At 70.8% G+C, this 55,689-nt stretch carries 58 protein-coding genes and 1 pseudogene (2 of these 59 only partly in view); 27 read left to right on the top strand and 32 right to left on the bottom strand.

Translation table 11 applies throughout. The features are described 5' to 3' along the window. Positions 1-274, top strand: partial view of a UTP--glucose-1-phosphate uridylyltransferase gene (locus ABD907_RS12125; RefSeq protein ID WP_345216513.1) — the final stretch only. Its footprint begins 1,127 nt before the window's first position; the window shows 274 of its 1,401 coding nt (coding positions 1,128-1,401); the start codon falls outside the window, past its left edge; it ends in the stop codon at positions 272-274. 362 nt (positions 275-636) lie between these two features. Then, positions 637-1,146, top strand: coding sequence for an FBP domain-containing protein (locus tag ABD907_RS12130; RefSeq protein WP_345216514.1), 510 nt, complete (start codon positions 637-639; stop codon positions 1,144-1,146). Here ABD907_RS12130 and ABD907_RS12135 read toward each other — a convergent pair. Then, positions 1,108-2,028 (bottom strand): alpha/beta fold hydrolase, encoded by a 921-nt coding sequence (locus tag ABD907_RS12135; RefSeq protein ID WP_345216515.1) that lies wholly within the window; start codon positions 2,026-2,028, stop codon positions 1,108-1,110. The two genes, ABD907_RS12130 and ABD907_RS12135, sit on opposite strands and share 39 nt — an antisense overlap. 85 nt (positions 2,029-2,113) lie before the next feature. On the opposite strand from ABD907_RS12135, the gene ABD907_RS12140 reads away from it, so the two are divergent. Further along, positions 2,114-4,093 carry an AfsR/SARP family transcriptional regulator gene (locus ABD907_RS12140; protein WP_345216516.1) on the top strand — a complete coding sequence of 660 codons (1,980 nt, stop codon included), beginning with the start codon at positions 2,114-2,116 and terminating at the stop codon, positions 4,091-4,093. A gap of 22 nt (positions 4,094-4,115) precedes the next feature. On the opposite strand, the gene ABD907_RS12145 is transcribed toward ABD907_RS12140, so the two are convergent. Next, positions 4,116-4,898 carry a hypothetical protein gene (locus ABD907_RS12145; RefSeq protein WP_345216517.1) on the bottom strand — a complete coding sequence of 261 codons (783 nt, stop codon included), beginning with the start codon at positions 4,896-4,898 and terminating at the stop codon, positions 4,116-4,118. 208 nt (positions 4,899-5,106) lie between these two features. Between ABD907_RS12145 and ABD907_RS12150 the strand changes: the two genes are divergently transcribed. Then, positions 5,107-5,598, top strand: a complete 492-nt coding sequence (locus ABD907_RS12150; RefSeq protein ID WP_345216518.1) for a nitroreductase/quinone reductase family protein — start codon at positions 5,107-5,109, stop codon at positions 5,596-5,598. 69 nt (positions 5,599-5,667) lie between these two features. Here the strand turns inward: ABD907_RS12150 and ABD907_RS12155 are convergent, their stop codons facing one another. From ABD907_RS12155 to ABD907_RS12185, 7 genes are all read right to left on the bottom strand, one after another. Beyond that, complete coding sequence (locus ABD907_RS12155; protein ID WP_345216519.1) at positions 5,668-5,865, bottom strand: hypothetical protein; 198 nt, start codon at positions 5,863-5,865, stop codon at positions 5,668-5,670. Then, complete coding sequence (ku, locus tag ABD907_RS12160; RefSeq protein WP_345216520.1) at positions 5,862-6,854, bottom strand: non-homologous end joining protein Ku; 993 nt, start codon at positions 6,852-6,854, stop codon at positions 5,862-5,864. Before ku ends, ABD907_RS12155 begins: the two co-directional genes overlap by 4 nt. Before the next feature lie 91 nt (positions 6,855-6,945). Beyond that, positions 6,946-7,389, bottom strand: coding sequence for a DUF4383 domain-containing protein (locus ABD907_RS12165; protein WP_345216521.1), 444 nt, complete (start codon positions 7,387-7,389; stop codon positions 6,946-6,948). Between the two features lie 109 nt (positions 7,390-7,498). Further along, positions 7,499-8,413, bottom strand: a complete 915-nt coding sequence (locus ABD907_RS12170) for a cation diffusion facilitator family transporter (RefSeq protein WP_345216522.1) — start codon at positions 8,411-8,413, stop codon at positions 7,499-7,501. A gap of 27 nt (positions 8,414-8,440) precedes the next feature. Next, entirely contained in the window at positions 8,441-9,142 is a 702-nt protein-coding gene (locus tag ABD907_RS12175; protein WP_345216523.1) for a cation efflux transmembrane domain-containing protein, read from the bottom strand. After that, complete coding sequence (locus tag ABD907_RS12180; protein ID WP_345216524.1) at positions 9,139-9,468, bottom strand: ArsR/SmtB family transcription factor; 330 nt, start codon at positions 9,466-9,468, stop codon at positions 9,139-9,141. The genes ABD907_RS12175 and ABD907_RS12180 overlap by 4 nt, the downstream gene beginning before the upstream one ends. A 101-nt stretch (positions 9,469-9,569) precedes the next feature. Next, entirely contained in the window at positions 9,570-9,983 is a 414-nt protein-coding gene (locus tag ABD907_RS12185) for a DUF2000 family protein (RefSeq protein ID WP_345216525.1), read from the bottom strand. A gap of 49 nt (positions 9,984-10,032) precedes the next feature. Between ABD907_RS12185 and ABD907_RS12190 the strand changes: the two genes are divergently transcribed. Then, positions 10,033-10,863 carry a helix-turn-helix transcriptional regulator gene (locus ABD907_RS12190; RefSeq protein ID WP_345216526.1) on the top strand — a complete coding sequence of 277 codons (831 nt, stop codon included), beginning with the start codon at positions 10,033-10,035 and terminating at the stop codon, positions 10,861-10,863. Between the two features lie 119 nt (positions 10,864-10,982). Here ABD907_RS12190 and ABD907_RS12195 read toward each other — a convergent pair whose 3' ends face one another. The 7 genes from ABD907_RS12195 to ABD907_RS12225 form a co-directional block, all read right to left on the bottom strand. Continuing rightward, positions 10,983-11,915, bottom strand: coding sequence for an aldo/keto reductase (locus tag ABD907_RS12195; RefSeq protein WP_345216527.1), 933 nt, complete (start codon positions 11,913-11,915; stop codon positions 10,983-10,985). A 50-nt stretch (positions 11,916-11,965) separates the two neighbouring features. Beyond that, the gene (locus ABD907_RS12200) at positions 11,966-12,823 is read right to left on the bottom strand and encodes an aldo/keto reductase (protein WP_345216528.1); all 858 of its coding nucleotides are present in this window, start codon (positions 12,821-12,823) and stop codon (positions 11,966-11,968) included. Between the two features lie 120 nt (positions 12,824-12,943). Next, positions 12,944-14,170, bottom strand: coding sequence for an MFS transporter (locus ABD907_RS12205; protein WP_345216529.1), 1,227 nt, complete (start codon positions 14,168-14,170; stop codon positions 12,944-12,946). A gap of 122 nt (positions 14,171-14,292) precedes the next feature. Further along, positions 14,293-15,783, bottom strand: coding sequence for a SpoIIE family protein phosphatase (locus tag ABD907_RS12210; protein WP_345216530.1), 1,491 nt, complete (start codon positions 15,781-15,783; stop codon positions 14,293-14,295). Then, positions 15,780-16,577 carry an alpha/beta fold hydrolase gene (locus ABD907_RS12215; RefSeq protein WP_486334086.1) on the bottom strand — a complete coding sequence of 266 codons (798 nt, stop codon included), beginning with the start codon at positions 16,575-16,577 and terminating at the stop codon, positions 15,780-15,782. The genes ABD907_RS12210 and ABD907_RS12215 overlap by 4 nt, the downstream gene beginning before the upstream one ends. Positions 16,578-16,612: 35 nt before the next feature. Further along, positions 16,613-17,512: a M56 family metallopeptidase gene (locus tag ABD907_RS12220; protein ID WP_345216531.1), complete on the bottom strand. Its 900-nt coding sequence runs from the start codon at positions 17,510-17,512 to the stop codon at positions 16,613-16,615. Positions 17,513-17,533: 21 nt separating this feature from the next. Further along, positions 17,534-17,902, bottom strand: coding sequence for a BlaI/MecI/CopY family transcriptional regulator (locus tag ABD907_RS12225; protein WP_345216532.1), 369 nt, complete (start codon positions 17,900-17,902; stop codon positions 17,534-17,536). 106 nt (positions 17,903-18,008) lie between these two features. Between ABD907_RS12225 and ABD907_RS12230 the strand changes: the two genes are divergently transcribed. Genes ABD907_RS12230 through cydC form a run of 3 tightly spaced genes read left to right on the top strand, consistent with a single transcriptional unit; the run spans position 18,009 to position 23,983 of the window. Then, on the top strand, positions 18,009-19,490 hold the full coding sequence (locus ABD907_RS12230; protein ID WP_345216533.1) for a cytochrome ubiquinol oxidase subunit I: 1,482 nt from the start codon (positions 18,009-18,011) through the stop codon (positions 19,488-19,490). Positions 19,491-19,502: 12 nt separating this feature from the next. Beyond that, on the top strand, positions 19,503-20,495 hold the full coding sequence (gene cydB / locus ABD907_RS12235) for a cytochrome d ubiquinol oxidase subunit II (protein ID WP_345216534.1): 993 nt from the start codon (positions 19,503-19,505) through the stop codon (positions 20,493-20,495). Beyond that, positions 20,492-23,983 carry a thiol reductant ABC exporter subunit CydC gene (gene cydC, locus ABD907_RS12240; protein WP_345216535.1) on the top strand — a complete coding sequence of 1,164 codons (3,492 nt, stop codon included), beginning with the start codon at positions 20,492-20,494 and terminating at the stop codon, positions 23,981-23,983. The genes cydB and cydC overlap by 4 nt, the downstream gene beginning before the upstream one ends. 5 nt (positions 23,984-23,988) lie before the next feature. Here cydC and ABD907_RS12245 read toward each other — a convergent pair whose 3' ends face one another. Beyond that, positions 23,989-25,233 (bottom strand): cation:proton antiporter domain-containing protein, encoded by a 1,245-nt coding sequence (locus ABD907_RS12245; RefSeq protein ID WP_345216536.1) that lies wholly within the window; start codon positions 25,231-25,233, stop codon positions 23,989-23,991. A 254-nt stretch (positions 25,234-25,487) separates the two neighbouring features. Between ABD907_RS12245 and ABD907_RS12250 the strand changes: the two genes are divergently transcribed. Both ABD907_RS12250 and ABD907_RS12255 read left to right on the top strand, forming a co-directional pair. Next, positions 25,488-26,456, top strand: a complete 969-nt coding sequence (locus ABD907_RS12250; protein WP_345216537.1) for a sigma-70 family RNA polymerase sigma factor — start codon at positions 25,488-25,490, stop codon at positions 26,454-26,456. 74 nt (positions 26,457-26,530) lie between these two features. Further along, the gene (locus ABD907_RS12255) at positions 26,531-27,157 is read left to right on the top strand and encodes a maleylpyruvate isomerase family mycothiol-dependent enzyme (RefSeq protein ID WP_345216538.1); all 627 of its coding nucleotides are present in this window, start codon (positions 26,531-26,533) and stop codon (positions 27,155-27,157) included. A gap of 36 nt (positions 27,158-27,193) precedes the next feature. Here ABD907_RS12255 and ABD907_RS12260 read toward each other — a convergent pair whose 3' ends face one another. Both ABD907_RS12260 and ABD907_RS12265 read right to left on the bottom strand, forming a co-directional pair. Next, a complete protein-coding gene (locus tag ABD907_RS12260) occupies positions 27,194-29,194 on the bottom strand; it encodes an ABC1 kinase family protein (protein ID WP_345216539.1) in 2,001 nt (666 codons plus the stop codon). Positions 29,195-29,252: 58 nt separating this feature from the next. Continuing rightward, complete coding sequence (locus ABD907_RS12265; RefSeq protein ID WP_345216540.1) at positions 29,253-30,029, bottom strand: TetR/AcrR family transcriptional regulator; 777 nt, start codon at positions 30,027-30,029, stop codon at positions 29,253-29,255. Between the two features lie 261 nt (positions 30,030-30,290). On the opposite strand from ABD907_RS12265, the gene ABD907_RS12270 reads away from it, so the two are divergent. From ABD907_RS12270 to ABD907_RS12310, 9 genes are all read left to right on the top strand, one after another. Then, the gene (locus tag ABD907_RS12270; RefSeq protein ID WP_345216541.1) at positions 30,291-30,515 is read left to right on the top strand and encodes a Flp family type IVb pilin; all 225 of its coding nucleotides are present in this window, start codon (positions 30,291-30,293) and stop codon (positions 30,513-30,515) included. A gap of 74 nt (positions 30,516-30,589) precedes the next feature. Next, positions 30,590-30,988, top strand: a complete 399-nt coding sequence (locus ABD907_RS12275) for a TadE family protein (protein ID WP_345216542.1) — start codon at positions 30,590-30,592, stop codon at positions 30,986-30,988. Then, positions 30,976-31,932 (top strand): pilus assembly protein TadG-related protein, encoded by a 957-nt coding sequence (locus tag ABD907_RS12280; RefSeq protein ID WP_345216543.1) that lies wholly within the window; start codon positions 30,976-30,978, stop codon positions 31,930-31,932. The genes ABD907_RS12275 and ABD907_RS12280 overlap by 13 nt, the downstream gene beginning before the upstream one ends. A 13-nt stretch (positions 31,933-31,945) precedes the next feature. Continuing rightward, positions 31,946-32,665, top strand: coding sequence for a Flp pilus assembly protein CpaB (gene cpaB, locus ABD907_RS12285; RefSeq protein ID WP_345216544.1), 720 nt, complete (start codon positions 31,946-31,948; stop codon positions 32,663-32,665). Next, the gene (locus ABD907_RS12290) at positions 32,662-33,597 is read left to right on the top strand and encodes a CpaE/TadZ family protein (RefSeq protein ID WP_345216545.1); all 936 of its coding nucleotides are present in this window, start codon (positions 32,662-32,664) and stop codon (positions 33,595-33,597) included. The genes cpaB and ABD907_RS12290 overlap by 4 nt, the downstream gene beginning before the upstream one ends. Further along, positions 33,594-35,213, top strand: a complete 1,620-nt coding sequence (locus ABD907_RS12295; RefSeq protein WP_345216546.1) for a TadA family conjugal transfer-associated ATPase — start codon at positions 33,594-33,596, stop codon at positions 35,211-35,213. Before ABD907_RS12290 ends, ABD907_RS12295 begins: the two co-directional genes overlap by 4 nt. Continuing rightward, positions 35,210-36,160: a type II secretion system F family protein gene (locus ABD907_RS12300; protein WP_345216547.1), complete on the top strand. Its 951-nt coding sequence runs from the start codon at positions 35,210-35,212 to the stop codon at positions 36,158-36,160. The genes ABD907_RS12295 and ABD907_RS12300 overlap by 4 nt, the downstream gene beginning before the upstream one ends. Positions 36,161-36,187: 27 nt before the next feature. Further along, positions 36,188-37,078, top strand: coding sequence for a type II secretion system F family protein (locus tag ABD907_RS12305; protein ID WP_345216548.1), 891 nt, complete (start codon positions 36,188-36,190; stop codon positions 37,076-37,078). 22 nt (positions 37,079-37,100) lie between these two features. Beyond that, a complete protein-coding gene (locus tag ABD907_RS12310; RefSeq protein ID WP_345216549.1) occupies positions 37,101-37,736 on the top strand; it encodes a prepilin peptidase in 636 nt (211 codons plus the stop codon). 313 nt (positions 37,737-38,049) lie between these two features. On the opposite strand, the gene ABD907_RS12315 is transcribed toward ABD907_RS12310, so the two are convergent. The 3 genes from ABD907_RS12315 to ABD907_RS12325 all read right to left on the bottom strand — a co-directional run bounded on the left by ABD907_RS12315 (position 38,050) and on the right by ABD907_RS12325 (position 41,383). Beyond that, positions 38,050-39,396: an HNH endonuclease gene (locus ABD907_RS12315; RefSeq protein WP_486334095.1), complete on the bottom strand. Its 1,347-nt coding sequence runs from the start codon at positions 39,394-39,396 to the stop codon at positions 38,050-38,052. A gap of 263 nt (positions 39,397-39,659) precedes the next feature. Then, positions 39,660-40,271: an MBL fold metallo-hydrolase gene (locus tag ABD907_RS12320; RefSeq protein WP_345216551.1), complete on the bottom strand. Its 612-nt coding sequence runs from the start codon at positions 40,269-40,271 to the stop codon at positions 39,660-39,662. Beyond that, positions 40,271-41,383 (bottom strand): S-(hydroxymethyl)mycothiol dehydrogenase, encoded by a 1,113-nt coding sequence (locus ABD907_RS12325; RefSeq protein ID WP_345216552.1) that lies wholly within the window; start codon positions 41,381-41,383, stop codon positions 40,271-40,273. The genes ABD907_RS12320 and ABD907_RS12325 overlap by 1 nt, the downstream gene beginning before the upstream one ends. A gap of 714 nt (positions 41,384-42,097) precedes the next feature. Here ABD907_RS12325 and ABD907_RS12330 point away from each other — a divergent pair. The 3 genes and pseudogenes from ABD907_RS12330 to ABD907_RS12335 all read left to right on the top strand — a co-directional run bounded on the left by ABD907_RS12330 (position 42,098) and on the right by ABD907_RS12335 (position 44,368). Beyond that, entirely contained in the window at positions 42,098-42,556 is a 459-nt protein-coding gene (locus ABD907_RS12330; protein WP_345216553.1) for a hypothetical protein, read from the top strand. Positions 42,557-42,659: 103 nt separating this feature from the next. Beyond that, the gene (locus ABD907_RS21115; protein ID WP_425555761.1) at positions 42,660-43,175 is read left to right on the top strand and encodes an NUDIX domain-containing protein; all 516 of its coding nucleotides are present in this window, start codon (positions 42,660-42,662) and stop codon (positions 43,173-43,175) included. Positions 43,176-43,797: 622 nt separating this feature from the next. Further along, positions 43,798-44,368, top strand: a pseudogene (locus ABD907_RS12335) (recombinase family protein). A gap of 51 nt (positions 44,369-44,419) precedes the next feature. On the opposite strand, the gene ABD907_RS12340 reads toward ABD907_RS12335, so the two are convergent. From ABD907_RS12340 to ABD907_RS12350, 3 genes are all read right to left on the bottom strand, one after another. After that, on the bottom strand, positions 44,420-45,649 hold the full coding sequence (locus tag ABD907_RS12340; protein WP_345216554.1) for an LCP family protein: 1,230 nt from the start codon (positions 45,647-45,649) through the stop codon (positions 44,420-44,422). 380 nt (positions 45,650-46,029) lie between these two features. Then, entirely contained in the window at positions 46,030-46,533 is a 504-nt protein-coding gene (locus ABD907_RS12345; RefSeq protein WP_345216555.1) for a hypothetical protein, read from the bottom strand. Between the two features lie 57 nt (positions 46,534-46,590). Further along, on the bottom strand, positions 46,591-46,983 hold the full coding sequence (locus ABD907_RS12350; RefSeq protein ID WP_345216556.1) for an STAS domain-containing protein: 393 nt from the start codon (positions 46,981-46,983) through the stop codon (positions 46,591-46,593). A gap of 338 nt (positions 46,984-47,321) precedes the next feature. Between ABD907_RS12350 and ABD907_RS12355 the strand changes: the two genes are divergently transcribed. Continuing rightward, positions 47,322-47,981 carry a TetR/AcrR family transcriptional regulator C-terminal domain-containing protein gene (locus ABD907_RS12355; RefSeq protein WP_345216557.1) on the top strand — a complete coding sequence of 220 codons (660 nt, stop codon included), beginning with the start codon at positions 47,322-47,324 and terminating at the stop codon, positions 47,979-47,981. Between the two features lie 948 nt (positions 47,982-48,929). Next, a complete protein-coding gene (locus ABD907_RS12360; protein WP_345216558.1) occupies positions 48,930-49,367 on the top strand; it encodes a hypothetical protein in 438 nt (145 codons plus the stop codon). A gap of 122 nt (positions 49,368-49,489) precedes the next feature. Here ABD907_RS12360 and ABD907_RS12365 read toward each other — a convergent pair whose 3' ends face one another. Continuing rightward, positions 49,490-50,680 (bottom strand): MFS transporter, encoded by a 1,191-nt coding sequence (locus ABD907_RS12365; RefSeq protein WP_345216559.1) that lies wholly within the window; start codon positions 50,678-50,680, stop codon positions 49,490-49,492. Positions 50,681-50,746: 66 nt separating this feature from the next. Then, the gene (locus ABD907_RS12370) at positions 50,747-51,277 is read right to left on the bottom strand and encodes an MmcQ/YjbR family DNA-binding protein (protein ID WP_345216560.1); all 531 of its coding nucleotides are present in this window, start codon (positions 51,275-51,277) and stop codon (positions 50,747-50,749) included. Positions 51,278-51,422: 145 nt separating this feature from the next. Here ABD907_RS12370 and ABD907_RS12375 point away from each other — a divergent pair, with 145 nt between their 5' ends. After that, positions 51,423-51,863 carry a GNAT family N-acetyltransferase gene (locus ABD907_RS12375; RefSeq protein WP_345216561.1) on the top strand — a complete coding sequence of 147 codons (441 nt, stop codon included), beginning with the start codon at positions 51,423-51,425 and terminating at the stop codon, positions 51,861-51,863. A gap of 77 nt (positions 51,864-51,940) precedes the next feature. Here ABD907_RS12375 and ABD907_RS12380 read toward each other — a convergent pair whose 3' ends face one another. The 3 genes from ABD907_RS12380 to ABD907_RS12390 form a co-directional block, all read right to left on the bottom strand. Beyond that, positions 51,941-52,282 carry a hypothetical protein gene (locus ABD907_RS12380; protein WP_345216562.1) on the bottom strand — a complete coding sequence of 114 codons (342 nt, stop codon included), beginning with the start codon at positions 52,280-52,282 and terminating at the stop codon, positions 51,941-51,943. A 111-nt stretch (positions 52,283-52,393) separates the two neighbouring features. Next, complete coding sequence (locus ABD907_RS12385) at positions 52,394-52,774, bottom strand: MmcQ/YjbR family DNA-binding protein (protein ID WP_345216563.1); 381 nt, start codon at positions 52,772-52,774, stop codon at positions 52,394-52,396. Next, positions 52,771-53,163, bottom strand: a complete 393-nt coding sequence (locus ABD907_RS12390; protein ID WP_345216564.1) for a nuclear transport factor 2 family protein — start codon at positions 53,161-53,163, stop codon at positions 52,771-52,773. The genes ABD907_RS12385 and ABD907_RS12390 overlap by 4 nt, the downstream gene beginning before the upstream one ends. Before the next feature lie 124 nt (positions 53,164-53,287). On the opposite strand from ABD907_RS12390, the gene ABD907_RS12395 reads away from it, so the two are divergent. Further along, entirely contained in the window at positions 53,288-54,244 is a 957-nt protein-coding gene (locus tag ABD907_RS12395; RefSeq protein ID WP_345216565.1) for an RNA polymerase subunit sigma-70, read from the top strand. Here ABD907_RS12395 and ABD907_RS12400 read toward each other — a convergent pair. Together ABD907_RS12400 and ABD907_RS12405 are read right to left on the bottom strand one after the other, a co-directional pair. Further along, positions 54,237-54,773, bottom strand: a complete 537-nt coding sequence (locus ABD907_RS12400; protein WP_345216566.1) for a dihydrofolate reductase family protein — start codon at positions 54,771-54,773, stop codon at positions 54,237-54,239. The genes ABD907_RS12395 and ABD907_RS12400 overlap by 8 nt on opposite strands. Before the next feature lie 62 nt (positions 54,774-54,835). Beyond that, a complete protein-coding gene (locus tag ABD907_RS12405; protein WP_345216567.1) occupies positions 54,836-55,408 on the bottom strand; it encodes a dihydrofolate reductase family protein in 573 nt (190 codons plus the stop codon). 180 nt (positions 55,409-55,588) lie between these two features. Between ABD907_RS12405 and ABD907_RS12410 the strand changes: the two genes are divergently transcribed. Then, a protein-coding gene (locus tag ABD907_RS12410; RefSeq protein ID WP_345216568.1) for a DNA alkylation repair protein crosses the window boundary here: on the top strand, positions 55,589-55,689 show its beginning. The gene runs 625 nt beyond the window's last position; only the first 101 of its 726 coding nucleotides appear in the window; the start codon lies at positions 55,589-55,591; its stop codon lies off the right edge, out of view.

Below are 55,689 nucleotides of genomic sequence, written 5' to 3' on the forward strand. Positions count from 1 at the left end.
GGACGTGTACGACCTCACCGACAGCTTTCGCCTGCACGCGACCGTGCCGGCGCCCCTCGTGTCGCTGTCGAAGATCTACAAGACGGTCGGCGCCTTCGACGCCCGGTTCCCGGCCGGTGCGCCGTCTCTCGCGGACGCGACGTCGCTGACGGTCGACGGGGACTGGACCTTCGGCGCCGGAGTCACGGTCCACGGGGACGCGGCGCTCGCCGACGAGAGCCAGGCCCGGGTCGTGCCCGACGGCGCCACCCTGACCGCCGAGGGGGTCCGGTAGGGGCGTACCGGCGGCAGGGCGATGTGCTTGCCACCCGGCGGGGTGCGCCACGTACAGTGGCCGACGTCGTCACGACGTCTTCGTGAGACGGACCGGAACGAGGAGCGAGCGGATGCCAGGCATCACCGCGGTTTGTGAGGTGGCCATGAGGGCCTGCCCAGCGAGCGCGCGTGACCGCGTCACGCCTCTCTGACCTCGTACCTGCTCGGCCGTCAGGCCTCGCGCAGCACCGCGTCGGAGAAGCGGACGCACCGCCGTCCGTCCACGCCGCCGTGACCGCCTCTGGTGACCCGTGCGCCGTCGTGCCCTTGACGCGCCGCGCCGAACGGCGGCTTCCTCCCGACCGGAAGCCGAGACCCCACATGAACCCCCTGACCGAGAACCAGATCCGCGCGTCGTTCGTCAACGCCAGCCGCCGCGAGGCCGGCCAGGCCGTCCTCCCCGCCCTCGACGCGCTCGACTGGGACCGCCTCGAGTACCTCGGATGGCGCGACCGCAAAGCACCGCTCGCGGCGTACGTCGTCGTCGAGGTCGACGGCGAGCCCGTCGGCGTCCGGCTGCGTTCCGCGGACGCCAAGACGAACCGCCGTCGACCGAATGCGGTGTGCGCGTGGTGCGAGGACATCGTGGCCACCGACGACGTCAGCTTCTACGTCGCCCGCCGCTGCGGGGCCGCCGGACGCCGTGGCGACAGCGTCGGCACCCTCATCTGCACCGACTTCGTCTGCTCGCACAACGTGCGGCGGCGCCCCACGACGGCCGAAGCCGGCACCGATGTCGACGCCGTCCGGGAGGAGTTCGTCGAGCGGCGCGTCACCGGCCTGCGGGAGCGGTCAGCGCGCTTCGTCGAGGAGATCCTGCGCACGCGATGACGGCTCCCGCTCGAGCAGCGCCCGGAGCTCGGCGGCAACCCGCTCGGGTGCCTGCTCGGCCATGAAGTGCCCGGCGTCGAGGGTCCGGTGCACGAGGTCCGAGGCCCAGCGACTCCACAGCTCGGGGGCGTCGTAGCCGAGCGCGGCGCCCCAGTCCTGCTGGATGACCAGCGTCGGCATGGCGAGTCGGTTGCCGCGCTCGCGGTCCTCGCGGTCGTGCCGGACGTCGATGCCCGCGGAGGCACGGTAGTCCGCGACGATCGAGGGGACCGCCGCTCGGGCCGCACGCAGGTACTCGGCGCGGTGCTCCGGCGGGATGGCGGTCTCGTCGGCTCCCCAGGCGTCGAGGAAAGAGGCGAAGAACTCGTCCGCCACGCCGGCGATCATCCGCTCCGGAAGCCCGGCGGGCTGAGCCATGAGGTACAGGTGCCACGCCACCTTGGCGTCAGCGCCGTGCAGGACGTCCCACATGTCCAGCGTGGGCAGCACGTCGAGTGCGGCGAGGTGGGTGACCGTCTCCGGGTGGTCGAGCCCGGCACGGACGGCGACGAGTGCACCGCGGTCGTGGCCGGCGAGCGCGAACCTGTCGAACCCGAGCTCGTGCGCCAGTCCCACGACGTCGGCGGCCATCGTCCGCTTCGAGTACGTGTGCTCGTCCCGCTCGGCGGGCTTGTCGCTCTCCCCGTAGCCACGCAGGTCGGGACAGATGACCGTGTGCCCACCGGCGAGGTCGGTGGCGACGTGCCGCCACATCAGATGCGTCTGCGGGAACCCGTGCAGCAGCACGATCGGCGGGCCCTGGCCGCCGACGGCGGCGTGCAGGCTCACGCCGTCGCGCACGGTGACGCGGTGGGTTCGGAAGGCGGGGATGGTCAGGTTCATGATGGTCCTTTCGTCGGAGCTCGCAGTCTCGACGGCACGGATCAGCAATCGATCAGCAGATCGTCCGCGCGGTTACGGTGAGCGGGTGCGTGCCACCACCGACCCGGGTTTGCGCGTCCGTGTCCTCGGTTCGGTCGGCGTCGCCGCCGCGAACGGCGAGCCACTCGCCCTGAAGGGCCCCCGGCACCGGGAGCTGCTCGGGCGCCTCGTGGTCGCTGACGGGTTCGCCGTGCCGGTCGAGGTGCTGGTCGCCGACCTTTGGGGGGAGCAACCGCCGCGCCGCGCCGTCGGTAGCATCCGCACCTTCGTCTCGGACCTGCGCTCAGCCCTGGAGCCTTTGCGTCCGCCACGGACCAGGCCCGGGATCCTGGTGTCGGCAGGTGCGGGTTATGCGTTGCGGCTGCCCGTCGACGCCGTGGACGCGTGGCGGGCGGAACGGCTCGTGGCCGAGGCCGCGACGGCGACGGCGGATCGCGCCGCCCGGCTGCTCGGCACGGTCCTGGAGGGGTGGGGTGGCACGGCTTACGCGGACGTCGGCGACCGTCCGTGGGTGCAGGCCGAACGCGCACGCCTCGACGAGCTCCGCTCGAGCGCGGTGGAGCACCGCGCCACCGCGTTGCTCGAGACGGGGCGCCCCGCCGAGGCGGTTCGCCTCCTCGACACCCACGTCGCCGGTCACCCCTGGCGTGAGGAGGCCCGACGGCTGCTGGCGCTGGCCCTGTACCGCTCAGGCCGGCAGGCGGAGGCGCTGGACACGGTGCGCCGCGCCCGCACCCGTCTCCGGGACGACCTCGGCCTCGACCCCTCCGCCGGCCTCGCCACCCTCGAGCGGGACATCCTCGACCGGGCACCCCGCCTCGACCAGCCCGACGACGTCTTCCGACGTACCGCCGCCACCTCAGAACGCGTCGTCGGGATCGGTTCACGGGCACGCCTCGAGTCGACGGCGACACTCCTGAGGAGCCTCGCGCTTTCCGGAGGCGGCGGTCTGGAGGCCGCCCGCGAGCACCTGGCCGAGGCGCTGAGGGCCGCCGAGCAGATCGGTGACGCCGAGACGACGGCGCGCCTGCTCGGCGGCTTCGAGGTACCGAGCATCTGGCCGCGGTCCGACGACCCGCACCGGTCCGGCGAGATCGCGGCGGCCGCAAGGCGGGCCCTGCGCACGCTCGGGACGGATGCGCCGGCCAGCCTGCGCGCGCGGTTGCTGGCCGTCATCGCGATCGAGACGCGTGGTCTGCGCGGCAGCGCCGGGATCTCGGCCGCCCGCGAGGCGGTGGGTATCGCCGACGACCTCGGCGATCCCGCTCTGCGGTGCTTCGCGCTCGGCGCGCTCGTGGTCCAGAGCTGCGACCGGCCGGGACGCGCGGCCGAGCGGGACGCGCTCGGCAACGACATCGTCACGCTCGCGCGCCGGCACGACCTGCCGACCTACGAGATCCAGGGCCTGCTGGTCCGGATGCAGGCGGCCGGAGCCCTCGCGAACCCCGCGGGCGCCGCGAGGCTCGCCGATGCCGTTGACGTGCTCGCCGGCAAGCACGAACGTCCCCTCGTGCACGTGTTCACCGCGTGGAACCGGGCGATGCGCCGGGCCGAGCAGGGCCACGACGACGCCGAGACGCAGTATCGCCGGGCGGCGGACCTCCTCGACGGTTCCGGGATGCACGGCGTCAGCGAGGGACTGCTGCCGCTCGCCCTCCTCGCGCTGCGGATCCGTCGTGGCCAGCCGCTGGACGTCGACCTCGAGCTGGACGACGGCGACCGGTCGGCAGCTGCGGGCGCCCCCGACGGCACCGGCTTCGGCCCGTACGAGCCCTGGGTGCGCCCGCTCCTGCTGTCACGAGCCGGCCGTGCGGAGGAGGCGCGCGACGCGCTGGGCCGACTGACGGCCCCGCCTCCCGGACTGCTGCTGGAGGCGCTGTGGTGCCTCGTCGCCCAGGCCGCCACTGAGGTCTCGGACGAAACCACGCTCGTACGGGCCCGCACGGCTCTGGAGCCCGCCCGTCACGAGATCGCCGGAGCCGGCAGCGGAATGGTCAGTCTCGGACCGGTGGAGCGCTGGGTGTGACGGCGCGGCGGACCTGGTCGGACTAGAGGCCGGCCAGCCCTTCGTTCTCGATCGTGCGGCGCACCGCCGCGACACGTTCCCCGCCCCACTCGATCGTCGGGTCGGGCTCCAGCAGGCTGAACGTGATGGCGGCGACCCCGATCGCCGGCTCGGACCAGTCGTGCGCCTCGGTCGATCCGAACGGCCGGCCGGTGATGCGCCGGTCCGTCACCTCCGGGCTCGACGGCGACATGACGCTCTGACCGCGCGTCATGGCGCTCACCAGGCTCGCGAGCACCTCGAATGTCGCACCGGTATCGGGCCGTAACCGGTACCCGAGCAGTTCCGCCAACCGCTGGTACGTCCCGGCCACCCGGGCGATGATCTGGCGCTCAGCATCGGCGAGGGCCCGCCGAACCTCGTCGCGCAGGCCCCCCTCGGGCAGGCTGAGGAACGTCGCGTGCAGGGCCATGTAGGTTCGCCAGCGGATCGATCCGTGCAGCGCTGCGAAGTCGGCGAGGGCTGTCTGCCGGAACAGCTCCACGCACAGGTCATGCCGGCCCTGCGGGGTCGAAAGCCCGTCGAGATGTTCGATGGCGACACGCTGGGCAACCGCCAGAGCCTCGGAGTCCGCGGCGCTCACCGGCGGTGGAGCGCCTGCTAGCTCTTTCAGCAGATCGCTGAAGAAGAGGTCCTTGTGCGGCCATCTGCGGTAGACCGCGCTGCGGGCCACACCGGCATCCCGGATGACGTCCTCGAGGCTGATGTGCTCGAGGCTCACCGTCAGCCCGGTGCGGTTCACCATCGTCTTGGCCGCCTCGAGCATGTGCCTCTCGGTCTCCCGGTCCGAAAGACGGCGCCGTCGTCGCCCAAGTCCCGTCGGTGCCGGAACCTCGTCGTTCACTCTGGCCCCGCTCCTTACCCGGCCGCAGCCGGATCCGCTAGCATTGAGACATGATGTCTCAAGTCTCAAACTCCATCTGTGAAGTCTCTGTCTCGGCGCCGACGGTACATCGGCGGGGAGGAGGCGCCGCATGAGTGTCACGACGAACCTCAGGCGATGGATGTACCGCGGTGGTCGGCCGAACCGCTTGACACAGGCGATGAACCGCCTGGACGCGGCCACCTTCGCCGCCGGGCGGCTGGCCAAGGACAACTGGGTGAGACTGGAGGTGCTCGGCCGCCGGACGGGCCGGCGCATCACGCTCCCGCTCGTGGTCGCCGACCACGACGGCGCGCGGTACCTGGTCTCGATGCTCGGCGAGGACGTGAACTGGGTGCGCAACGTCCGCGCGGCCGGAGGTCGAGCGGTGCTCCGGCACGGCACGGTCGAGGCGGTCCGCCTGGACGACGTCGCTCCTGCTGAACGCGCACCGATCCTGCGCCGCTATCTCGCTCTGGCGCCGGGTGCACGCTCGCACATGCCGGTGGACCGTCGCGCGCCGCTGGCGGAGTTCGAGCGGATTGCCGCGGGCTACCCCGTCTTCCGGATCAGCACGGATGCCGACGCCGGCCCCGAAACCTGACCCAGTCAGCGACGCTGACGCCTGCCTCTGACGCCGACGGCACGCTCGGTCGGGGACGAGGTGGGGCTGTCAGCCGGCGCGGTGACGTCCCTGCTCCCCGACGTCGGTCCGGTGCTCATGACCCTCGGCGGGCGTACGACAGTCGAGGTCGGTGCACTCCTCGAGGCCGTCGGCATGGCGGATCCACGTGCCGTGGCAGTGCAGGAGGTGCGCGTCGCGGCACCGGTCCTGGATGTTCGCGCGTGTCTCGCTGCCGCGTTCGGTCACGAGGCCTTCCGGTTCTTCGTTCGCACCGCGGAGATTGCTTCCACCAGCTGGTCCTTGTTCATCTTGGACCGACCGGTGATCTCGTGCTCGGTGGCCAGGTCGTACAGCTCGTCCTTCGACATGTCCGAGAGGCCGTCGCTGCCGCCGTCCTGGGGCTCGGTGGCCGCCAGGCCACTGGCCTGACCCCTGTTCCCGGGCTCGTGCTTGGAACGGGAGGCCTCGACCGATCGGCGCAGCGCGTCCATGAGGTCCACGACCTCGCCGCCCTCCTCGGCGGGCTCTGCCGGGGTGACGACCTCCTTCCCGCCTGCCTTCGCCTCGACCAGGTCCAGCACCTTCTCCCGGTAGGTGTCCTCGTAGTTGCTCGGGTCCCACTCGGTCGTCATGGACTCGATGAGGGAGACGGCCATGTCCGTGTCCTTCTTCGCCGGCTTCTCGTCGACGGGAAGGTTGTCCAGCTCCTGCCGGGAATTGCGGACCTCGTCGGCGAAGAACATCGTCTCGAGAACTAGAGTGCCGTCCTCGGGCCGCACGGCGGCAAGGTACTGCTTCGAGCGCATCACGAAGTTTGCGACGGCGATCCGGTCCGCCTTCTCCATCGCCGTGGTCAGCAGGGCGTAGGCGCGTTTGGAAGCGTCGTTCTCCGGGGCCAGGTAATAGCTCTTCTGGTAATAGAGCGGGTCGATCTCCGTCGCGTCGACGAAGTCGGTGATCTCGATCGTGCGTGTACGGCCGGGAGCGATTTCGTCCAGCTCCTCGGGGTCGAGAATCACGTAGTCACCGGAATCGAGCTCGTAGCCCTTGACGATGTCCTCGTACTCGACCTCCTTCCCGGTGTCCTCGTTCACCCGCCGGTAACGGATCCGGGACGACGTCCCTCGCTCGAACTGCCGGAAGTGGATGGTCTTGTCCTGCGTCGCCGCGTACAGGCCCACGGGGACGTTGACCAGGCCGAAGGCCAACGCCCCGGTCCAGATGGCTCGTGCCATCACGTACCTCCAGTGGTCGGACGGCGCGGCCCGCGCCGTCGGGCGACGCTAGCCGCGCCGCCCGACGAGGACCGCTCGGGCGTCCCGAGGCTCACACGTCCGCGCGGGTGCTCCGCTCCGGCGTCGAACGGTCCGGCCACAGCGCGATAGCGAGACCGGCGAGGGCGCTGACGACGTGGAGCCAGTTGTCGGCCATGTTGATGTTGAGGATGTTCGCGTCGGGGTTGTCCACGACGATGAAACCGTAGATCGCGGCCGCGCCGTAACCGACGGCGAGAAGCCACCCGTAGACGCGCGCGCGGCTTCGCGTGGTCCACAGGATCACGCCGAGCAGCCCGATGAGGATGTGCACGATGTTGTGCAGCGGGTTGATCGCGAACCCGAGCAGGGTCTGCGAGTGGTCGTGCTCGGTGAAGTTGCTGAAACCCGTGATGAAAAACCCAATGATTCCCACGAGCAGATAGACCACGCCGATAACGAGCGCGAGCCACTGGTACGGGGCCTTGGTCCGGGAGGTCGTCGCTGGTTGCGCCATTGTTGCTCCAAAGGGCGTGAGTCGAAGTGGTCCTCGAATTCTCCCCGCTTGTTGTCGCCCGCGCACGCCGAAAGATCGTGTGCCCTTCCCGGCACGCTCGGCGGCGTCGTCAGGCGTGCGTGGGATGCTCGTGGTCGGCGTGCGTCTCGGGCTCGATCTGGAACGTCGAGTGCTCGACGGCGACGTCGAAGTGCGAAGCCACGCACTTCTGCAGCTGGTCGAGGATGCGGGCGGCGTGGCCGTCGGTGAAGCACTCCTCGTCGACGACGACGTGCGCGCTGAGCACCGGCAGCCCGGTGGCGACGAGGGAGGCATGCACGTCGTGCACCTCACGCACGTGCTCGACCTCGAGCAGGTGGGCGCGGACGTCCTCCAGATCGAGGCCGGGCGGCGCGAACTCGAGCAGCACGGAGCTTGTCTCACGGAGCAGCTTGGCCGCCCGGGGAACGATGAGGGCCCCGATGAGCAGGGCGGCGATGGCGTCGGCACGTTGCCAGCCGGTGGTTGCGATGACCACTGCGGCGATGATGACGCCCAGGGAACCGAGGGTGTCGTTGAGCACCTCGAGGAACGCTGCCCGCAGGTTGAAGCTCGCCGATCGCTTGGAGGCCAGCACGAGCAGGGCGGCGATGTTGCCGGCCAGGCCGATGGCGCCGAAGACCAGCAGCTCGGTGGACGGGACCTCGGGCGGGTCGACCAGACGCTGGACCGCCTCGACGAGGATGTACACGCCGACGGCGAGGAGCACGGCCGCCTGCAGGAGCGCGGCGAGGACCTCGCCGCGGCGGTAGCCCCACGTGCGCCCGGGGGAGGCGGGGCGCATCGACAGGTGCGCCGCGAACAGGGCAAGGGCAAGTCCGGCACTGTCGGTGAGCAGGTGCGCGGTGTCGACCAGCAGGGCCAGGCTGCCGGTGATCAGCGCGCCGGCCGCCTGGGCGAGCAGCACCGCCGTCGTGATCCCGAAGGCGACGGCGAGGCGCCCGCGGTGCGTGGCGGGGAGCCGATCGTCGTGGTCGTGTGCCATCAGTGCGCGCTCCGGACGGCGTCGACGTCAGGGCTTGTCACTATCCTCCTCGTCCGCGTGCTCGTGGTCCTCCTCGCCGCCGACCAGCTGTGCGAGCGGGGTTCCGCAGGAGTCCCCGTTCCACGCCTCGACGCCCTCGCGGATGGCGAAGGCGGCGATCGCGACGGCCGCCAGCGGGTCGGCCCACCACCAGCCCAGCGTGCTGTTGAGGACCAGCCCGACGAGCAGGACGGCGGACAGCCATGCGCACATGAGCGTCTGCCTCGAGTCGGCGACGGCGGAGGCGGAGCCGAGCTCACGGCCGGTCCGGCGTTCGAACCAGGACAGTCCGGGCATGACGCCGAGGCTGACGGCGGCGAGCACGATGCCGACGGTCGAGTGCTCGGGAGCGGATCCGGTCAGCACGGTCCGCACGGCGTCGACCGTGACGAAGGCGGCCAGGGCGAAGAACGCGATGGCGATGGCCCGCATCGCTGGTTTCTCGCGGGTCTCGGGGTCTGGGGCGGCGAACTGCCAGGCGACCGCGGCGGCCGAGAGCACCTCGACCACCGAGTCGAGACCGAACCCGATCAGTGCCGTGGATGAGGCGGCGCGTCCGGCCGCGATCGCCACGACCGCCTCGACGAGGTTGTAGCTGATGGTCGCGGCCACGACCCATCGGATGCGGCGTTCGAGGACCGCGCGGCGCGCCGGCCGCAGGTATCCGGCGCCGGTCGGCCGATCACTCATGCGCACCGGCAGTCCGGGCCGCAGCAGTCGGGGTCGACCGCGAGGACGAGCTGGAGCATGTCACCGAGTGCGTGGGCGAGGTGCGGGTCGGCGAGCCGGTACCAGGTCCGCCGCCCGTCGGGGATGGCCTCGACCAGGCCGCAGCCGCGCAGGCAGGCGAGCTGGTTCGACATCACCTGCCGGGAGACCCCGAGGGCGTCGGCAAGGTCCGAGGGGTAGGCCGGCGCCTCGCGCAGCGACAGCAGGACTCGGGCGCGCGTCCCGTCCGACAGGGCGTAGCCCAGCCGGGCGAGGGCGGCGGTGTGTGTCAGTGTCACGGTCTCCACACCAGCGACCGTACAGCAGGGCCTGTATTCAGAAAACCGTGTACTGGGCGTGGGGATGGTCACGGCGGCGTGCGGGCGGGCAGGCCGCCTGGTGGCCGAGGTCACCGGTGCAGATGCCCACCCTTGGTCACCTTGTCGACGGCGTTGCGCTCGCCCGCGATGCCGATGCCCACGAGGTCGAGCGCGTCCGAGCCGACGGCGGCCACGACGGCCCGGTTGTCGGCGTCGTTGGAGGTGCTGAACATCTCCGCGGTGTACACGCTGATCGGCATCCCTCTCCCGACGGCGCGGCCACGCATGGTGGCCAGCTGCTCGTCGGACGCGACGAGGACGAGAACAGGATGGCCGAGGACGGGCAGGTAGCGCACGTCGTCCGCGTCGGCGTAGGGCTCGCCGACCAGCTCGGGATGGGCGGCCGTCACTCCGCTGATGAGGAACGACGCCACGTTGATCTCCTGCCAGGCGAGGAGGTCGTCGCGCAGGACGACGGCGATCTTGGGTCTGTCGAAGTGCATACCTCCACGGTCCCTCCCGCCGTGTGCCACCGTCTTGTACGTTCTTGGCATGGGCTCGCCGGACCGCATCGCCGCCTGGCGCCCGCGGCTGGAGGGTGTGGCCGAGGTCTTCCACGCCCAGTGGCACGACCACGCCTATCCCGCCCACACCCACGACACGTGGACGTTGCTGATCGTCGACGACGGGCTCATCGGCTATGGGCTCGACCGCCACGAGCATGCCGCGCCGCGCGGGGCGGTGACGTTGTTGCCGCCGCACGTCGTCCATGACGGCCGGTCGGTGACGTCGGCCGGGTTCCGCAAGCGGGTGCTCTACCTGGAGGAGACCGTCATCCCCGAGCGGCTGATCGGCCGCGCCGTCGACGCCCCACTCATTGCCGATGGGTACCTGCGCGACCAGGTCTCGCGGCTCGACGGCGCGCTCGTCGTCGACGAGCACGTGGAGGCAGAGGCCCGGCTCGTGCTGGTGCTCGAGAGGCTGACGTGGCACCTCGCGGGAAGGCCGGAAACGCCGGCTCCGACGCCGCGCCCCGGCGTCGCGCGCACCGCCCGAGAGCTCTTCGACGCCGACCCGACCCGGTCGCGGCTGGCCGACGCCGCGGCACAGACCGGCGTGACGCCGGCGCACCTCGTCCGGGCCTTCACGGCCGAGTTCGGCATCGCGCCGCACCGCTACCTGCTCGGCCGGCGGCTCGACCTGGCGCGCAAGCACCTGCTTGGCGGGCAGCCGCCGGCCGACGTCGCGACCGCCACCGGCTTCTACGACCAGGCCCATCTGACCCGCCACTTCAAGCGGCTGCTGAGCACGACGCCGGGAAAGTACCGGCGCAGCGGCGAGACGACGCCGGCATCCCCGCCCGACGGCGAAGCCCAGCAGTGAAGCTCACCCGCACACCCTGGACGAGCGAGGGCTACTCCAAACACTCGAGGGCCACTGGTGCAACAGTGGCCCTCGGTGTGCGGAGTAGCCCTCGCAGGTGCCGCAGGAGTGGGTGGCGGCTACGGGACGGTGTAGCCCGCCGCCCGGAACATCTCGTACCACTCGGCCCGGGTGAGGGGCAGGTCGGACCCGCGGGCCGCACCAGCGACCCGCTCCGGGTTGGTCGTGCCGAGCACCACCTGCATCCGAGCCGGGTGTCGCGTGATCCAGGCGGTGGCGATGGCGATCGCCGGCACGTCGTACTTGGCCGCCAGCCTGTCGATCACCGCGTTGAGCTCGGGGTAGTCCGAAGATCCGAGGAACGTGCCGGTGAAGAAGCCGGACTGGAAAGGTGACCAGGCCTGGACGGTGATGTCGTGCAGGCGGCAGTAGTCGAGCGTGCCGTTGTCGCGGCCGATCGACTGGTCGAGGGCCTGCATGTTCGCCGCGGCACCCTGCGCGACGAGCGGCGCATGGGTGACGGAGAGCTGCAGCTGGTTCGCCACGATCGGCTGGTCGACGTGCTTGCGTAGCAGCCCGAGCTGCCCGGGGGTGTGGTTCGAGACGCCGAACGCGCGGACCTTGCCGGCCGCGGACAGCTCGTCGAAGGCGCGGGCGACCTCCTCCGGCTCGACCAGGGCGTCCGGACGGTGCAGCAGCAGGATGTCGATGTAGTCCGTGCCGAGCGCCTCGAGCGAGCCGTTGACCGACTCCATGAGGTGGTCGTAGGAGAAGTCGAAGTACGGCCCGTCCTTCACGATGCCGGCCTTGGTCTGGATCGTGAGCTGCTCGCGCTCGGCAGAGCTGAGCTGCATGGCCTCGGCGAACCGGCGCTCGCAGCCGTGCGGCTCGGTGCCGTAGACGTCGGCGTGGTCCAGGAACGTGATGCCCGAGTCGACGGCGGTGCGCAGCAGGGTGCGGATCTCCTCGTCGGACTTCTCCTGGATGCGCATGAGGCCGAGGGTGACGTTCGGGACGGTCATGTCCGTGCCTGGCAGGGTGAAGGTCTTCATGGGTTTCCTCTGTGTCGTGGACAAGCGTCGGTGAAAGGTTGGGCCGGCGATCAGGCGGAGAGCCGGGCGACCTCCTCGGTGGTCAGCTCGAGTTCGGCGGCGCCGGCGGAGTCGCGAATGCTCTCGGGTCGTGAGGCACCCGGGATCGGCAGGACGACGGGCGCGAGCGCGAGCTCCCACGCGAGGGTGACCTGGTAGACGCTCACACCCCGGTCCTCGGCCACGGCCCGGAAGGCGTCGTGGTTCGCGGCGAGATCACCTGCGTTGGAGATGCCGCCGAGCGGGCTCCAGGGCAGGAACGCGATGCCCAGCCGTGCGCAGTGCTCGAGCTCGCCCTGGCTGGAGCGGAATCGCGGCGAGAACTGGTTCTGCACCGAGGCGAGGCGCCCGCCGAGGATCTCGTTGGCGAGGTCGATCTGCTCCACATCGGTGTTCGAGAGACCGACGCGCTGGATGACGCCCTCGTCGAGCAGCTCGCGGAGCGCGCCGACGGAGTCGTCGAACGGCACCTTCGGGTCTGGCCGGTGGAACTGGTACAGCCCGATCGCTTCGACGCCGAGGCGCCGAGCCGAGGCCTTCGCGGCCTCCTTGAGGTGCTCGGGCGAGCCGTCCTGATACCACGTGCCGTCGCCGGGCCGCAGGCTGCCGCCCTTGGTGGCGACGAGGACCTCGGAGGTATCACCGCCATAGCTGCGCATAGCGCGCGCAACGAGCTCTTCGTTGTGGCCGACCTCGCCGGCGTCGCGGTGGTAGGAGTCGGCGGTGTCGATCAGGGTGACACCGACGTCGAGCGCGGCGTGGATCGTGGCGATCGAGCGGTCGGCGTCCGGGCGGCCCTCGATCGACATCGGCATGGCGCCGAGGCCGATAGCGGACACGGTCCGGTCACCGAGGGTGCGCTGCTGCATGGAGGTTGTCCTCGCTTCGTCGGGGGAGTGGGAGGCGCCGTGGGCGCCCGCCGTCACAGTAGAACCACCCGGTGGTCGGGACCAACGGGGCCGCCCGGCCGCTCCGGCTGTTCGGCAGCCTCAGCGCCGCACGAGCTCCGGCTCGGCCGCGACCGGCCGCACGCGGTCCACGCGGACACTCACGAGCGCCAGGAGGCAACCCGCGACGGCGAGGATCACGCCGACCCATCCCGGTGCGAGATACCCGAACCCGGCGGCGATCACCAGCCCGCCCAGCCACGCGCCGAGCGAGTTGCCCACGTTGAACGACGCGTGGTTCATCGCGGCGCCGAGCAGCTCTGCGTCACCGGCGATCCTGATGATGCGTGACTGCACCGACGGAATGAGCGACGCGGACGTGCCGCCGATCGCGAAGACGAGCACGAACAGCAGCACCGGGTGCCCGCCCAGCGTGGCGTACGCCGCCATGACGAGGACGAAGGTGCCAAAGCCGACCAGCAAGGTTCGGGTGAGGTCACGGTCGCTCGCCCAACCGCCGACCACGTTGCCGATGGTCATGCCGACGCCCAGCGTCGCGAGGACCCATGGCACCGCGGAGCCGGGCAGTCCCGCCGTGCGTGTGGTGACCTCCGCGATGTAGGAGTAGACGGCGAAGAAGCCGCCGAAGCCGACCGCACCGACGGCGAGCATCAGCCACAGCCGCGGATTGCGGAACGCCGTGAGCTCGCGCAGGGCGCCGCGGTCGGGGTTGCCCGCGATGCGCGGCAGCGTGAGGAAGCCGAGTGCGAGCGTCAGCGCGAAGATCACCGCGACGGCGACATAGGCCCATCGCCATCCGGCGGTCTGTCCCAGCCAGGTGCCGAGCGGGACACCCACCACGTTGGCGATCGTCAGGCCGGAGAGGGCGAGCGCGACGCCGGCGCCCTGCTTGCCTGGCCCCATGAGGCGCGCCGCGAACAGTGAGGCGACGCCGAAGTAGGCGCCGTGCGGCAGGGCCGCGACGAACCGGGCGAGGGCGGTGAGGGTGAAGGTGGGCATGGTCGCGCTGGCCAGGCTCGCGACCGTGAAGGCGGCGAGGAGGATGAGCACGAGCTTGCGCTGCGAGAGGCGGGCGGCCACCACCGCGGTGACGGGTGCGCCGACCACGACCCCGAGCGCGTATGCGGTGATGACCCATCCCGCCTGCGCGATGACGGCCTGCGGGTTCTCGTGGAAGCCGGGCAGCAGGTCCTCGGCGATCTGCGGCAGCAGGCCCATCGAGACGAACTCGGTGGTCCCGATGCCGAAGCCGCCGAGGGCGAGCGCGAAGAGGGCGAGGTTGCGGTGGGCAGGGCTCAGCGGCGGCATGATCTCCTGGGGAAGGTCGGGCAGGATCGTGCAACGCTGCGCGGCGCCAGTCTATGCCTGCGTCCGAGCGCCCCGAACCGACGGTGCAAGAGCCGATGGTGCGGCGCGCGGAGGACGGGACGTCAGTCGCCCGTCCAGCTGAGGAGCAGGAGGCAGACGTCGTCCCGGTGCCGGTCGTCGGCCAGCAGCCGCGACATCAGTGCCGCGAGCACGTCGCCGGATCGGCCGAGCGTCTGGTCCGCCGCGTCGGTCAGGACGTCCAGGCCCTCCCGGAGCGGGCGGTCGCGACGCTCGACCAGACCGTCGGTGTAGAGCAGGAGCTCGTCCCCCGGACGAAGGGTGAGGGCGGTCTGTCCACGGGCGTGGTCGGGCACGCCGAGGGGCATGGACCGGCCCTCCCAGAGCAGCTCGGTCCCGCCGCCCTCCCGGCGCAGGGCGGGCGGCATGTGCCCGGCGCAGGCGAACGTGAGGCGGCCGGTGGAGAGGTCTACCTCGGCGTAGGAGATGGTGGCTGACGCGGCCGCCGGCGCGTGGGTGATGAAGGCGTCCAGCTCCTCGAGCAGACGCGCCGGTCCAGCGCGCCGCGTGGCCAAAGCGCGCACGGCGCTGCGGAGATGCCCCATGGCGATCGCGGCGCCCAGGCCCTTGCCGACGACGTCGCCGACGGTGACGGCCAGCACGTCGTCGTCGAGCTGGAACGCGTCGAAGAAGTCACCGCCCACCTCCAGGCCCGTCACGCCCGGCCGGTACGCGCTGGCGATGGAGAACCGCTCGTCGGCGGGCAGGTCGACGTCGAGCAGCGAGTGCTGCAGCTCGTGCGCGAGGCTCGCCTTCTCCTCGTACAGGGCCGCACGGTCCAGGGCGATGCCGGCCTGCTGCCCGATGGCGCCGAACACGGCGCGGTCCAGCTGCTCGCCGGCCAGGTCGTCCGGGACCACCAACGAGAGCACGCCGCGCAGCGCGGAGTGCCCCCGCAGCGGGACCTCCAGCCGACCACCGACCGCCCGGACATCCTCGAGCCCCGAACGGGGAGGTGGAGCGGTGCCCAGCTCCTCACCCGCAGCGGTGCGTGGTTGCAGGCGCCGGCCGTCGGTGAGCCAGATGGTGCCCGCGGGGATGCCGAGCGTGCCCACGGTCTGGCTGAGCAGCGCGGCCACCACGCCGTCGATCCCCACCGAACCCGACAGCGCCGAGGTGATCCCCTGCAGGAGGGTGGTGCGGTCCGCGGCCCGTTCGGCCGCCCGCCGGGCCGCGAGCAGCTCACGCTCGTAGCGCGAACGCTCCTGGGCGCTGGAGAGGGCGACGTGCACCAGCCCGTCCTCCGACGTGAGCGCGGAGAGCAGCACCGGCATCCGGCGCCCGTCCGCGCGCAGCTCCACCGCCACCTCGTCCACGCGTCCGTCGGCGTGCAGCATCGGCGCCAGGTGCGTCTCCCAGTAGATGCGGCCGCCCGCGGTGAAAAGCTCGCTGAGCCGGCGCTCGCCGAGGACCTCGTCGGGACGCAGCCCGATCCACGAGAGGAAGGTGGCGTTGGCGTCGACGACGGTGCCGCGACCGTCCAGCAGCAGCAGCCCGGACGGCGTCCGCTCCCAGGAGCGCTCGCGCGCGCTCACGTGCTCAGGTACGCCTTCATCGCCTCGACCAGCTGGTCGGGCGCGCTGAGATTCGGGCAGTGACCGACGGCGACGATCTCGACGAAGGTGCTGCGCGGCAGTCGGTCGTGCACGTAGCGCCCGACCTCGGTGGGTGCGATCACGTCGTCGCGGCACTGGACGACGAGGCACGGCGTGCCCACGTCGGGCAGGTCATCACGGTTGTCGGACAGGAACGTCGTCCGTGCGAAGCGCCGGGCGATCTCGGGATCCATGGCGCAGAAGCTGGCCGTGAGCTCGTCCCCCAGCTCTGGTCGGTCCGGCATCCCCATGATGACCGGCGCGATGTGCGCGGACCATCCGAGGTAGTTGTCGTCGAGGGTCTCGAGCAGCTCGTCGATCTCCTGCTGGGTGAAACCCCCGCGGTACCCGTCGTCGTCGATGTACCGGGGACTGGGTCCGACGAGGACGAGGCGCTCGAACAGCTCGGGACGGTCCCGTGCCGCCAGCACCCCGACCATGGCGCTGACCGAGTGTCCGACGAAGATCACCGGGCCGGTCCCCAGCGCGTCGAGGATCTGGAGGACGTCGTCGGCGTAGCCCTGCAGGCTGCTGTACCGGGCGTGGTCGAACGCCGCGTCGTTCGCCCTGCCGGCACCGACGTGGTCGAAGAGCACCACCCGGTGCGTGGCCTCGAAGGCGGGCGCCACGAAGCGCCACATCGTCTGGTCGCAGCCGAAGCCGTGCGCGAACAGCATCGTCGGTGCGTCCGCGACCCCCGACACGATCACGTGGTGCCGCTCGAGTACCTCCACCCGTTCAGCCTAGTGGCGCGCCCCGGGCGTCTACCTCAAAACGGCAGCGCGTCGAACGCCACCTGGAGCCAGGGCGTGACCACCGCGATCGTGGGCACCGCGATCACCGCGAGGGCGAGCGCGCCGCACGTCGCCCGCAGCACCGCGACCCGCACCGGCCACGCCGAGTGGTCGGGCCGGCGCGCGAGGCGGGCCAGGCGCGCGTCGATCTCGGCCTCCGGATCGGCGGTCCCGGCGAGCTTGGCCAACGCCGACCGCAACGGTGCGGCACCGACGCTCCGGCGGGCGATGTCGTCCGCGAGCATCTCCAGCAGCCGGTTGACCGACTCCAGGGCGAGGCGGCTGCGCACCAGCTGCGGGAAGGCGACGTGCAGAGCGGTGAACGCCTCGATCACCAGATCGTGCCGGGCGCGCAGGTGCGCGAGCTCGTGCGCCACCACGGCGTCGACCTCGGCCGGTGTCAGCAGGTCCAGCGTGGCGTCGGTGACCACGACCCGCCCCGGCTTGGCGGGGATGCAGTACGCGAGGGGCAGGTGGGCGGCCAGCACGTCGAGCTCCGACCGCTCGCGCCGCTCGCCGTGCAGTAGGTCGAGCATCTCGATGTGGCGCCGTCGCCGTCGTCGGGTGTCGAGAGCCAACCGAACCGTCACGACGGCGAGGCGGACCACGATGACTCCGGCCAGCAGGAGCGCCAGCCCGGCACCGACGAACAGCGCGGGCCCGAAGCGGAGCTCACCTCCGTGCAGGGCACGCAGCGCCTCCTCGGGTGCTGCGAGGGCGGCACCGATCGCGGACAGGGCGGCAGCGAGTGCCACGGACTGCCAGACGACGACCGCTGCCTGCGGGACCTGCTCGAGCCACCGTGCCCGGTCCAGCAGCACCGGCGCGGCCAGCGACAGGACGACGGCGAGAGCCGTCAGCGCAAGGGCCGTCACGACGTCGGGACCGGCGCCCGGTCAGCGCGCCCGGTCAGGGTCCGCGAGCGCCTCGCGGATGGCTTCGGCCTCGCCCGGACCGACCCGGCCGACGAAGTGCTGGAGCGCCGCGGCACGTGCGGACGGGTCCGGAGTCGCACCGAGCGCGTCGAGCATGAGGTCGGCAACGGCCTGCTCGCGCGTCTGCGCGGGGGAGTACCGGTAGGCACGGCCTTCGCGCTCCTGGTTGACGACGCCCTTCTTCGCCAGCCGGTCCATCACCGTCATGACCGTGGTGTACGCGAGGCGCCGGCCCTCCGTGAGGGCCTCGTGGACCTCCCGGACCGTGCAGGGGCCGTCGGCGTCCCACAGGTACGCCATGACCTCGCTCTCGAGATTGCCCATCGCCATGCGAGCAGTCTAACGACATCTACGCCAGGTGTCGTACGAACTGTACGTACTAGGCGCGACGTACTACGGTTGGTAGTACTTCGCGTTACGCCCCGGAGGGAAGCGCATGGACACCCTGGACCTGTCCCGGTTGCAGTTCGCCGTCGTCACGATCTACCACTACTTCTTCGTGCCGCTGTCAATCTCCCTGGCGGCCATCACCGCCGGCCTGCAGACCGCCTGGGTCCGCACGGGGCGCCACGACCTGCAGCGCCTGACGATGTTCACCGGCAAGCTCCTCATGGTCACCTTCGCCGTCGGCGTGGTCACCGGCCTGGTGCAGGAGTTCCAGTTCGGTCTCTCCTGGAGCGCGTTCTCCCGCTTCTACGGCGACGTCTTCGGCCCGACCCTCGCCATCGAGGGCATGCTGGCCTTCTTCCTCGAGGCGACGTTCCTCGGCCTGTGGTTCTTCGGCTGGGACCGTATGCCCCGGCTCGCGCACCTCGCCACGATCTGGATCGTGGCCGTCGGCACGCTGATCTCCGCGTTCGTGATCCTCGGCGCCAACTCCTTCATGCAGAACCCCGTCGCCTACGACGTCGATCCCGAGACCGGCCGCGCCGAGCTGACCAGCTTCGCCGAGCTGATGACCAACCCCGTCAACCTGGCCGCCTACCCGCACACGCTGGCCGGCGCCTTCATGACCGGCGGCGCCCTCGTCCTGGCCATCAGCGCGTGGCGGGCGTGGGGCCGCGGCCCGGCGCGCGAGGCGCCCGCCGACGACGACCACGCCACCTGGCGCAGCCTCGCCCGCGTCGGTGCCTGGGTCACGCTGGTCGCCGGCGCCGCCGTCGTCCTGACCGGGGACCACCTCGGCAAGGTGATCACCGAGGTCCAGCCGATGAAGATGGCTGCGGCCGAGGCGCTCTTCGCCACGGAGACCGGCGCCGCGTTCTCTATCTTCGCCGTCGGCCCGCTCGACGGCGGCGAGCCCTTCTTCTCGCTCGACATCCCCTACGTGCTTTCCGTCCTGGCCACCGGCGATCCGACGAGCACCGTGCACGGCATCACCGACCTGCAGGGCCAGTACGAGCAGCAGTACGGGCCGGGCAGCTACGTGCCCTGGGTGCCCGTCGCGTACTGGACGTTCCGGCTCATGATCGGCACCGGCGTCGTCGCCATCGCCGCGGCCCTCGCCCTGCTGTGGGCGAGCCGCGGCGGGCGCACCCCGGGCCGGGACGACGGCGGCACCTCCCTGCTCGCCCGTGTCACCCGCGTGGCCGGCCGGTTGCTGCTGCGATTCCTGCCGCTGATCCCGCTGCTGCCGGTGGCCGCGAACACCTTCGGGTGGCTCTTCACCGAGACGGCCCGCCAGCCGTGGCTGGTGTTCGGTCTCTTCCGCACCGAGGATGGCGTCTCCCCGGGCTTGACCGAGCCGGAGGTGCTCGCGTCCCTCCTCGGCTTCGGCGTCCTGTACGGGATCCTCGCCGTCGTCTGGCTGCGGCTCGTGCTCCACCTGTCGCGCCAGGACCTCACCGGCAGCCCGGGCACGCCGACTTCCCGACCGGGTGACGGGGCCGAGCCGGCCGCCCTTGTCCCCGCCTACTGACCTGGAGCTGTCGTGGATCTACCACTCGTCTGGTTCGCCCTCGTCGTGCTGTGCTGGGTGCTCTTCGTGGTGCTCGAGGGCTTCGACTTCGGCGTCGGGATGCTGGCGCCGCTCCTCGGGCGCGACCCGGCCCAACGCGGCGCGGCCCTGCGCACGATCGCACCGGTGTGGGACGGCAACGAGGTCTGGCTCGTCGCCGCCATCGGCGTGACCTTCGCGGCCTTCCCGGACTGGTACGCGGCGATGCTGGCCGGGCTGTACCTGCCGCTGGTGCTGCTGCTCCTGATGCTGGCCGTGCGGGGCGTGGCGCTGGAGTTCCGCGGCAAGAAGGACTCCGCCGGGTGGCGACGCCGCTGCGACGTCGCGCTGGCGCTCAGCTCGGCAGCGACCGCCGCGGCCGTCGGCGGACTGCTCGGGGCCCTGACGGGTGGCCTGGCCCTCGACCGAAACGGCGACGTCACCGGCGGGGCGCTCGGCCGCAGCCTGGCCGTGCTGGTCGAGCCGCACACCGTCGTCGGCGCGCTGGCCGGGCTCCTCGCGGCCGTGGCCCTGGGAGCCACCTATCTCGGCCTGCGCACCACCGGGCCGGTGCGTGAACGCGCCCGCTCGTGGGCGCTGCCCGCCGCCCTCGTGCTCGCGGTGGGCGCTGTCCTGCTGGTCATGTCCGGCGAGCTGCCGTGGGTGTGGGGACTCGCCGTCGCGGTGTCGGCGGCCGTCTCCGCGGCGGCCGTCCGTGCCGGCCGGGAGGCCTGGGCCTTCGGGGTGATGGTGGTCGCGGTGGGGCTCGGGGCCGTGGTGGGGTTCCTCGGCCGGTACCCCGTGGTGCTGCCCAGCACGCTCGACCCGGCCTGGTCGCTGACGGTCGACGGCGCCGCGGCCAGCCAGACGGCGCTGCAGACCGTCTCCGTCGCCGCGCTCGTGATCCTGCCCGGCGTGCTCGCCTACCAGGCACTGGCGTACTGGGTGTTCCGCAAGCGCGTCACCAGTGAGCCCGTGCCGACATGAGCCCGTCGAAGGGACCCGTCGACCCCCGGCTACTACGGCTCGCGCGTCCGGCGGCCCGACCGCTGTCGCTCCTCGTGGGCCTCTCGGTGCTCCAGGCCATCGCGACGGTGGCGGTGAGCCTGGCCGCGGCCACCGTGGTGGTCCGCATCCTCGAAGGCGACGCCTGGCTGCGCACGCTCGGGATGCTCACCACCTGCCTGCTCGTGCGCGCCGCCGTTCAGGCGGCGTCGCCGGTGGCCGCGCATCGGGTCAGCGCCCGGGTGGTCGACCGAGCACGGCGGCGCGGACTCGCCGCGCTGGCCCGCCGGGGACCGGCGTGGGCGGCCGGCCGAGGCGCCGGCAGCACCGACCTCGCCACCGTGCTGTCCACCGGGCTCGAGCCGCTGCGGCCCTGGTTCGCGAACTACCTGCCCGCCCTGGTGGTGGCGGCCGTGCTGCCGGTGTCCGTCGTCGTCCTCATGGCGGCCATCGACCTCACCGCGGCGGTCACTGTCGCGCTCACCCTGCCGCTCGTGCCGCTGTTCGCCGCCCTCATCGGCTGGGCCACCCAGCGCCGCGCCGCCGAGCAGTACGACCGGGGCGGGGCGCTGGCCGGCCACTTCCTCGACGTCGTCCGCGGCCTCGTGACGCTCAAGCTGTTCGACCGGGCCGACCGCCAGGTCGAGCAGGTCCGCGACGCCAGCAGCCGGTACGCGGGCGCGACGACCCGTGTGCTCTCGGTGGCGTTCCTGTCCTCGACGGCTCTGGACCTCGTGGCCACGATCTCGGTGGGGCTGGTCGCCGTCGGTGCCGGTGTCCGGCTCGCCGGCGGGGAGATGGCGCTGTGGCCGGCGCTCGCCGTCATCGTCCTCGCACCGGAGGCCTACCGCCCGCTGCGCGAGGCCGGTGCGCAGTTCCACGAGTCGGCACAGGCCTCCGCGGTGATGGACCGGCTGGACGAGCTCACCGGCCCCGCAGGCGAAGAAAAGTGCAGAAACCGTCGTTCCGAGCAGCAGATTGTGCACATTTCTCGGAACGACGGGTCGGACGCCGGTGCTCTCCTCGAGATGCACGACGTCGAGCTGAACTACCCCGGCCGCCGAGCGCCCGTCCGGCTCCCCGACCTGACGGCGTCGCCGGGCGAGCTCGTCGCCGTCGTCGGGCCGTCCGGGTCCGGCAAGACCACGCTCCTGCGCATCCTCGCCGGCGTCGAACGCCCGCACCGCGGCTCCGTGCGGTCGCCCAGCTGCGAGCTGGTCCCGCAACGGCCCGCCCTGCCACTCGCCCGGACCGTGCGCGAGGCACTCACCGAGGGCCTGCCGGCCCCCGACCACCCGGCCGACGACGGCGCGCTGCAGAGCATGCTGGACCGGCTCGGCGTGAAACTGCCTTCGGGCCTCGACACCCCGCTCGGCGACGGCGGTGCCGGTATCTCCACCGGCCAGCGCCAGCGTCTCGCCATCGCCCGGGCGGTGCTCGGCGCGCGCGCCCGCCTCGCCGAAGGCTCGAACGCCCCGGTTCTCCTCCTGGACGAGCCGACGGCGCACCTGGACGTCCGGGCCGAGCGGGCAGTGGTCGGCGTCCTCGAGGAGCTGGCCCGCGCAGGCGCCGTGGTGATCGTGACGGCCCACCGGCCCGGCCTGATCGCGGCAGCCGACCGTACGGTCACCGTGAGTCCTGCCGACCACATGGACGGCGGGGTCACCGCGGCAACGGAGCGTCCTCCCGAGAGCGAGACCGCTCCAGGACCTCATCCCGCGGGCAACGGGCCGCCCCGGCCGTCAGACGGCCGCCACCACGGACGCCGCCCGAGGCGCGGGATGCTTGCCGCCCTCCGCCACCGCTGGACCCGGCTGAGCCCCCGAAACCGCCTGGTTCTCGCCGCGATGGCGGGGGCGTTGTCGGTGCTCTCCGGCGTCGGGCTGACCGTCGCCGCGGCGTGGCTGATCGTGCGCGCCGACGCGCAGCCGCCGATCCTCGCCCTCTCGATCGCCGTGGTCTGCGTCCGCGCCTTCGCGATCACCCGGCCGCTGTGGCGCTACCTCGAGCGACTGGCCTCGCACGACGCCGGCCTGTCGCAGCTCGCGAGCTGGCGCGCCGACGTCGTCGCTCACCTGATCCCGCAAGTCCCCGGGCGGCTCACCGCCCGCCGCGGGGCGCTGCTGACCCGTGTGGTCGATGACGTCGACACCCGCCTCGACGGCCAGGTCCGCGGTGCCGTCCCCGCCGGCGCGGCGCTCGGGGCACTGACCGTCGTCGCCGTCGTCGCCGTCTGGTGGCACCCGTCCGTGCTGATACCCCTCGTCGGTGCGCTCGCGCTGGCCGGCGCCGTCGTGCCGTCTGGTGTCACCAGGGCGGATCGGCGTCTCGCCGGACCGGGGGACGCCGCCCGCACCGATCTGCGCGACGCCGTGGTGGCGGCCGTCGAGAACCCGGACGAGCTCGCGTCGGACAGCGGCGTGCTCCTGCGTCAGACCCGGGCCCGCGCCGCCGTCGCGGAGCGCCACGAGCGGAGCGCGAGTCGCATCGACGGCCTCGCCCGCGGCGGTGGCGAGCTGGCCGGGACGCTGCTGGTGCTCGGCTGCGCGCTGCTCTCCGGCCTCGCCTTCGCGCGTGGCGCGGTGACTCCGGAGGCCGTCGGTGTGCTCGTCCTCGGCAGCCTGACCCTGACCGAGACGATCGGCAGCCTGGTGCCGGCGTTGCGGGTCCGGGCGGCGGGCGAAGCGGCGCGCCGTCGCCTCGGCGAGCTGGCGAGCGACGTGCGAAGGCCGCCCGCGCTGCCATCCGGGCCGACCGCCGTCGGCCGGAAGGCCGGTCGCGGCCCCGGCCCCGGCTCGGGCGGTTTCCCCGGGTCCGGTCTGCGCGCCTGGGGACTCGCCGTCGGCTGGCAGGACAGCATCGTGCGCGAGGGCATCGATCTCGACGTCACCGCCGGCGAGACGGCCGAGCTGCACTGGCCGTCCGGCGCCGGCAAGTCGACGCTGGCGGCCACCCTCGTCGGCCTCGTGCCGCCGCACGCGGGGACGTTCGTCGCCGGTGGTGTCCCGCACGACGTCCCCGACGGTGCCGAGCTGCGCCGCCACGTCGGTCTGGCCGGTGATGCCGACCACATCTTCGCCACGACGGTTCGGGAGAACCTCCGCCTCGCGAGACCCCACGCCGGCGACGCCGAGCTGATCGACGCGCTCGAGCAGGCACAGCTGGGCGGGTGGCTAGAAGGCTTGGTCGACGGGCTCGACACGTGGCTCGACTCCGGCGGTCACGCGCTCTCGGGTGGCGAGCGGCGACGACTTGTGCTCGCCCGCGCGTTGCTGCGCGACCCGGGGGTGCTCGTGCTCGACGAGCCGGAGTCGGGCATCGACCCGGACACCGCCGCCGCCCTCCTCGGATCGGTGCGCTCGCGGGCCCGTCAGCGGGGCCGCGCGGTCCTGGTCATGGCGCACGTGCGGCATCCGAAGGAGCACCTCGCCGGCGCCGGTTTGGCCCCGGTAGCGTCCGACGGTCCTTGAGGACCTCAGTGACGGTCGGCCTCAGCGCGCTGCTCGACGTCGTCCTGCGATGTTGCAGCACGCGCATAGAGCTGCCGGCCGGGGGAGGAGGTCACGCCGAAGGCGACGATGCTCGCGGCGATCATCAGGGTCCCGGCGGCGAAGAAGGCCGGCTCGGTGACACCCTTATCGACGCTGTGCGCGAGGTAGAAGATCGAGCTCGCGCCCATGGGGCCGAACCATCCGAGGAACATGGCGTCTCGCGTCCGCAGACCTAGCGGCCGGGCCAGCGCCAGGACCACGGGCAGGCGCCGCAGCACCAGCACCAGGACGACGAAGCCGACGGCTGCGGGTCCGAATGCTGCCCACTCGCTCCAGGGCAGGGCGAGCCCGAGCGCGAGGAACAGCGGCAGGGACAGGTAGCGGTTGACGGCCTCGTCGATGCCCTGCTGGGGCTCGCGCTCCTTGCCGGTGACCAGGGAGTTGTAGATCGTTCCCGCGACGAAGACGCCGAGGATCCCGTCGGTCGACGCGGCTCGTCCGAGCCCCAGGACGGCGACGGCGAGGAGCACCGTGAGGATGAGGTTCGGCGCGGGCTCCAGGTCGTGGTCCTTGGCGGCGATCCGGACGCCGAGCGCGGCGAGGGCACCGCCCACGCCGCCGATGAGGATGCTGCCGAGCACCTCCCAAGCGATCCGGCCGACCTCTGCTCCCGGCGACGTCGCCGGCAGGACGACGGCGACGGCGACGGCGACGAGCGGGAGGGCGAGACCGTCGTTGATGCCGCTCTCGACGCTGAGGGTGTGCCGTACTCGCGCGGGCAGGTCACGCTCGGCCGGTTTGCCCGAGACGATCGATCCGGCGAGCACGGGGTCGGTCGGGCACAGGCAAGCACCGAGAAGCGCGACCAGAGCGAGCGGCAGCCCAAGGACCAGGGCCGACGCGCCCGAGATCAACGCGGCCAGGGGCATCACCACGAGCAGGAGGATCGCGACGGGACGTGCGATGCGGGGGAGGTGGCTCGCCGGGAAGCGGAGGGCCGCGCCCATCACCGAGATCGCGACGATGAGGCGGCCGCCCTCGAGCAGGACGAAGTCGCGGACCTCTTCGGTCATGTCCACCGCGCCGAGGACGTACGGGCCGAGGGCCACACCCAGCGCGAGCGCGAGCAGCGGCTCCGAGAAGGGGAGCTCGCGCATGCGTCGGCTGAGCAGTGCCAGCACGAGTGCGAGGCCCCCAACGAGGCCATAGGTCAGGTGCAGGTCCGTCACCGCGGCTCCGTCCGTCGTTCCCTGGGCTGCCGGGGACGCTAGCGAGCGGGCGGTCGGCTCGCATCCGGAGCGGAGACGGAAGCGGTACGTCCACCAGGACTACCGATGGGGGAAGAGCTCAGCAGCTCGCTCGTGGGCGCGGAGCGACCGCACGATCGAGGTGCTGGGCGGTGTCCGCTGAGCCGTGCCGGCTGCCCGCGGCACCGCACGTCATGGCCTTGTCACGCTGCCGCCGTCCTGTGATCTTTGACCACGTGAGCTCACCGCCAGGCACGGCACCCACCGTCTCGGTTGACGACCTCGAGGCGCTCCGCGGGCCGCTGACCGGCTACTGCTACCGGATGCTCGGCGCCGCCGCCGACACCGACGATGCCGTCCAGGAGACGGTCATCCGCGCGCACCGCAGCCTCGACCGGTTCGACCCGTCGCGCGCCCGGCTGAGCACCTGGGTCCACGCGATCGCGACGAACGTCTGTCTGGACATGCTGCGCGGCGCCAGCCGGCGGGCGCTGCTCATGGACGTGCCACCCGCGGTCGGCGGCGACATCGGCGCGCCCTTGCCGCCGGACCGCTGGGTCGAGCCCATGCCGGACTCCCGGCTGCTCGGAGCCGCCGACCCGGGCGACGTCGTCGTCCGGCGTGAGACCGTGCGCCTCGCCTTCGTCGCGGCTCTCCAGCACCTTCCGCCCCGCCAGCGCGCGGTCCTCATCCTCCGTGACGTGCTCGCATACTCCGCACACGAGTGCGCGGACATCCTGGAGACCAGCATCCCGGCGGTGAACAGTGCGCTGCAGCGGGCCAGGGGCACCCTCGAGGCGGTCCGGCCAGCGCCGGCCGACGTCCTCGACCCGGACGACGAGCAGCAGCAGGAGCTGCTCCGCCGCTACGTCGCGGCCTTCGAGGCCCACGACGTCGACCGGCTCGCCATGTTGCTGCGCGAGGACGCGATCACGTCCATGCCGCCCTTCATGTGGTGGCTGCAAGGGCCCGAGCGGATCGCGTCGCTCATGGCGGCCAGCGACGCCTGCAGCCAGGACCGTCTGCTCCCGACGGCGATCAACGGCTCGCCGGGTCTCGCCCAGTACCGGCCGGATCAGGACGGCAGCCTGCGACCGTTCGCCCTTGTGCTCCTCGAGCTGCGCGAGGGCCGGGTCGCACACACCGTCACCTTCCTCGGCTCGGCCGGCCGCTTCGCCGAGTTCGGGCTGCCGGAAGTCCAATAGCCGCGGACCGATGAGTCTCCGGCCGGGCGGTCGTACCAGCAGTGACCGCGTCGATCCGCCCGAAGGGAACTCCCATGCCCACCGACACCGAGACCCTCGCCGCCGAGACGTTCGCCGAGCGCGCCCGCCTGGCCGAGCTCCTCGCCGGACTCACTGCCGAGCAGTGGGCCGCGCCGTCGCTGTGCGCGGGATGGCGGGTGCGCGAGGTCGTCGCGCACATGACGATGGCCTTCCGGATCAAGCCGCCGGCCTTCTTCGCCGGCCTGCTGCGCGCCCGCTTCGATTTCGACCGCTACGCCGACCGCGCCGCGCGGTCGGACACCAAGAAACTGAGTGACACGGAGCTCCTCGAGGTGCTGCGCAGCAACATCCGGCACCCCTGGCGGCCGCCGGGCGGCGGCCAGGCCGGGGCGTTGAGCCACGACGTCATCCACGGCCTCGACATGACCGAGCCGCTCGGGCTGCCGGCGGCGCCACCCGAGCGGATCGCGCTCGTCCTGGAGAGCTCGGGGCCGAAGAGCCTCGCCTACTTCGGCGTCGACCTCCGCGGCAAGCGGCTGGCCGCGTCCGATGTCGAGCTATCGGTCGGCGAGGGTGTGGAGGTGCGGATGCCGGCGAGGGAGCTGCTGCTGGTCGTCACCGGAAGGCGTCCCCTTGCCGAGGCCCGTACAGGGCCCGCCGGGGAGGAGGGTGATCGATGATCCGCGAGGGTGTCCGGGTGCACGCGACGCCCGGCATCACAACCTGTCGTGCCCCGGGCGGCGTCGGAAGACCTGCACGAGAACCCGCAGCGCCAGGATCGCGCTCACGACCAGCAGGTTGTAGCCGATGAGGGAGTGCAGGTGGACGCTGTCGCGGACCACCGGCCCGCCGTCGGACCAGAGCAGCACTACCGCCATGAGCCCGATGACTCCTGCCAGGACAGTCACGAGGACGTCGTGCAGCAGCCGGGTGATCCATGACCGGTCGCGCTCGTCGGCGAAGATCCGCGCGTTGACGCCGAGGCGACCGTGCTCGGCCGCGCCCGCGATGCGTTCGATCCGGCGCGGCAGCCGGCGCAGGATCGGCAGGAGGGTGACGAGCTCTTCGGATGCGCTGTGCCGTAGCTCGGCCGGTGTGAGGCGGTCACTGACGTAGCCGCCGGCAAGGTCCTTGCTCTGCCCGACCAGGTCGAAGCCCGGGGCGAGCTGGCGCAAGGTGCCCTCCGCCGTCGCCATGCTGCGGAAGACGGCCGCGATCTCGGGCGGAACCTCGAGGCCGTACCGCGAGACGACCGTGAAGAGCTGGCCGAACATCTGCGCACCCTGCGTCCCGGCGCCACCTGCGTACCGGGCGATCACGCGGCCGATCTCGCGCTCCAGCCGCTCCTCGTCGATCTGGTCCGACGCCGGCGCCAGCTCGAGCAGCGCATCGGTCACAGCCAGCGGGTCGCCACGGTCGAAACCCAGCAGCAGGCGCTCCAGCGCTGCGCGCAGGGACCCGTCGAGCCGGCCGACGGAGCCGAGGTCGAGCAGCCCGACGCCGCCGTCGTCGAGGATGAAGATGTTGCCGGCGTGCGGGTCGGCGTGAAAGACGCCCTCGACCAGGACCTGGCGCAGCAGCGCGTCGAGAATCGTGCGAGCGACCTCGTCGCGGTCCAGGCCGAGACGCTCCAGCAGCGGGCCCGCATCCGAGACCGGGCGACCGTGCAGCCGCTCCATGACCAGCACCCGCTCGGTGGACAGCTCGTCGTAGGGCTGCGGGGCGCGCACGGGAGAGCCGGCGGGCTGGGCTGCGGTGACCGTGCGGATGTTGTCCGCCTCGATCCGGTAGTCGAGCTCCTCGCGGATCGCCGCGCCGAGGCCTTCGGCGAGGGACCGCGTGCCCAGGCTGCGACCCCACTCGGTGGTGCGTTCCAGTCGGGCGCCGAGCCGGATGGCGATGTCGAGGTCACGCTCGACCGCCGGGCGGATCCCCGGGCGCTGCACCTTGACCACGACGTCCTCACCGGAGTGCAGGCGAGCCGTGTGGACCTGCCCGATCGACGCGGCGGCCAGCGGCGTCGGGTGGATCTCGGCGAAGACCGACTCGACCGGACCGCCGAGCTCATCGGTGAGGACCCGCTCGATGTCCGCCCACGGCACCGGCTCGGCCGCATCCCGCAGCACGGCGAGCTCGGCCGCCATCTCGGGCGGCAGCTGGTCCGAACGCGTGGAGAGGATCTGGCCCATCTTCACGAAGGTTGCCCCGCACGCGTTGAGCGTCTCCCGGAGCGCTCGTCCGAGCTGACCGCGCGACGACGGCGCCTCCAGGGCCCGGGACGACCGGCGTCGCAGGTACGGGCCCAGGCCGTGACGCAGGGCGAGCCCGACCACCTGCCCGGTCCGCCGCGCCCGGCTCCAGCGGCCCCGCAGGCCCCGCCCCCACACGGTGGCCGGCGGGATGGAACCCAGCGGGGCGAACGCCTCGACCACGACGATGAACGCCATCGACGCCAGCAACGTGCACATCCCGGCGAGGAGCACGAACCACGTCTCCACCCACGGCTCCGCCGGCAAGCCCTCCGCATCTCTCGGAATCCGGGTCATCGCGATGCCGATCAGCGGCAGCACCGTGGCGGCGAAGAGGCCGGTCGCGAGCAGACGTACCGGGCCGAGTCGGATGCCGAGCAGTCGCTGGGCCGCGAGCCCGAGCAGCAGAGCCGTGACCAGCGTCGAGACGATCGCCACCGGGGCGGACAGCAGGCTCAGCAGGTTCACGTCGGTCAGTCTTGCGGGTCGCACCCGGATGGTCGAGGACCTTTGCTCCCGTCGGAGCTCAGGTGCGCGGTGGTGAGGGGGCCGGCAGGCCGTCGATGAACTGGTCGAACGCCGTGCGGATCAGTTCTGGCAGCTGGCCGGGTTCGGCGCCAGACCTGGCCCACAGCCTCATGGCCGACCGCACCGCGGAGACTGCTGCCGCGGCCACCAGCCACGGATACACCTCTGTCTCGCTGTCGGTTTCCGTGCGCTCCTCGATCCGTTCCCGGAGCGCCGCCTCCAGAGCGTCGTAAGCGGCGGTCTCACAGGGCCGCAAGGAAGCGTGGCGGTCCACGAGCTCGGTGGTCTGGACCGCGAGCCGTAGTTCCTCGGCCTCACGGGCTTCCACGAAGTCGGAGAAGAGCGCTCGTAGCGTGGCCAACGGCCGCTCGGTGTGCGGACCCCCGGCAAACTGATCAACCACACTGAGCCAGTCCGGGGTACCAGCGGCGACGACCGCCTCTTCCTTGTTGGAGAAGTAGTTCGAGACGGTACGCGGAGAGACGAAGGCGAGCTGTGCGATCTCCTCGACGGTGACGCCGTCGAGCCCCTTGTCGAGGGTGAGCTGAAGCGCAGCGTTCGCGATCGTGCGGCGCGTCATCTGCTTCTTCAGCTCACGTAGTCCGGGCTCGCTAGCGCTCATGTGCCAATCGTAGCTCGAAGTGCCGACAAAGAGAACTTGCTGGATCAGTAAAGTGTCGCATCGGTGGTGAGCTGGGCGGGAATCGAGTATGTCGCGATTCCGTCGCGGACCGCGACGATCGTTGCAGGCGGCGCACGGATGGAAGTGCTGCACGTCACAGGGGCTGGCGGTGTTGGCTAGAAACCGCAGATTTTTGCGCCGCCTACGGTGCCTGACGCGGTCAGGAACGATTGATGGCACGATCGTGAAGCGTTCGAATCTCGAAAAACGTCCTAGCGAGCAAGAGTGCTGAACCGTAACGGTTGCGTGTACAGCAAACTCCCTGCATGCTCATGTTCGACACCGGATCGACCGAGCCGGTGGACACCACCACCGCCCGGCCCGAGGCCGGCGCGTCCACTCAGGGGAAATCACATGAACCGTGCAGCTGCTTTCATCACTACTCTGCTCACCGTCGTGGGCGACCGCTTCGAGGGCCGCAAGGACCGTGGCGCCACCGCCGTCGAGTACGGCCTGATGGTCGGCCTCATCGCCGTCGGCATCATCGTCGCCGTCACCGCGCTCGGCGGTCAGCTCCAGACTCTGTTCGGCCAGATCGTCACTGGTCTCGGTGGCACCGTTCCCGCGACCACCCCGTGATCGCAGGCCCGGCGTAGTGGTCTCCTGACCGCTACGCCGGGCCAACCACCCCGGCCGGCCACGAGGAGACGAGCATGACGAAGAAGCATCGTGACCGCGGGTCCGCCGCCGTCGAGTTCGCGCTCGTGGTCCCCCTGCTGATCCTGCTCGTGCTCGGCATCGCCGAGCTCGGCCGGGCCTACCACCTGCAGACGATGATCTCCGGAGCGGCCCGAGACGGCGTCAGGGTCATGGCCCTCCAGGACGACCCGGCCGCCGCCCGCGCCACCACCAAGGCGTCCGCGTCCGAGCTCAACCTGACCGACGCCCAGATCAGTGTCGCGCCCACAACCTGCGCCAGCACGGCTTCCACGCCCGCAGCGACCGCCACGGTCGCCGTGACCTACCCGATGGACTTCATCGTCGACCTGTTCGGTGCCTTCGGTGCCGACCTCACCCTCACCGGCAAAGGGACCATGCGATGCAACGGCTGAAGGACGACCGCGGTGCGGTCAGCGTCATGGTTGCCCTGCTCATTGTGCCGCTCATCGCCTTCGCCGCCATCGCGATCGATGTCGCGGCCATGTGGGCCGACAAGCAGCAGCTGCAGACGGGCGCGGACGCCGGGGCGCTGGCCGTCGCCCAGGACTGCGCACAGAACGCCTGCGCCGATCCGGCCTACACGGCCCAGACCCTTGCCGCCGCCAACGTCAACGACGGCGGGGCCACCGCGGCCATCACCGACCCGCAGCTCAACACGCTCACGCCGTCCTCCGGCAGCGTGACCGTCCAGACATCGGGTACCCGCGAGCACTGGTTCGCTCCCGTGCTCGGCATCGATCAGAGCACCATCACCACCGAGGCCACCGCCGGCTGGGGCGCGCCCACCGGTGGAACCGCCGTCCTGCCGGTCGCCTTCTCCCTGTGCGAGTTTCTGGACCAGACCGGCGGAGGACTGCCATCGGGCACCACCGAGCGCACCATCTTCTTCACGAAGAGCTCGGGCACCAGCTGCACCGGACCGTCGAACAACTTCGTGCCCGGCGGTTTCGGGTGGCTCACCGTCAACGGTGGCTCGTGCCAGACCACCAGTGCGATCGACGACGTGCTGTGGTCCGACACCGGCGAGAACGTTCCGAGCGGCTGCACCACCGCCGACTTCGCTGCCGTGCAGAACCAGACGGTCCTCCTGCCGATCTTCGATGACACCGGCGGCACCGGATCGAGCGCTTGGTACCGGCTGTACGGCTACGCGGCATTCACGATTACCGGATACCACTTCGTCGGGCAGTACTCCTGGAGCGCGGACGGGGCCTGCAAGGGCAGCGTTCGTTGCGTCCAGGGCTACTTCACCGAGTTCGTCGACCTGACTGACGCCTTCGACTACGGCACGTCGGCACCGCAGCTCGGTGCCTCCGTCGTCTCTCTGACCAGCTAGGAGAACCCAGACTGTGACTCGTCGCATCGTTGCCGCCCTTGCCGCGGTCCTGCTGGCCGTCGTCGGCGGCCTGCTGCTGGTGAGCTACGTGGCCGCCGCCGACCAGCGCGCCATGGCGGGAATGGAAACCGCCTCCGTGCTCGAGGTCGTCGAACCCATCGCCGAAGGGACCCCTGCGGAGAAGCTGACCGAGCTGGTCGCTGTCGCGCAGATCCCGATGAAGGCTGTGGCGAGCGGCGCGGTCACCAGCCTGGGCCAGATCAGCGGCCAGGTCGCCACCACCGACCTGAAGCCCGGAGAGCAGCTGCTCCGCAGCCGCTTCGCGGACCCCGCTTCGCTCGCCGACCCCATGGAGGTCGAGGCGCCTGACGGCATGCATGAGATCTCCGTCCTGCTCGAGTCCCAGCGCGTGCTCGGCAGCAGCCTCTCCGCCGGAGACACTGTCGGCGTGTTCGTCACGCGGGCCGAGGAGACCCACCTCGCCCTGCACAAGGTCCTGGTCACTCGCATCCAGGGCGGCATCACGGCGCCTGCTCCGGCCGAGGACGGTACGGAGCCGGTGGCCGCGCCCGCCCCGGAGGGCAGCGTCATGGTGACGCTCGCCCTGGCGGCACCCGACGCCGAACGAATCGTGTGGGCCGCCGAGAACGGCAGCATCTGGTTGTCCTCGGAGCCCGACGACGCAACGAAGGACGGCACCCGCATCGTCGACCAAGAGAGCGTGTACGAATGAGCCGCATCGCCCTGGCCAACCGGTCCACCGACCTCCGGCACACCACCGACGGCGCGTTCCTCAGCCTCTCGGCCCGCGCGGCCGACATGGCAACTGAACCGGCCCCGGGGGGGAGCGTGATCAGCGTGGTCTCGCCCAAGGGCGGGGTCGGCAAGACCACCGTGGCGACCAACCTCGCGGTGGGCCTGGCCCGCACCGAGCCGCACTCCACGGTGCTCGTGGACCTCGACGTCCAGTTCGGTGACGTCGCCTCGGCACTGAACCTCTCGCCCGAGTACTCGCTGGTGGACGCCGTCCGCGGTCCCGCCGCCCGCGACTCCATGGTGCTCAAGACCTTCCTCACCCTCCACGAGACCGGCCTGTACGTGGTCTGCGGGCCGGACTCGCCGGTCGCCGCGGACTCCGTAAGTGCCGACGCCGTCAGCCACTTGCTGGAGATGCTCGCCTCGGAGTTCCGCTATGTCGTGGTGGACACGGCACCGGGCCTCTCCGAGCACACGCTGGCTGCCATGGACCAGACCAGCGACCTCGTGCTGGTCACGAGCATGGACGTGCCGGGCGTGCGCGGCCTGCGCAAGGAGCTCGACACCCTCGACGACCTGGGCATGTTCCGCGACGCCCGGTTTGTGACGCTCAACTTCGCCGACCGTCGCGGTGGCCTGTCGGTGGCCGACGTCGAGGCCACGCTCGGCGCCGAGGTGGATCTGGTGCTACCCCGATCCAAGGCCGCGCTCGCCTCGGTCAACCTCGGCGTCCCGCTGCTCCAGAGCCGTTTACGTGATCCCCTGACCAAGCAGCTGCGTGCCCTGGTCGGCCGCTACGCGGCAGGGCAGCCTGCCCGTCCCGCGGACAAGCCTGCCAAGGACCCCGAAGAATCTGCCCGGGACAACGCGCACGGCCGCAAGGGTCGTCACCGTGGAGGCAAGCGATGAAGCTCTCCGAACGGCTCGATGCCGCCCATGGACGCGCCCGCACGATGACGAGCGACGTGGTCCCGCCATCCACGACCACGGCTACAGCGGTCGCGGAGTCCGTGTCCGTCGAGCCGAGGCCCGAGCTCAACGCGAGCGTCCCCACGCCAGGAATCGCCATCGAGTCGTCCGCTGCGGCCGCGGCGCTCGAGGCGCCGACCACGCCGGCATCCCTGAGCGCGCACCCCACCGCGGCCTCGACCCGGCCGAACGGCTCCGAGCCGCGCTCCCTCTCCGAGCGCACCGGCACCGTCGACTCCTCGCGGACGACCGCTCCCGTGGCGGCCGCAGGCAGTGACGCACTGACCAAGCTCAAGGAACACGCGGCGACCGCCCTCTTCGAGCGGATAGGCACCCGGCTCAACGACACGTCCCTGAGCGAGGAGAAGCTCCACCACCTCGTCCGTGGAGAACTGAACCGCGTGGTGGAGGACAGCAAGGTCCCGCTCACCGCCGAGCAGCGCAAGCGGCTCACCAGCAATGTGCTGGACGACGTGCTGGGCCACGGCCCGCTCGAGGGCCTGCTCGGGGACCCGACCGTCACCGAGATCATGGTCAACGGACCGGACATGGTCTACGTCGAGCAGAACGGCAAGCTCACCCGCAGCGACACCCGCTTCTCCTCCGAAGAGCACCTGCGCCGCATCATCGAGCGCATCGTCTCCCGGGTGGGACGGCGGATCGACGAGTCCTCGCCCCTGGTCGACGCCCGCCTGGCGGACGGCTCGCGTGTCAACGCCGTCGTCCCTCCGCTAGCCTTCAACGGCTCCTCGCTGACCATCCGCAAGTTCTCCAAGGACCCGTTCAAGGTCGACGACCTCATCGGCTTCGGCACCCTCAGCCCCGAGATGGCCGAGCTGCTGCACGCCTGCGTGGAGGCCCGCCTGAACATCATCGTTTCCGGCGGCACCGGCACGGGAAAGACCACCCTGCTCAACGTGCTGTCCTCCTTCATCCCCGAGGGTGAACGCATCGTCACGATCGAGGACGCCGTCGAGCTCCAGCTCCAGCAGGACCACGTCGTGCGGCTGGAGAGCAGGCCGCCGAACATCGAGGGCAAGGGTGAGATCAGCATCCGCGACCTGGTCCGCAACTCGCTGCGCATGCGCCCGGACCGCATCGTCGTCGGCGAGGTGCGTGGCGGGGAGACCCTCGACATGCTCCAGGCGATGAACACCGGCCACGACGGCTCGCTGTCCACCGTCCACTCGAACTCTCCCCGCGACGCCATCGCCCGCCTCGAGACGCTCGTACTAATGGCCGGGATGGAGCTGCCCCTGCGAGCCATCCGCGAGCAGATCGCCTCCGCCGTCGACGTCATCGTCCAGCTCACCCGACTGCGGGACGGCACCCGCCGGGTCACGGCGGTCACCGAGGTGCAGGGCATGGAAGGCCAGACCGTCACCCTCCAGGACGCCTTCCTCTTCGACTACTCCGCCGGCGTCGACGCCAGCGGCCGTTTCCTCGGCCGCCCCGTGGCGACCGGGATCCGGCCACGCTTCACCGATCGCTTCGACGAGCTCGGAATCACCCTGTCCCCGCAGGTCTTCGGGGCGGCGGGGCGGGCCGCGCGATGACCACGCTGCTGGCCTCCCCGTCCGCCGTCGTCGGGATCGTGGCCATCGCCCTGGCGCTCGCGGCCGCCGCCTACCTCGTCCTCGGCCCCCGTCCGGCACGGGTGCCGCTGGAGCGGCGGCGTCCGCGCTCGGAGCCGCGGTCGGGCCTGCTCACCGGGGCGACCAGCGCGACGACGTCAGCCATCGACCGCGTCGTACAACGCCGGGGCGGCCCCGCACTCGCCGCGGCGTTGGAGCGCGCCGGGGTCACCATGCGGCCCCAGGACTTTACCCTCCTGGTTGTCGCAGGGGCGCTCGCGGCGGCCGCCGTGGGCCTGCTGCTGGGCGCGCCGTTGCTGGCGCTGCTTCTCGCAGCGGCCGTACCCCTGCTGGCCAAGGTCTACCTCGGTGTGCTGGCGAGCCGGCGGCAGAAAGCGTTCGCGGACCAGCTCGACGACTCGCTGCAGATCATGGCAAGCAGCCTGCGCGCCGGGCACAGCCTGCTGCAGGCGTTGCACGCCGTCGCGCAGGAGGCGGAGGAACCCACCTCACAGGAGTTCGCCCGGGTCGTCAACGAGACCCGCGTGGGCCGCGAGCTCGGTCCCGCGCTCGAGGAGACCGCGGAACGGACGGCCAGTGAGGACTTCACCTGGGTCGCCCAGGCGATCGCCATCAACCGGGAGGTCGGCGGCAACCTTGCCGAGGTCCTCGATGGGGTGGGAAACACCATCCGCGAACGTGGCCAGCTCCGCCGCCAGGTCGGTGCGTTGAGCGCCGAGGGCAAGCTCTCCGCGCTGATCCTCATGGCGCTGCCCTTCGGCATCATCGCGTTCCTCGCGCTGGCCAGCCCCTCCTATCTCGCCGCCTTCACCGAGAGCCTCATCGGCTACGCCATGATCGGCGTCTCGATCGTCATGCTGATCGTGGGCGGCCTGTGGCTTCGCAAGGTCGTCAGCTTCAAGTTCTGACCCGCCCGTACCTAGGAAGGACTCCCGGTGCCACCACTGGTGCTCGCCGCCATCGCGGCCATCAGCCTTTCGCTCGCCCTGCTGGCCTGGGCCGTCCTCGCCGGTCCGGACGGCGCACATCGGCGCACCGTCGACAACCTCCGGCGCGGACTGGGCGAGGCCGTCGCGGCCGGACCGGATGAGCGTGCCACCGTGCCGTCGACCCTCCAGTCGGCAGGGCGACGCCTGACGCCGCGCTCGGCCGTGGCACGTCTGGACAGGCTCCTCTCCCGTGCCGGTCGACCGGCCGCCTGGCCGCTGGAGCGTCTCCTCGTGGCCAAGGTCGTCCTGCCGTTGGTGACCGGAGTACTGGGCCTCCTGTTCGTGAGCGCCAGTCCCGGCACGACGTCCGTCGTCATGTTCGCGGTGGTCACCGGTGTGGCGTACTTCGTGCCCGAGCTGCTGCTGCACAGCCGCGGCCAGGAGCGCAGCGACGCCATCAAGCTGGAGCTGGCCGACACGCTCGACCAGATGACGATCGCTGTCGAGGCCGGGCTCGGCTTCGACTCCGCCGTCGCCCGTGCCGGGCGCAACGGCAAGGGACCGCTCGCCGAGGAGCTGGTCCGCACGCTGCAGGACATCCAGATGGGCCAGTCACGGCGGCAGGCCTACGACGCCCTGGCCAAGCGCACCGACGTGCCGGACCTGCGCCGCTTCATCCGAGCGGTGATCCAGGCCGACACCTACGGCATCGCCATCGCCGACGTGCTGCGCACCCAGGCAGGCGAGATGCGGCTCAAGCGCCGCCAGCGCGCGGAGGAGAAGGCCATGCAGATTCCCGTCAAGGTGATCTTCCCGCTCATGCTCTTCATCCTGCCCGTCCTGTTCATCGTGCTGCTCGGACCTGCGGTGATGGACATCGTCGCGGCGTTCAGCTAGACCGCGAAGGGAGCATTTCCGCATGCCTCACGCGATCCTGCTCACCGCCGTCGCAACCGGCATCGGTGCCGCCGCGATGACGCCGTGGGTACGGCGCCTGGCCGCCACCGACTCCGCCTGGGTCAGGTACGGGACACACATTCTCGTCGCGGTGCTCGGCGGTGCGGGCGTCGCGACGCTCGCGAGCGGCTGGGACCTGCTCGCCTTCGCCGTCGTCGTGCTGGCCTGCGCGCTGCTCGTGGCCATCGACCTGGCCGCCTACCGACTGCCCGACGTCGTCATCGGTCCGGCGTGCCTGCTGTTCTTCGTGGCCCTGACGATCGCTTCCGCGGTCGACGGCGACTGGTCCCGACTGGGTCGCTCGGCGGCGAGTGCCGGTGTCCTTCTCGTCGCCTACTTCGTCCTCGCGTACATCTCCCCGTCCGGCCTCGGCCTCGGTGACGTCAAGCTGGCGGGGCTGCTCGGCGGGTTCCTCGGCTGGCTGGGGTGGAGCCAACTCTTCCTCGGGACGCTCGCCGCCTTCGTCCTCGGCGGACTGTTCGGCCTCGTGCTGCTGCTGACAGGACGGGCGAACCGCCACACCGATTTTCCCTTCGGGCCCTGGATGGTGGCCGGCGCCGCCGTCGGGGCGGCATGGGGTGCCGCCTTCCTGGGGTAGCGTCCGGAACGTGCGACGGCCTAGTCGACCAGCTCGACCACCCGGCCGACCTGCGCCGGTTCGCCTTCACGGCTCTAACCTGGCCGCGATGGAGGAGCTGCGACCCGGACGCCTCCGGGACACGTGAGAGGTCAAGCCCAACGCCGCGATGCTGCGCAATGCCTCGGTCGGTCTGTCGGATTCCGCACGGGCCCGGTGGTACCGGCGGGATGTCCAGGTCGGGACGCGCCCCGGGAACTGCGCCGCGTCCCCGCAGGTCCGTGCGCGTGAGCATGTCCGCCAGTCTAGGTCGGGCCGGGCACGCGACCGGTGCTCAGGCCGCGCGGTGGGACCGCTCGAGCGGGTCGCCGCGGGCCACCCCGGGCGGGGGTGGCGCCGTCGAGGTGAAGGTGTGGCCGGTTGGCGTCCGCGTGGTGACGGCATGTCGCTGGGCCGCCGGATCGACGTGCTGCTGCCAGCCGAGTCCTTGTTTGGCGTGGTTGCACGCCTCGCACAGGCCCTGGCCGCTGTCCGCCTGGGTCGGGCCACCGTCCGCGGCCGCAGTGACGTGGTCGATGTGGCGGACAGGGGCGTCGCAGTAGGGCGTGCGGCAGATTCCCTGGTCCCGCAGGGCGAGGAAGTCGGCCAGCCCGGCCGGAAAGTAGCGACTCTTGGAGGTCATGGCGACCAGCCGGCCGGCGGGGTCCGCGTACAGGAGCCGGATCCATGCCTTCGCCTCGGCGGAGAGGGTCCCGGCGTTCAGGGTCTCGGAGACGAGACGGCGGGCGATCTCCGCCGGGATGATCTGTGCCGGCACACCTCTCGCCGTGATCGTGGCGGCCTCCCTCCCGCCGCCGAGTAGGGCGACGTCGGAGATGGTCATGTTGACGGTGAGCGGCACCGCCGGCGGGGAGACCGAGATCTCACCGGTCGCCTCGATCTCGGCAGCGGGTAGCTCGGTCCCGGTGAGCCGGGCGTGCAGCAGGTCGGCCATCAGCTGACCCTTCCCGCGCGGATCGCCCTCGATGTTGTGCAGGTGCTCGGCGTCCTTGGTCAGGCTCGCGTACGCCGCGACGCCCTGAACAGTGGGCACCAGCGCGGTGAGGTAGCACATGGCGTCGGGTGCCGGACGAACACTCACCCGGCGTTCGGACTCCGCCCGGCGCGCACGCTCGACAACAGCAGCCGGATCGCGCTGCGCGGCAGCCTTCTTCAGCATCCCGACCAGCGCCTGGGTACCCAGCCCGTCCAGTCTCGCGGCGTCCCCGCAGACCTCCTCGTCGATGGCCCGCCGGTCACCGACGTCGAGGCAGGCGGTCTCCCGCGCCACGAGGATCGCCCGCCACTCGGACAGCTCGCCGTCGTGGAAGCGGGCCGCCGTGTGCGGCAGCTCGGACCTCAACGTCTTGGCGAACGCCAGCAGCTGCTGGCCACGGTGCGGGGACTCACGGCGAGCCAGGGCGATCTCGGAGGCCACACCCTGGCCGCGGCGGGCGGCGGGTACGCCCCGCTCCGCCCGTTCGGCCCGACGCGTCCGGTCGACCTCGACGGCAGCCTCGGCCTGTCGTGCGCACGCACTCGCCTTCAACGCCTCGAGCTCAGCGATCAACTCCACCAGGTCGGCCGGCTCGGCCGGCAACGGCTGCTCCGCGACACGGGCGCGGAAGATCCGCACCTGCATCGCCGTCACCACCGCCGTCTCCGCCATGAATCGAACAGTAGTACGAGCCACCGACATCACTCGGAGCGGCCACGCCGAATGTGGACCGGCCGGCATCCGCGCACCCACCTGTGGATACCACGGCGGCACCGCCGGTACGTCCGACCGCAACAGCCGTTGCGGGGATCCGGTCACAACCCAACGTCGCTGCTCCCGGCCGTCTCCGGTGCTCGGCACAGTCGCTCCCAGGAGCCGTTTCGTCCTGCGCCCGCGGGCGACGAGCCCTATCGGTTCTTCTCCGCACCGATCGTGGTGTCGTCGCCGTGACCGGTGTGCACCACCGTGTCGTCGGGCAGGACGAACAGCTTCGCGCGGATCGTTTCCTCGAGCGTGGGCAGGTCGCTGTAGCTGCGTCCCGTCGCGCCCGGGCCGCCGTGAAACAGGGTGTCGCCCGTGAAGACGCAACCGAGCTCGGCGGCGTACAGGCACACCGCCCCGGGGGCGTGCCCCGGCGTGTGCAGCACCTGCAGCTTCGTGCCCGCCACGTCCACCTTGTCGCCATCCGCCAGGTCGAGATCCCAGAGTTCCGCGGTGTGGGTCAACGCCCACAACGGCCGGTCGTCCGGGTGCAGCAGGATCGGCGCACCGACCCGCTCACGCAGCTCCGGCGCCGCCCGGACGTGATCGTCGTGCGCGTGCGTGCACACGATCGCGACAACTCGTCGGTCACCGACGACGTCCAGGACGGCGTCGACGTCGTGCGGGGCGTCGATCACGACGCACTCGCTGTCGTTGCCGACCACCCAGATGTTGTTCTCGACGTGATGCGTCTCGCCGTCGAGGCTGAAGGTGCCGCCGACCACTCCGTGGCCGACCGTGATCTCCGCGCCCGCCATCAGAGCACCACCACGCTGCGCAGGACGTCGCCCCGGCGCATCGTCTCGAAGGCTGCCTCGACGTCGCCGATACCGATCTCTTCGCTCACGAACGCGTCCAGGTCCAGTCGGCCCTGCTGGTACAGGTCAACGAGCATCGGGAAGTCGCGGCTCGGCAGGCAGTCGCCGTACCAGCTGGACTTCAGCGCCCCGCCCCGGCCGAAGACGTCGATGAGCGGAATCTGCGGCACGGTCATCTCGGGCGTCGGGACACCGACGAGGACGAGGACGCCGGCGAGATCGCGGGCGTAGAAGGCCTGCTCCCAGGTCTCCGGTCGGCCGACCGCCTCGATCACCACGTCCGCGCCCTCGGCGCCCTCGTAGGTCTCGCCGGCGATCCGCTTGATCTCCCCGACCGGGTCGGCCTGCGAGGAGTCGACCGTGTGGGTGGCGCCCATCTTCTTCGCGGTCTCCAGCTTTCCGGCGTCGATGTCGACGGCGATGATCGGGCTGGCACCGGCCAACGCCGATCCCGCGACGGCGGCCGCGCCGACACCGCCGCAGCCGATCACCGCGACGGACCTGCCGCGCGTCACGCCGCCGGTGTTGATCGCCGCGCCGATGCCGGCCATCACGCCGCAGCCCAGCAGCCCGACGGCGGCCGGTCGCGCGGACGGGTCGACCTTCGTGCACTGCCCGGCGGCGACCAGGGTCTTCTCGGCGAACGCCCCGATGCCGAGCGCGGGGGACAGCTCGGTGCCGGCGTCGGGCCCCTCGGCGAGCGTCATCTTCTGCGTGGCGTTGTCCGTGTTGAAGCAGTACTGCAGGTCGCCTCGCGTGCACGCCCGGCACTCGCCACAGACCGCCCGCCAGTTGAGGACCACGAAGTCGCCCGGTGCGACCTCGGTGACATCCGCTCCGACCGCCTCTACGACACCCGCGGCTTCGTGGCCCAGCAGGAAGGGAAACTCGTCGTTGATCCCGCCCTCGCGGTAGTGCAGGTCGGTGTGGCACACCCCGCAGGTCTGCACCCGCACCAGGGCCTCGCCCGGCCCCGGATCCGGCACGTTGATGGTCGTCAGCTCGACCGGCGCTCCCTTGTTGCGTGCGACGACTGCTCTCACCTTGTGCATCCGCGTCCCTTCGCCGAGCTACCCGTCCACGGCGAGCCTATGGGAGTCAGCGAGTCCTCGAGCCGGTCTCCTTGCGCGACACGGACTCGCTCAACTCAGGCTGGAAACAGTGGCTGGCCCCACCATCGGAGTGTCGCGCTCAGCCGTTGACCCCAGGATGGGTACTTGCCGGGCTGCGTACGTCGGAAGGTCTCTGCTGTTTCCAGTAACCGCAGCACGATGAGGGCCACGCATCTGGCGTCGAAGTCTGCAGCGTTGCGGTTGACCGCTGTCGCCTCGATGAAGCCGAGCCACGAGCAGTACACCAGGGCCTGGCGGCTCCAACTGGGGCTGGCACAGGACCGTCTACGCGCCTGAGTACCTCGGCGTGCCTGCCATGCGCGAAGAGAAGGGATCACCGATGCAGGATGCTCTATCGCTCCGCCGACGCTCATGAGCAGACTGAGCCCATGTTGACGACGGAGCCGTTGGGCCCGCGAGCGCGGGATGCGGGGCAAATGGAGGCGCTGTTCGGGTCGGGGTGGCCGGCGTTCATCTCGGCAGATCGCCTCGCGGAGGAGTATTTGCCGCAGGTGCGCGAGCGCTTTACCGGGTTCGAGCTCGTCGTTCTCGATGACGAGAGCCCGGTCGCCGCGGGCTGGGCGGTCCCGATCGCCTGGGACGGTACCCGTGATGGCCTACCCGCCGGCTACGGCGACTCTCTGCGCCGCGCTCTTGAGGGAGGAGACGGAGGCGACGACCCTGGTCGTCTGCGCTGCGCAGGTTCACCCTGAACGTAAGGGCGCCGGTCTCGCCGGCACGCTGCTGGCCGCGTTCCGCAACCTCAGCGCCACCGCCGGGTACGCCCACGTCATCGTGCCGCTGCGCCCCACGATGAAACCGCGGTACCCGCTGACCCCGATCGATGTCTACGCCCAGTGGACCCGGACGGACGGCCTTCCGCTGGACCCGTGGCTGCGGACGCACGTCCGCATGGGGGCGACGATCCTCGACGTCGCGCCGCGATCCCAGGTGATGACCGGCACTGTCGCTCAGTGGGAGGGGTGGACCAGGATGCTGTTCCCGGTATCGGGGGAGTACGTCATCCCCGACGGCCTATCAACCCTGCGCATCGACCGCGACGCGGACGAGGGAACTTACATCGAACCGAACATTTGGATTCAGCACCGCTGAGGCATGTGTAGGCCGCGTACGGGGAACTTCTGGCGACCAGGGTGTGCCCGCATGCCGGTCCCCTCAGCGCACGCCCGCAAGGCCGGTCGGCGACAATACGCAAGTGAGCGAAAACTGGGACGTCACCGATGCCGAAGGTACGCCAACTGGCAAGGTCTTCCGCCGAGGCGCCCCCGGCTGGCCAGAGGGGAGATTCCATGTCGTTGCTGCAACCTGTGCGTACCGACTCGACGGCATGGTCCTTCTGACGCAACGCGCTGCGAGCAAAGAGTTTCCCCTAGGTTGGGAGTTTCCTGGGGGCAGTGCGCTGGCAAGGGAAACGAGCGCTGCCGCCGCACGCCGTGAGCTGCACGAGGAAACTGGGTTGAGGGCATCCCCAGCTTCGCTAGCTTGGGTCGGCCGATTTCCTGAGACTTCTGCTCTGATCGACCTATATGTCACACGAGTCCGCAGCCCGGCCACTTTGGTGTTGGACCCCGCCGAGGTTGCTGCGGCCGAATGGGTCCCGTTGACCGAAGTCGAACAGCGACTCCGATCTGGCACTATGGCCTCCCCGTGGGTCGCACGGCTGGATGCGCTCTGGGTGCCGCTCGTGAGAGCAATCGAGGGCGCCCGATAGCCGGTCCCCGGGCGCAGACTCTGCCGGGAAGGTCCGGACCGGATCCTGGCGCCCCACAGACCGGCGAGGTCTCGAACCGGTGAGGAGGACTCGCCGGAGCACGGCCAGGTCGCCGGCTCCGCATCATCGCGAGCAACTACCGCGGTGCCTCTTTGGGGCCTGCTCGTGAGTCGCTGTCGTCGGGTGCATCGGTTCCACCCGGGCCGCCAGACGTTCCTCCACCGTCCGACGGGAGTCTCGTCTGCAGGCGGTACAACTCCTCCTCGAGCCTTGCAATCCGCTCTCGGTCTCTCCTGCCAGCGGCGGTGGCACGGACAACGAGCCAGATCACCAGGGCGACGAGCAAAGGCAGGATCACCAGGACGAAAATTACGATATGGGTCGGCTGCAGGCCGTTGCGGAGCATCGGAACACCCTAGACGTGCCAGCGATATGCCCGTGCCGGTTCCGGCGCTCTAGAAGCGCCGGTCCAGTGCCCGTAAGCCGGTCCCTCTCCGGGACGGTGTTGACGGCCGGGCGTGGCGAGCCACGCCGTTGAAGTTCTGCGCATGGCGTGGTTGCGTAAGACCCGCCCGCGAAAGTGCCCGGTGAAGGGGCGCTAAACGCTACAGCCGGGCCGGTGATGATCGGATACGCGCGTGTCTCGACGAACGAGCAGGACCTGACCGCCCAATGCGAAGCAGTCGTGGCTCTTGGCGTCGACGAGGACGTGCTTTACGTCGACCACGGGCTGACCTGCGCGAACCGTGCACGACCCGGACTACGTGAGGCACTTGCCGCCTGTCCCGCCGGAAGACACCCTCGTGGTCATCAAGCTCGACCGTCTCGCCGGGTCACTGCCGGATGCTCGAGACATCGGCGACGAGCTCACCCGCAAGGGTGTCGCCGTCAACCTCGGTGGAAGCCTGTACGACCCGACCGACCCGGCCGGCCGGCTGTTGTTCAACGTCCTCGGCATGGTTGCCGAGTTCGAGGCCGACCTCATCCGCATGCGCACCCGCGAGGGCATGGCCGTCGCCAAGGCGAAGGGCCGGCTGCGCGGCAAGCAGCCCAAGCTCTTGACGTCCCATGAGGCCCACCTGGTGACGTTGCACCGCGCGGGTAGCCACACCACCGCCGAGATCGCCGAGCTGTTCAGCGTCGCACGCTCCACCGTCTACCGCGCCGTTCAGCGGGCAGGCACTCAGGACTGAGATTTCGACATGTTGGTCGACTCACGGTCTGACGCGCGGTGCGTTGCGGGGCTATCGCGTGCACGCCGGCGTTGTCTCCTCCTGTGAGGGGCGAACGCTTGTCGGTTCCTCTGTCGTTGCTGCGTCCGTAGTTGGTTCCTCTGAGCTGGGTTCGTCGATGGTCGGCTCGTCTCCGGTCGCGGTGATGTCGGCGTCGATGGGGCGGTCGTGGAGGAGGTTGTCCCAGACGGTGTCAGCGTCCGCGGCCGGGACCACTCTCGCCCCGGCCCACTCGAACGGCATAGTCGCGAACCGGATGTTCTCGGGCTCGATGCCGCGCAACGAGTTGGCCAGGCCAGCCATGTTGGGCAGCCGCCCGACCCACTCGCCGGTGGTGAGCGTCTTGGTGCCGGCGTTGAGGAAGCGGTAGAGGGCCGGGGGATTGGTGAGCAACTGGATGCTCAGCGCCTCCCGGGCGATCGCCGCAACGAGCTGCTGCTGCCGTCCAATGCGGTTGATGTCCGAGCCGTCGCTGTTGGCGACGCCGTAGCGTGCACGGGCGTACCCGAGGGCGTCCTGGCCGTTGAGCACGTGGCAGCCCGCCTCGAGGCTCACGTGGGCGCTCGGGTCGTCCACCGGCTCGGGGATGTACATCGGGACACCGTCCAGCGCCTCGATCACCGCCTGGAAGCCGGCGAAGTCGACGACGACGAAGTCGTCGATGGGGACTCCGGTGAGTTCCTCGACGGTCTGGATGGTGCATGCGGCGGCGTAGGCGACGTCACCCGTCTGGCCGCCCAATGCGAACGCTCTGTTGAACATCGCGTCGTACTCTGCGGCCGTCTGCGTGCCGTTGGGCAGGTGGCACTCGGGGATGTCCACCAGGGTGTCGCGAGGAATCGAGACCACCTCGAGGCGCGACCGGTCGGCGCTGACGTGGGCGATCATCGTCGTGTCCGAGCGCATACCGCCGACGTCGGAACCGTCGTCGTTCGCGCCCTGACGGCTGTCGCTTCCCAGGACGAGGATGTTCAGTGCGCTCCCGGCCCGAGCATCCTCGGGCCCTTCCTGCTCGCCGTCGTCGTCCATGCGGGTGGGCCGGTCGGTCCCGAGGAGGTCGTCGACGTCGTGCCGGTTAACGTTGCCCTGAAGGTTGGAGTACGCGAAGGCCAGGCAGCTGACGAGGAACACCGCAATGGCGAGTGTCGCGGTGAGCAGCTGTCGGCGCAGTTCATGCCGGCGTAAGGACTTGGCGTGGCGTGCGCCGAGCGGGTGGTCGCTCCTCTGGTGCGCGCTCGCCATCCGGCGATCCTACGTTTCGGGGAATGCCCGCCAGTGGAAAAGGAGATGTCCGACGACGAGGCCGAGGACGCAACCGCGTCAACCTGGTCGACATAGCGGCCCGTATCGGACACGGGTGGTCCGGCTGGTTGTGTCGCTCCACGATATCCGCCCGTCCGGGGGCGGCGAGCTGTCGCGGGCCACGGTTGTGACCGCGGGCAGTGCTCGGCGCTTCGAGGTGGTACGGAGGGGATGCAGGGTAGGGGTTCGTGGGCATGTCCGAGCTGGAACCGGGTGCAGGGCCCTCTGGTGGCGTCTGGCCGTAAAGCCAGCTGAGGCGAGCGGCAGTGTCTGCCGCTCGCCTCAGCTGGTTGGGTCACGGTGAGGTGGCCGTGGGTAGGTCAGTCGTTGTGCTCGCTGCCGCGGGTGTAGTTGTCGGTGTGCTCGTCGTCGTCGCCTTCGATCTCCTTGGCGAGCATGGCGGAGCCGATGGCCCAGATGGCGGCGCCGATGAGGCCGACCCAGACGCCGACGTCGGAGGCGAGGTCGTCGCCGCGCTCGAGGCCGCCCATCGGGTTGATCGCGAAGGCGAGGCACTGGATGGTCGCGGCGATGCCGACGGCCATCGTGACGAGGGTGAGGCCGCGGTGCTGGCCGCGGCGCGCGCGCTTGGCGGCGTAAACCAGGGCGATGAGAAGGCCGAGGCCGAGGTAGGCGATGAAGGGGACGAGGGAGTCGGTCTCGTACCCGGTTCGGGGGTCGGCGCCTTCGTCAGGGTTGACCCAGTTCATGAACGGGGAGACGTTGAAGACGATGATGCCGGCCGCGGCGACGGCGAGCCCGGTGGTCTTGGCGCGTCGGGTACCGCGAGTCGAGGGCGTGACGTTCTGGTTTGAGCTGGTCATGGTGATTCCTTCGGGGAGGTGGGAACGCGGCACGTGGGGTGCCACGTTTTCTGGGGGTCAGACAGATGTTGGGTGTGGCGAGGTCCGCTCGACGGTGGTGGTCGAGTGGACATCTCCGTCGTGGTCGACGATGTCGACGAGCTCACCGATGCGGGTGACGTCGAGCAGGAAGCGGACCACCTGGGGCGGGCTGATGAAGGTAGGCCGGTGATGGGTGGCCTGGACGAGCCGGCTGAGGGTCGCGATGACTGAGGAGTCCATGAACGTGACGTGGCGGGCGTCGACCTCGACCGGCCGGTCGTGCTGCACCGCCTCCTGGACGGCGTCGTGCAGCTCTGGCTTGGTGAGCAGGTCCAGCTCGCCGCCGAGTACGAGACGGACGTGAGTCGCCGAGACGACCAGCGCGACGTTGCCCGGTCCGGGCTGAGGAAGCGTGGGATAGGTAGACACGGTGGCCTCTCCCGAGGTGGACAGGTCGGCCCACTTTCGGTGGACCTGGAGGATGGACGGCCATCAACGGCAGGTACGCGTCTGCTGTGTCGGTCTCGGCTGGGGCCGGTGTACGACGCGGAAGGTCGCTGAGTAGTGCGGAGGGCCGGGCCGGTGCCCGGCGGTACTGCGCGATCTAGCGCATGTCTACAGCGTAGGTCTACGCTGTAGTCTACGCAAGCGGAGCCGCATTGGTTGGGTTCCACGAGCCCACCGGAAGGAACGCAGTGCCAAACGTGGAGCGGCCCACAGGCGGGGAAGCCTCGCAGCAGGGAGTCCGGCGAAGTCGGCGTGAGCCGTTGAGCCGCGAACGGGTGCTCCAGGCCGCGCTCGCCCTGGTGGATGCAGAAGGTGTCGACGCGCTGTCGATGCGCCGCTTGGCGCGAGAGCTGGGCTGCAACGCGATGGCGCTGTACCGCTATGCGCCCAGCCGGGACGCGTTGCTCGACGGGGTCGTGGAGAGCGTCATGGCGGAGCTGGCCAGTACGCGCGACGGGGCTGACTGGGAGGACCAGCTGCGGCGGACCGCGCACGATTTCCGCAACCTCGCGCTGGCGCACCCCCGCGTGGTGCCACTGCTGGCCACACGGCCCCTGTCCACCCCGCTCGGTCTTCGCCCGCTCGGCACCCTGCGGCCCCTGGAGATGCTCGTGGCGCTGCTGGTCGACGCCGGCTTCTCACCCAGCGACGCGCTGCACGTCTACCGGGCCTACTTCGGCTTCCTCTACGGTCACGTCCTCACGGAACTACAAGAGGTGGCCGCCGTCGCCAACCCGGAGGAGAGCAACGACCTCCTCCGGCTAGGCCTGCACCGACTCCCGCCGCGGGAGTTCCCCCACGTGCGGCGGCTCGCCTCCGAGCTGGCTGACTACGACGGCGCAACCGAGCTCGACCAGGGACTCGACATCCTCCTGACCGGACTGTTGAACCAGCTCCGCCCCGGCGCCCCTACGAGATGACACCGGGCAAGCGACACCGGCCACCCAGCGCCGTCACAGCCGATCCGCGTCGCGCATCGCGCATCGCGCCCAGTGTTGCCCCACCGGACGTGCCACCAACCGGGGAACGTGACGTCGGCGAAGGTCGTGGGGAAGCCCGCCATGTCGTGCAAAGGGTGGAGAGCGAGAGCACGCCGGTGACTCTTGAGATAGCGCCGCTCGAACGGCGTGAGCCCCGGATCGAGGACGTGCCACTAAGTCCGCGTCTGGAGACGTTGAGAGACCCCGCGTCAGGCGGCACGCCTGCCGCTGGTCAACGCGTTCCAGCTCGCCGAACTGCCGCCTGGTCCCACCAGGCATCGACTGCGCCGACGACCTCGACCAGGCTGCGCCTCTCCGGCCCATCTCGGCCGTCAGGGGTGCGATGCAAGGCGTGGTCATCGAAGACGTGAACGATGTCGCGAAGCAAGCTGGCTCGGCGCCACTCGTCCAGACCCATCAGGTGCCCCCTCAGAGCAGCGACGATCCGAACCGATTCGATTTCTGTCATCGCACACTTCGCCTCATCGTCGAAAACCTGCATTCAGTACCGTCATGATCTTTCCGATCATGACCGAATGCATCGTGAGTTGTAGCCGGTGGCAGAGGTCGGCCCCGCCCTACTCTTGAGCCCCGTAGGAGAAGCCCCGCCCCACTGGGACCGTCGAAGAGCCTGAGCTGCGACCGAGCCCTCGGTCAGGGAGATACCGGCACCACTCTGTCCACCGCTCGAGGGGCAGGCCGGGACTCCGTTCCTGCACGTTGGCCAGAACGCAGGTGTCGGCAGCTCCGCCGCGGTCGGGTACCCAATACGAGTGGCGTCAACCATACCGGCACCCCTGCGTAACGCGATCGGCCACATTCGAACGACCGGACGCGGATTGGAACCGAAGAGCCCAAGGCAGACCTGACGGCTTCTACGCTCTGGGCATGTCCTGGAGCCGACGCCGTACGCGGGCCGTCATCGCCCTGCTGGTGGGCGGCATCGCGATGCTCGCCGGTGCGGCCCTGCTCGGTGGTGGGTCGATCCGGGCGTGCCCCGCGATTGGCTACGCAGACATCTCTTCGATCGAGCTTGAGTTCGACCCGAGCCTTGGGGTCAACGCCGTAGCCGCCTGTTTGGGAACCGACTGCCAGCCGGTGGCGCTCACCGGAGCGGGTGGCAAGTGGTCGGTGCCGCAGTCGGCGGAGTACCTCCAGTCCACCGAGCCGGGCAGCGTCACCCAGGTCAAGGTTGAGGCCTCATCGGAAGGTGACGTCGTCGTGGAGAAGGTCTTCGAGGTAGCTCGCGAACGGGACGATGGCACCTGGTGGCAGCCAGAGTGCCCTGGCCCGTACCACTACCTTCCAGTGTCGATTGGTCCATGACCTGCTCCGGCAATCGCTGAAAGCGATACCGCGTCATCACACAGCGACAACCCGTACGCCGGCTGTTACACCAAGGATCTGTCCACGACACCGGCATCGTGTAGCGCGGCGGATGTGCGCCGTCACAGGTCGACGTGACTCCGATGCCTCGAGACCTTCGCCATGAACGGCACGGAGCCCAGCCCGACGGCGATCGCCCCCACGAACAGCCACGCGTACGTGTTCTCCGAGACCGCCAGCAACACGCCCGCGAGGGCGGGAGCCAGGCTCTGCGGAAGTAGCGTCGCGAGGCTGAGCACACCGAGGTCACGGCCGTGGTCGCCGCTGGAGGGGAGGACGTCGAGCATGAGCGCCAGATCGGCCGTCAGGTACGCACCGCGGCCCAGCCCGGAGACCACGGCGTAGGCGACGAGGCCCTCGAACGTCGGGACCAGCAGCGGGATCAGCAGCCCGAGCAGGACGACGGCGGTCGCGCCGAGCACGGCCGGTACCCGGTTCCCGCGCACCAGTCGCATCGCCGTCACGGCACCGATCGCCAGACAGCTGATGTGGACGCCCACGAGCACCGCCACCGTGCCACCCGCCTCCGTGGCGTCGACACCGGTGAACTCCATGACGATGTAGAGCAGGTAGCCCATGACGAGCTGGCTGCCGAGCACGAGCATGAACCGGCCGGTGAACACGAGGCGGAAGTCGCGCGCCGCCCACGCCCGCGACCAGGCCAAGGAAGTCCGTACCGGACCCGCCGTCGGATCCGGGTTGGTCGCGGCGAAGGTCACCATGGCGACGACGAGCACGGCAGCCAGCGAGGGCAGGACGGGGAGCCCGCCATCGAGCATCGCGCCGGCGACGACCGCTCCGACCGCCAGGCCGACGATGCCGCCCGCACCGTAGAAGGATGACGCCCGTGGGCGTGCGGCCGACGGGACGCGGTCGGCCAGGACCGCGTCGAGCGGTGCTTCGACGACGTTGAGCAGGGGTTGGACGATCAGCCATCCGAGACCCACGGCGAGCAGGCTCTCGGCGCGGTCGAGAGCGAGTATCGCCACCGCCGCGGCGAGTGCGCCGCCCACGATCCACGGCGATCGCCGGCCCCATCGGCCTCGAGTGCGGTCCGACCAGGCCCCGGCCAGCGGGTGGACCACCATCGTGGCCAACGACGAAGCCGTCATCACGATCGACAGGTTCGTCTCCTTGGCCGCCTCGTCGGCCTCGGCCACCTGCGCGGGCACGATCACGCCGGCGATCGCTCCGTAGAGCACGTTGAGGGCGAAGCTCGCAAGGAGCAGGGACCACAGCAGCCGACGGTTCACCGGAACGGATCCTGCCAGGTCACAGCGTCACGGCGGGACGGTGTCCACTCGCCGGTCGTGCGCCGGTCAGCGAAGCGAGAGCAAGCGGTCCTCGAGCGCCTCCGTGAGGATCCGGACCGCCTTGGGCCCGACGCCGTGCAGCGCGAGGAGCTCCTGCTCCGTCCGGGTGGCGACCTGCTCGAGGGTGGTCAGCCCTGCTTCCGAAAGGGCGCGGGTGGCGGGCCCGCCGATGCCGGACGGCAGATCTGGGACCCGGTCTGACGTGGAAGCCGCGGTGCGGGACGCCGCCAGACGCTTCGGCGCGCGGTGGAACCAGGCCTGCCGCACCAGCGCGTTGAGCTGCTGGCCGTCGACGTCACCTAGCGGGACCGTGAAGCCGATCGGCGTGCCCGCCCGGACGAGCCGCTCGCCGGTGGGATGTGCCGCCAGAGCAGCTTCGGCGTCGTCGTCGGAGAGCTGCAGCTGGACCCGGCCGTCCTTGGCGACCGACGCGAAACCTTTCCCGCGCACGCTGAAGGCCACCATGCCGAAGTGGGTGCCCTCCGTGACCTCGGGAAGACGAAGCGCGACTTTGCGGAGCTGAGCAACGGTGGTCATGGAGCCGACCGTAGTCGGACGTACCGTTCGGGACGGGTGGCTGACCGCGCCCCGACCGCTCGTTCCAGGAGGGGCGGGCTGACTCTGACGTACGGCGCCGGGAATTAGCCTCGCTCGGTCGCCGGCTCGCTGGCAGGGTGCGGACATGCCGGCCGACGACGTCACATATCGGGTGCGCGGTGGCTTCACGGACGCCGAGCTCACCGAGCTTCATGGCCGTGCCTTCGGCGACGGCGACCGTCGTGCCGACGGCATCGTCATCCCGTGGAACAACCGCCTGGCGCTCAGCATCGCCTGGGTGACCGCCCGGCAGGGCGGCGAGCTGCTGGGGTTCGTCAACGTCATCGGCGACGGCGGGGCCCACGCGGTCCTCCTCGACACGTGCGTCGCACCGCAGGCCCAGGGCAGGGGCGTGGGGAAGCGGCTGGTGCACGAGGCCGCCGACGAGGCGAGACGGCTCGGCTGCACCTGGCTGCACGCCGACTACGAGCCGCACCTCGTCCGGTTCTACGAGCAGGCCTGCGGCATGCGGCCCACGCACGCCGGCCTGCTCCGACTGACTGGCAGCGGCGCCCAGGCACAGTGATGCGCGTGCTGATCCGGTCGTAGCATCAGCTCGTGCGTCGGCTCAGGGCTCGGTTCGGGCCGGAGCGTCGGCGCTCATCAGGCGGTTCGCTCCTGCGCGGTACGGGCCATGCCCATGTCCTCACCGTCGCTGGTCATGTCGTCGTTCGTCTGGTCGTCCGAGTCCATGTCCTCGGCGTCGCCGGAGTCCATCTCTTCGGGGTCGCAGCTGCTCGAGTCGTCCGGGTTCCCGGACGGCATGTCGTCTGAGCCCATGTCGTCGGAGTCCGTCCCCTCGGAGCCGGTCATGTCCTCGGAGCCCATGTCGTCGGAGTTCTCGGTCATGTCCTCGGCCGGCTCGTTCTCGTCGGCGGAACCGGCGCCACAACCGGCGAGGAAGAGCATCAGGCAGGTCGTCACAAGTCCAATGAAGTAGCGCATGACTTCAGCCTGCTGACCCCCCGGGCCCGGTGCCTAGACGTTGCGGCCTTACAGCCTTCTGACGAACTCCTTACCCACCCATAACACCCCTGGTCACAGCGGGGACGCGCGTCAGCCGGACCCCACCGAGCCGGTCTCCCCGGACCCCACCGAGCCGGCCGCGTAGCGGTACGCCTCATCCAGCACGCCGGGCCACAGGTGAGGCCGGTCCGGCAGGACGCCCACCCACTCGCGGGCAGCGTTCCGGCCGATCCGGACACGCGTGGCGGTCCCGCCGTCGACGAGCTCCGCGGCGCGCTCCACCGGCACCTTGACGATCAGCTCGCCGTCCGTGCCGACGAAGGCGAGCACCTTTCCGCCCACGCGCAGCGCCTCGCTGCCGAACATAAACGAACGGTCGACACCGGGGACGGTCCCGGCGAGATCGTCGAGGACCTCCTGCCCCCGGCGGCGTGCCGCGCGCCGGTCGGCGGGCTTCGTCGGGCCGGTCATCCCGCGGACCCGGCCGGCGCCACCTCGCCTACCGCTAGCGCGAACGGAAGCCGGTCGAAGACGATGCGCATCTCGATCACCTTTCCGTCCCGGACGGTGTGCCACTCCGCGCCGGGCGCGCTGGCGACGTCCGGCGTCCCGGTGTCGTACATGACCAGTGCCTGGTCGCTCTCGCCGAAGGCGCCGATCAGCTCGACCCGCGTCGTCATCGCCGCGAACGGCCCCATGAAGTCGCGGAAGGCGTCGGCGCCGGTAATGGTCCCTGCCGGCGTGTGGCAGGTGATGTCGGGAGAGATGTAGGTGATCGCGTGCCCGAAGTCGCCGCCCGCCCACGCCTGGTGGTATGCGAGCGCCACCTGCAGCGCGGTGTCGGTCCGGGTGTTCGTCATGACTCCTCCTGGTGTCGGTATCTGATGAGACACCGGGACGACGTCGATCGGCACGGTCGGCACGGAATTTCACCTCGGAGGCGAAAGGACGGGCACGCTCGCCGCCTAGCGAGAAGATGCTCGCGTGACGACGTCGACGCTGGAAGCCGCCCGGTCGGGCGACGAGGCGCCCTTCCACGAGCTCACCGCACCGCACCTGCACGAGCTGCACGTGCACTGCTACCGCATGCTCGGCTCGGCCGACGACGCCGACGACCTGCTGCAGGAGACGCTCGTCGCCGCATGGCGAGGCCTCGGTGACTTCGCCGGCCGGTCGTCACTGCGGTCCTGGCTCTACCGCATCGCCACCAACCGGTGCCTGAACGCGATCCGGGCCGACAAGCGGCGACCGCCGTCGCCCGTGCCGCCGTTCGATCCGCCCCCGCCGACGCGACGCTCGGACACCACGTGGCTGCAGCCCTACCCGGACGACCCGTCCGTGACCGCCGAGCGCCGGGAGGTGATCGAGCTCGCCTTCGTCGCGGCCCTCCAGACCCTGCCGCCGCGCCAGACCGCGGCGCTGCTGCTCGTCGACGTGCTCGGGTTCTCGCCGGCCGAGGCGGCCGGGATGCTCGACGCCCGCCCGGCCGCAGTGAAGGGCCTGCTCCAGCGGGCGCGGGCGGGCACGGCCGGAGCCGCGGCCACGACGAGACCGGATGCCGCGCAGGAGGGCCGCCTCGCCCGGCGCCTGGCGGACGCGTTCACCGCCAACGACGTCGACGCCGTCGTCGCGCTCCTCACCGACGACGCCTGGCTGGCCATGCCGCCCGCGCCGCACGTGTACGTCGGCCGCGAGGACATCGCGGCCTTCCTGCGGGCCAGTGCCGCCGGCCGCGGCGGGCGGTACGTCCTCGTCCCGGTGCGTGCGAACGGTCAGCCGGCCTTCGGGTGCTACCTGGCCGACGGCGCAGCGGTGCGCGGCACCGGGATCCTCGTCGTCACCGTAGGAACGGGTGGCATCACCGGTCTCACGCGGTTCCTCGACCCGAGCCTCCACCCGCGTTTCGGGCTCCCGGGCACGCTGCCCGACGACGTCACCTGACGACGTCCCAGACCTGCTTCTGAACCCCGTTGGAGTAGGTCTCGTGCTCGGCGAGTGTGAGGTTGGCCTTCGTGCCGTCCTCGGCCGGGAACAGCCGCTTGCCGTCGCCGAGGAGGAGCGGGAACACCAGCAGGTGGTACCGGTCGACGAGGCCCGCCGCGAGGAGCGCCTTCGCCAGGCTTCCGCTGGCGTGCACGAGGATCGTTCCGGCGGCGTCGCCGTCCTTCAGGGCCGCGACGTCGTCGAGGGACCGCAGGACCGAGGTGTTGTTCCACTCGGGGTTCTCGAGCGTCGAGGACACCACGTACTTCGGCATCGCGTTGTACTCGGCGAACTCCTCCATGCTCGGCCACACCGGCGCGAACTCGTCGTAGCTGACCCGGCCCAGGAGGAGACAGCCGGCCTCCTCCTGCTCGCGGCCCTTGAGCTCGTACATCTCGGGCACGGCCTTGACCTCGGTGTACGTCCATTCGGGGTTCTCGATGACGCCGTCGAGGGTGATGAACTCGCTGACGATCAGGGTGCGCATGGTTCTCCGTTCATTGGTCGTATCGGTGCTGATGCCGGGGAGATCCGGCTCGACCGCCGGTCCTACCCGGCGACGCGGTACCGCAGGTGCGTGGCGCTCGGGGTCTGGACGGCGTCGAGGCTCTCGAGCCGGACGTGGTGACCGAGGCTGTCGAACAGGGGCGTGCCGGAGCCGAGCAGCACCGGGACCAGGTGGATCCCGATCTCGTCCAGCAGCCCCGCCTCGAGGAACGCCGCACCGGTCTGGGCGCCGCCCATCACGTAGACGTCCTTGTCGCCCGCGGCCCGCCGCGCCTGGGCGAGCGCCTCCTCGGGCCCGTCGGTGACGAAGGTGTAGACCCCGCCCTCCGGGCTCGACGCCGGCGCCTCGTGCGTCAGGACGAACACGGGAGTGCGCTGCATCGGCCCGTCCGGACCCCAGAACGGGACGGCGTCGTCGTAGTTCTTCCGTCCCGAGATGACGGCTCCGCAACCCGCCGCGCCGTCGTTCAGGAAGGACCTGTCGGTGTCGCTGCCGCCGAATGCCCACTCGTGGAGCTGATCGCCGCCGACGCCCAGCGGTTCGGCGGCCGTCTGCCCCGCGGCCGTGATGAAGCCGTCGAGCGACATGCTGATGTCGTAGATGACCTTGCTCATGATCCTTCCTCTCCGTTGGGCCGCTCCGTCATGGCGGCCGTCATCTCGTCGTCGAACTGGGGCAGCGGGTTTCGACACGACAGCGGAGTCGTGAGGAAAATGGTCCCGGCACGTCGGCGACGCCGTCGCCGAGCCGTCGGTACACGCTCTCACGGGTGGGCAACGGAGCTGGAGTCGTACGTGGATTCGGACCGCGAGCTGGTGAACCGGGTACGTGCGGCGCTCGCGGCGGCCGGTGACCCGGAGCGGGCCGCGGGCCAGCAGCGATACATGAGGTCGGT

The organism is Georgenia halophila, assembly GCF_039541595.1.

Bases quoted from the DNA above. Each gene is read 5' to 3' on its own strand.
- ABD907_RS12130 (WP_345216514.1), top strand. From the start codon at position 637: ATGAACCCCCTGACCGAGAACCAGATCCGCGCGTCGTTCGTCAACGCC.
- ABD907_RS12135 (WP_345216515.1), bottom strand. From the start codon at position 2,028: ATGAACCTGACCATCCCCGCCTTCCGAACCCACCGCGTCACCGTGCGC.
- ABD907_RS12145 (WP_345216517.1), bottom strand. From the start codon at position 4,898: ATGCTCGAGGCGGCCAAGACGATGGTGAACCGCACCGGGCTGACGGTG.
- ABD907_RS12150 (WP_345216518.1), top strand. From the start codon at position 5,107: ATGAGTGTCACGACGAACCTCAGGCGATGGATGTACCGCGGTGGTCGG.
- ku (WP_345216520.1), bottom strand. From the start codon at position 6,854: ATGGCACGAGCCATCTGGACCGGGGCGTTGGCCTTCGGCCTGGTCAAC.
- ABD907_RS12165 (WP_345216521.1), bottom strand. From the start codon at position 7,389: ATGGCGCAACCAGCGACGACCTCCCGGACCAAGGCCCCGTACCAGTGG.
- ABD907_RS12170 (WP_345216522.1), bottom strand. From the start codon at position 8,413: ATGGCACACGACCACGACGATCGGCTCCCCGCCACGCACCGCGGGCGC.
- ABD907_RS12175 (WP_345216523.1), bottom strand. From the start codon at position 9,142: ATGAGTGATCGGCCGACCGGCGCCGGATACCTGCGGCCGGCGCGCCGC.
- ABD907_RS12185 (WP_345216525.1), bottom strand. From the start codon at position 9,983: ATGCACTTCGACAGACCCAAGATCGCCGTCGTCCTGCGCGACGACCTC.
- ABD907_RS12190 (WP_345216526.1), top strand. From the start codon at position 10,033: ATGGGCTCGCCGGACCGCATCGCCGCCTGGCGCCCGCGGCTGGAGGGT.
- ABD907_RS12195 (WP_345216527.1), bottom strand. From the start codon at position 11,915: ATGAAGACCTTCACCCTGCCAGGCACGGACATGACCGTCCCGAACGTC.
- ABD907_RS12200 (WP_345216528.1), bottom strand. From the start codon at position 12,823: ATGCAGCAGCGCACCCTCGGTGACCGGACCGTGTCCGCTATCGGCCTC.
- ABD907_RS12205 (WP_345216529.1), bottom strand. From the start codon at position 14,170: ATGCCGCCGCTGAGCCCTGCCCACCGCAACCTCGCCCTCTTCGCGCTC.
- ABD907_RS12225 (WP_345216532.1), bottom strand. From the start codon at position 17,902: ATGGCGATGGGCAATCTCGAGAGCGAGGTCATGGCGTACCTGTGGGAC.
- ABD907_RS12230 (WP_345216533.1), top strand. From the start codon at position 18,009: ATGGACACCCTGGACCTGTCCCGGTTGCAGTTCGCCGTCGTCACGATC.
- cydC (WP_345216535.1), top strand. From the start codon at position 20,492: ATGAGCCCGTCGAAGGGACCCGTCGACCCCCGGCTACTACGGCTCGCG.
- ABD907_RS12255 (WP_345216538.1), top strand. From the start codon at position 26,531: ATGCCCACCGACACCGAGACCCTCGCCGCCGAGACGTTCGCCGAGCGC.
- ABD907_RS12270 (WP_345216541.1), top strand. From the start codon at position 30,291: ATGAACCGTGCAGCTGCTTTCATCACTACTCTGCTCACCGTCGTGGGC.
- ABD907_RS12275 (WP_345216542.1), top strand. From the start codon at position 30,590: ATGACGAAGAAGCATCGTGACCGCGGGTCCGCCGCCGTCGAGTTCGCG.
- ABD907_RS12280 (WP_345216543.1), top strand. From the start codon at position 30,976: ATGCAACGGCTGAAGGACGACCGCGGTGCGGTCAGCGTCATGGTTGCC.
- ABD907_RS12290 (WP_345216545.1), top strand. From the start codon at position 32,662: ATGAGCCGCATCGCCCTGGCCAACCGGTCCACCGACCTCCGGCACACC.
- ABD907_RS12295 (WP_345216546.1), top strand. From the start codon at position 33,594: ATGAAGCTCTCCGAACGGCTCGATGCCGCCCATGGACGCGCCCGCACG.
- ABD907_RS12300 (WP_345216547.1), top strand. From the start codon at position 35,210: ATGACCACGCTGCTGGCCTCCCCGTCCGCCGTCGTCGGGATCGTGGCC.
- ABD907_RS12310 (WP_345216549.1), top strand. From the start codon at position 37,101: ATGCCTCACGCGATCCTGCTCACCGCCGTCGCAACCGGCATCGGTGCC.
- ABD907_RS12315 (WP_486334095.1), bottom strand. From the start codon at position 39,396: ATGCAGGTGCGGATCTTCCGCGCCCGTGTCGCGGAGCAGCCGTTGCCG.
- ABD907_RS12320 (WP_345216551.1), bottom strand. From the start codon at position 40,271: ATGGCGGGCGCGGAGATCACGGTCGGCCACGGAGTGGTCGGCGGCACC.
- ABD907_RS12325 (WP_345216552.1), bottom strand. From the start codon at position 41,383: ATGCACAAGGTGAGAGCAGTCGTCGCACGCAACAAGGGAGCGCCGGTC.
- ABD907_RS12340 (WP_345216554.1), bottom strand. From the start codon at position 45,649: ATGGCGAGCGCGCACCAGAGGAGCGACCACCCGCTCGGCGCACGCCAC.
- ABD907_RS12345 (WP_345216555.1), bottom strand. From the start codon at position 46,533: ATGACCAGCTCAAACCAGAACGTCACGCCCTCGACTCGCGGTACCCGA.
- ABD907_RS12360 (WP_345216558.1), top strand. From the start codon at position 48,930: ATGTCCTGGAGCCGACGCCGTACGCGGGCCGTCATCGCCCTGCTGGTG.
- ABD907_RS12370 (WP_345216560.1), bottom strand. From the start codon at position 51,277: ATGACCACCGTTGCTCAGCTCCGCAAAGTCGCGCTTCGTCTTCCCGAG.
- ABD907_RS12375 (WP_345216561.1), top strand. From the start codon at position 51,423: ATGCCGGCCGACGACGTCACATATCGGGTGCGCGGTGGCTTCACGGAC.
- ABD907_RS12380 (WP_345216562.1), bottom strand. From the start codon at position 52,282: ATGCGCTACTTCATTGGACTTGTGACGACCTGCCTGATGCTCTTCCTC.
- ABD907_RS12385 (WP_345216563.1), bottom strand. From the start codon at position 52,774: ATGACCGGCCCGACGAAGCCCGCCGACCGGCGCGCGGCACGCCGCCGG.
- ABD907_RS12390 (WP_345216564.1), bottom strand. From the start codon at position 53,163: ATGACGAACACCCGGACCGACACCGCGCTGCAGGTGGCGCTCGCATAC.
- ABD907_RS12400 (WP_345216566.1), bottom strand. From the start codon at position 54,773: ATGCGCACCCTGATCGTCAGCGAGTTCATCACCCTCGACGGCGTCATC.
- ABD907_RS12405 (WP_345216567.1), bottom strand. From the start codon at position 55,408: ATGAGCAAGGTCATCTACGACATCAGCATGTCGCTCGACGGCTTCATC.